The sequence below is a fragment of the Amycolatopsis sp. NBC_01307 genome (genome assembly GCF_035975215.1).
Taxonomy (GTDB): domain Bacteria; phylum Actinomycetota; class Actinomycetes; order Mycobacteriales; family Pseudonocardiaceae; genus Amycolatopsis.
In genome coordinates this window covers 1,881,678-1,939,348 of record NZ_CP108403.1, presented here as the reverse complement: position 1 = coordinate 1,939,348, position 57,671 = coordinate 1,881,678, and the positions used below count along the sequence as shown (strand labels likewise).

Below are 57,671 nucleotides of genomic sequence, written 5' to 3'. Positions count from 1 at the left end.
TGAGCAGCGCCCCGCGGTCGTTGTAGCCGAACGTCTCGCTGCTCGCCGCCTGGTGGTCCGAGTGCCCGGCGACGCCGGCTTCGGTCGTGGCCACCGAAGTCATCCGGCCGCCGGGGTCGTAGCCGAACGTCCGGGTGGCCGTCGCGGCTTCGGCGCCGCCGCCGCTCTGGCTGACCAGGTTCCCGTCGTCGTCGTAGCCCGCCGTGACGGTCACCCCGCCCGGCTGGGTCTGCGTGACCGGCCGGGCCGCCGCGTCGTAGACCGAGGTGAAGGTCCGGTCCGCGGCCGAGGTGTAGGCCGTGGTGGCCGGCTCGACGACCGCTTCGGGCTGGTTCCACGCGTTGTAGCGGGTGATCGTCGCGTTGCCCCGGCCGTCGGTGGACCGCGTCCGGTTGCCCGCCGCGTCGTAACCGAACGACGTCGTGACGGACGCCGTCGCCGACACCGGCTGGATCTCCCCGGTGAGGCGGTTCCCGCTGTCGTAGGTGAAGGTCCGCGCGGTTCCCCGGCCGTCCACAGCGGACGTGAGGCGGCCGCCCGCGTCGTAGGCCGCCGACGTCTGCCGCAGCACGGCTCCGGTCGCGTCCTTGCCGGTGACGCGCACCGGGCGGCTCGACTGGTCGTAGTCGGTCAGCGTCGCGGTGTTGTCGGCGGCGGTGACCGACGTCTTCTCCCCGAGGTAGCTGTACCCGTACCGGGTGGTGTTCCCGGCCGCGTCGGTGACCGCGGTGGTCTGCCCGAGACCGTCGTACCCGTAGGAGGTGACGGCGCCGGCGGGGGTCGTGGTCGAGGCCAGGCGCGCGCCGCCGGGGTTGCCGGCCGACGCGGTGTAGGAGTTCGTCGTGGTCGCGGTGAGCGTGCTCGGGTACCGCTCGAACACCGTCGAGGTCAGCGGCCGTGACAGGAAGTCGTAGGTCGCCTCGGTGCGGACGCCGTTCGCGTCGGTCACCGACAGCCGGTCGCCGTTGGTGTCGTAGGTCGACGTCGTCTTGGCGCCGGAGGGCCGGGTCACCTGGGCGACGTCACCGAGCTGGTCGTAGCTCATGGTGGTGACGTGGCTCAGCGGATCCTTCTCGGTGAGGACCTGCCCGATCTTGTCGTAGGTGCGCACGGTGGTCGCGGTGATCGGGGCGCCGCCGCCGGGCGGGGTGTACGCCGGGTTGGTGACCGAGACCGGCTGGCCGGCCGCGTCGTAGACGGTGGTCACCTGGTTGCCGTCGGGGTCGACGGCCTCGACCGGCTCGCCGAAGGTGTTGTACCCGGTCGTGGTGACCGGGTGCACGGCGGTGGCCGGACCGCCGTTGGTCTCCGTGGTGACGGTCGGCGCGGTGGTCACCGCCGGGTTCCCGGCCTCGTCGCCGGCGTAGGTCGTGACGTTGCCGTTCGCGTCGGTCATCGACGTCGGCAGGCCGCGCTGGTCGACGGTCCAGCTCGTCGTCTCGGCCGCCGAAGACGCCGTCGTGCCGCCGTTGCGGCCGCCGCCGAAGATCGTCGTGACCTCCGCCGCGGACAGCGCGCGGGTGTACGCCTGGACGCCGGCCACCTGGCCGGTGGCGTAGTTGCCGTTGGCGCCGAGGTACCAGCCGTGCCCGAGCACCAGCGGGCCGGTGCTCGCCATCGGCGTCGGGTCGGTGGTGGTGCCGGCCAGCGCGCCGTTGACGTACAGCGTCATCGCGCCGGTGCCCGGGTTGTACACACCCGCCAGGTGCGTCCACGTCCCGGCCTGCGCGTCGGCCGCGGACTCCGCGCGGTAGCCGGTGGCGTTGGTGGCGTCGGTGCCGAACCGGGAGAAGGACCACTTGTGGCTGCTGCCGTCGTACTCGAGGTAGAGACCGCTCATCACGGTCCCCTTCTGCACGACGAAGGTCTGGAACGCCGAGCCGAGCGTCGCCGGTTTGACCCAGGCCGACACCGTGTAGGCCGCCGTGGTGTCGAGCACCGGGCCGTTGGTGGCGATCTGCGAGCTGGTGCCGTCGAGGTTCGCGGCGCCGTCGGACCAGGTGACGGCCGAGGCCGCCGCGGTGTTCCCGGTGCCGGAGGAGTCGGTGACCGTGGTGCCCGACGGCTGGTTCAGCTTCCACCAGCCCACCGGGTGCCCGGCGCCGTCCGCGGCGACCGAGCGGGAGGTGAGCACGCCCATCGGGTCGTAGGTGGTGCTGACCGTGCGGCTGCGTCCCGACGGGTCGGCCTGCGTGGTGGTCGCGACCTGGTCGTCCGGGGTGTAGGACACCGACGTCGTGCGGGCCGCGCCCGCCGGGTCGTCGACGGTCCGCGAGACCCGCCCGGCGGCGTCCACTGTGGACGCCGAGGTGTTCGCGCCGTTGCCGGTGACCGTGCCGATCTGGTTGCCGGCCGCGTCGTAGGTGTTCGACTCGGTGACGAACGCCTGCTGCCCGGCAGGGTCCTTGCGCGTGACGGTCGCGGTCAGCCCGTTGTCGGTGTAGGTGTAGTACGTGGTGTCGCCCATCGAGTCCGTTTCGGACGCGAGGCGCCCGGCCGGGTCGTAGGCGTTCGACTTCTGGACGAGGAACGTCGCGGGCCGCGGGTCGGCGGGGTTGCCGGTGTACCAGACGCCCTGGGTGAGCAGCCGGCCTTCGCCGTCGTAGGTCCAGTCGGTCTCGGTGCCGTTGGCGTCGGTCTCGCTCTTCTTGTTGCCGTAGACGTCGTAGGTGTAGGTGGTGATGTTGCCGTTCGCGTCCGTACTGGAGGCGACCTGGTCCTTGTCGTTGTAGGTCGAGCCCGACGTCCGGGCGGCGTCGCCGCCGGTGCCGTCGGCGACGGTCTGCGAGGTGAGGCTGCCGTCGGCGTTGTAGACGCTGGAGGTGACGGCGTTGTGGACGGCGCCGGTCACCCGGTCGGTGACCGCCGGGTCGGTCTGCGAGACGACCTGGTCGCTGCCGTCGTAGGCGTAGGTGGTGACCAGGCCCGCCGGGTAGCTGTCGGACACGGCCGTCTTCGACAGGAGGCGGCCGAGCGGGTCGTAGGCGAAGCGGGTGACCAGGCCGTCGGCGTTGGTCGTGCTCGCGACGTCCCCGTTGTGCAGGTAGGCCACCTGGTTGACGGCGCCGCCCGGCGAGGTCGTCTTCACCGGCAGCCCGGCGGGCACGTTCCCGGAGTCCGTCGCGGGGAAGGCCGCCGTGCCGTCGCTGTAGGTGATCGCGGTGGTCCGCCCGCCCGCGAAGCCCGGCACCGGCGGGGTCGTCACGGAGGTGCGGTTGCCGGCGGTGTCGTAGCCGAACGACGTCAGGTACGCGGGGTCGGTCGCGCCCGAGGAGCGCGGGTCCCGCGAGGTGAGCATCAGGTCGTTGCGCGCGTCGGCCGTCGTCAGCTGCGCCGTGGTGTCGTCCGGGAAGTACGTCGAGTACGACGTCGAGCACTTCTCGGCGGCCTGGTCCTGGCAGGTGGTCTGGGAGACGGTGTTGCCGCGCACGTCGTGGCCGATGGTGACCACGTTGCCGTTGGGGTCGGTGCTGGTGTGCAGGAAGCCGGCCGTGTCGTAGCCGTAGGTGGTGCGGTGCCCGGCCGTGTCCGTCTCGGCGATCTTGTGGTTCCCGGCGGCCGGGTCGTACTGCTGCGTCGACGTCTTGCCCGCGGGGTCGGTGATCGTCGCGGTCGTCAGCGGGGCGAGACCCTGCGAGTTGCCCGCGGCGAGGAAGTGCTGGGCGACCTCCCCGGCGCCGAGCGACGAGCGGTAGAAGGCGACCTCGCCGATCGAGCCGGTGAAGTAGTTCCAGGTGTTCCCGGTCGGCGCGGCGGGCCAGCCCCGGGTGTTGTAGACGCCCGCGCCGACGAAGGCCAGCGGGTCGCCGTTGGAGATCTGCGCGGACAGCGTGCCGATCTGCTGGCCGTCGAGGTAGAGCACCTGGGCGGTGTTCGCGCCGGTGGGCACGACGTGGTGCCACTTGCCGTCGTTGACCTTGCCCGCCGAAGCCATGCCGGCGACCGAGTTGTCCCAGAAGTGCCCGTGCAGCTTGCCGTCGGTGCCGACGTAGAGCACCGGCATCGCCCCGGCGGACGGGTTCGCCGTGCCGAGGGCCGACGTCCCGGTCGAGAAGAGCGTGCCCGCGGCCGCCGACGTCGTCGAGAACCACAGCTCGACCGACGCGGTGTTCGACGCGCTGACGAGGTGGTCGGGCAGCGTCGTCCCGGCGACGGTGCCCGGGAACTTCGCCGCGGTCGAGTCGGTGAACGGGCCGGGCCCGCCGAGCGTCGCGTTCGTGTAGGCCGACGGCCGGTAGTTCACCTCGCCCGCCGGCACCGCCGTGCCCGGTGCGTCCGCGAATCGCTGATACAGCTCGGGGTGCGAGCCGAGGACGGCGCCGCGGTAGACCTGGCTGGAGCCGGCCGCGGTCAGCGGCGCGTACTTCCAGGTGCCGCCGTTCTCGTCACCGATCTGCGTGACGGCGTCGGAAACCGGGTCGTAGGACACCGTCGTGTGCACCGCGCCGGAGGGCCGGGTGATCGACGTGAGCAGGCTCGACTGCTGCTTGCCGCTCTCGTAGAGCGCCAGTTCGCGCTGGCCGGGCACGGGCTTGTCCCACACGGCGACGTCGGCGATCTGGCCGTTGAAGAAGGTCGCGGTGCCGGGCTTGCCGGCGTTGGCCTGATCGGGCCACTGGTTGCCGAGGAAACCCGCGCCGATGTAGCGGTTCTGCGGGCCCATCGGCACGATCGCGCCGATCGTGGACCCGACGAACTGGCCGTCGAGGTACATGCCCTGGCTGGTCGAGGAGTGCGTGAACACCACGTGGTGCCAGGCGTTGTCGTTGACCGGGGCCGGGGTCGTGACGGTCTTGTCCGTCGCGCCGGTCCAGTACTCGCCGATCAGCTTCCCGTCGTTGCCGACGTAGAGCGCGGGCGTGTACTGCGACGCCGGGCTCGTCGCCTCGGTCAGCGGCATGGTGCTGTAGGAGAACAGGACTCCGTTGGTGGCCGCGGTCTTGAACCACATCGACACCGACATCGTGTTCGGCGCCGCGGCGTCGGCCCGCGGGAGCTGCACGTACGACGAGGTGCCGTTGAACCCGGCCGACGTCGCCGCCGAGCCCGCCAGCGCGCCGGGCCGGCCGAGCGTGACGTCGTGGTAGGTCGCGCTGTCGGCGCCTTCGTTGGTCAGCACCGCGCTCGCAGCGGTCGTCCCGGACGCTTCGGCCAGCGGCCAGAGCGAGTGCGGGCCGAGGTCGAGCGCGCTGGTCCGGTAGGGCGACGCGGCCTGGTAGCCGTATCGCGTGCAGGCGGTTGTCGTGCCCGGCGGGCAGACGCTGGTGAGCTGGTCGCCGGTGTAGCCGTAGGTCCAGGTCAGCGGCGCGCCCGGGGTGAGGTCGTCGGTCGAGACCGTGGCGACGTGCGGGCTGGTGGCCCCGGCCGGGGTGGTCCAGGCCAGGTGCAGGGCGCGGCCGGAGACCGCCGACGTCAACGCGGTGGCGCGGCCGCCGGCGGTGGTCACGGCCGTCGCGCGGCCGTTGGCGTCCGTGATCGAGGAAAGCTGGTAGACGCCCGAACCGAGTGCCTGGGTGAAGGTGTAGACAGTGTCGTTCTTGTCGGTGAGGCTGTAGCCGCCGGTGATCGCCTTGAAGGTGGCGAACCGCCCCGACGGCGGGGAAAACGTGCCGTCGGCGTTCTTCCCGTAGCCCACTTCGGAGCCGTCCGGGTAGGTCACCAGCACGCTGACGACCGTGCCGGTGCCGTCGAAGTCGTACTGCTCGGCGGCGCGCGCGTCGACCACGCTCGACCAGCCGGCGCCGAAGGCCCCGGTCGTGCGGGGATCACGGGAGTTGTAGTCGCGCACCACGGACAGGGCGGGCCCGACGCTGCGCACCTCCGCGTCGGTGGCCGACGTCGTGTAGTTGCCGATGCTCGGCTCGACGCCGTGCACGCCGGTGTTCTGCGACAGCGACGACGTCACCAGCGGCTGGTCCACCCCGACGGTGAGCGGGTTCCACGGCGGGTCGGCCGAGTAGGACGAGCCGTCGTAGGCCTGCACGGCCCAGTAGTAGGTCTGGTTGTACTTCAGCTTCCCGGCCGGGACCCGCCAGGTCCCCTCGGCGACCAGGCCGGAATCGGCGATGGTCGTACCCGCCTGGTCGGCGACCTGGTAGCGGTACTTCAGCGCGCCTGGGCCGGCGTCGATGTCGTGGGCCGTGGCGAACAGGAACGGGACGAGGCTGGTCGTGACGCCGCCCGCGCCCGGGTACGCGGAGTCGACGACCGGCGGCACGTTCCCGCTCGTGGTCAGCGACAGCACCGGCTGGAAGCCGGCGTTCATCTGCCACGAGTCGAACTGCTTCCAGTGCAGCGTGTCGTTCGTGGCCGCGTAGACGGCGAGGCCGTTGTCCGCCACCGACCCGTTGGCCCAGCCGGTGAACGTCGCCGCCGACAACGGCACGCTCACCCAGTCGCCCACCGTCCGGTCGGCCGCGCGGTTGGCGCACGCGGTGGGCACCGACGGCGTGGCGTTGCCGATGCTCGCGCCGTAGGACGGCCCCGGGTAGGCGGTCACGCCGGACGGCGTCCACGTCTGCGTCACCGGGGCGACGTCGAAGCGTTCGGCGACGCACGTCGAGGCCCAGGTGTCGAACAGCTTCAGCGTCGCTGAGCTCACCGTGACCTGGGAGCCGTCGAGGTCGGCGGGGAACTTGAGGAACGTGTTCGCCGAGTCGGGGCCCGAGTTGAACGACCCGATCTTGACGACCTTCTCCATCGAGTGGTCGCCGGGCGCGCCGGCCTCGGCGTAGGTCGAGGACGGCGTGTCGGTGAAGGTCGGGTCGACGGTCACCGGGAACACCCGCGCCGGGTCGGCCAGCCACGCCGGGTCCAGGGTGACCTTCAGCGCCGGCGCCCCGGCGGACGTCGTCAGCGCGTAGCCGACCGCATACGTCGTGGCCGGGTCGCCGGAAACCGGGTCGACCCGGGAGTCGAAGGCGTAGCCGCGCGGGATCCGTTCGCGGACCGCCCCGGCGCCGTCGACCAGGCTCACCGAGCCGTCGGCTTCGGCGCGCGGCGTCAAACCGTTGAGGGACAACGGGAACACCCAGGTGCTCGGGGCCGCCGCCGAGCGCAGCACGACGGACTCCTTGACGCCGGTCGCCGTCGGTTCGAGGGCGAGATCGGTGTCGCGGAGCACGCCGGGGTAGGTCGCGGACCGGCCGTCGACGCGGGGTGCGACCGGGGCGGCGCCCTGCAGGCCGTACGTGAGCGAGTGCCCGCCGTCGACGGCGAGGGCGGCCAGCGCCGGGTCGGCCGCGTTGCCCGCGAAGTCGACGGCCCGGGAGTTGGCGGCCTCGTGCCAGCGACCGTCCTGTCCACTGTGGACCGAGGTGTCGATCGGCCGCCAGCCCCACGGGCCGTCGGCGAAGTTGACCGGCTCCCGGGTGTAGTCGCGGGTGACCGAGCCGTCGGCATTGGTGAAGAAGTTCATCGTCGCCGAGGACTTCGTCGCGTCGCGGTGGCTCGTCACGGCGTCGAAGCCACGCGTCGCCGGGCCGCTCGGCCCGGGCGTCACCTTACGGTCGTGCGCGGCTTCCGGGGCCAGCTCACCAGGCGCGCGGCCTGGCGCATTCCCGGCGCCGCCGTCCGCGCTGGTCTCCGCGGTGGTCGCGTCGTGGCGCGCGCCGTCGGCCGAGCCGGCGGCCTGCCGGGGTGTCGCGCCCCAGTGCGGCGAACCGGAGAACAGCGAACCGAGCCACGACGTGAACTCCGATACCGGCAGGTGACCCGGCGCGAGCTGAGCGGCGTCCGCCTGCCCGGAACCGAGCGAAAACGCCAGCGCCAGCAGTATCCAGGCAGCACAGAACCTGACAGCACGACGACCCACGAGTCTCCCCCTCGATGACCATCCCCGACGAACGGCGAGAAAGTTCACCACGGCGGAAGGTGGTCTCACCAGCCCGCAAAGCGACCAATCACGGAGATCAAGAGCACAGGACAAACCGGACTTGTGCTACGTAATTTGCCCTAACCGCGCCAAATCTCTCAGTGGCCGGCGGCGTGCGCGGCCTCGCGGACCGCCTCGGCGACGTCCGCGCGGAGGTGCTCGGTCACTCCCACGGGGGAGACGTTGGCCGCCGCACCGCCCGCCGCACCGACGGCCACGAAGCGGATGGCGGGGTGGGTACCCGCCTGGGCGAGCGCCACGGCGGTGCCCGGCTCGCCCACCGTCAGGACGACGTCGCACCGCCGCTGCGCCAGGGAGTTCAGGTACGGCAGGTAGTTCGCCTCGGTGGCCGGGCCCGCCGCGGCGAGGTAGGAGACCTTGGCGCCGGTGTCGCCCGACGCGTCCTGCAGGCCCGCCCACACCGGCGCGACCCCGGGCGCCGCGAGCCCGCCGGGGCCGGTCAGCAGGCACGCCGAGTAGTCGGCGTAGACGCGCGCCCGCGCCGGCGGCAGTCCCTGGTCGTCATCCCCGGGCCACCACAGCAAAACCGCCGCACCCGCGACGACGATGACGCCCGCCACCGCCACCCACCAGAACCGCCGCACGGCCTTCCCCTCACTCCCGCGTGCCCCCACGGTAGTGCACGGCCCGGGCCGTCCGGTGGCTCAGCCCGTCGTCCCCGCCGGGGCCGTCGTGACCGCCGAGTCGCCGAACTTGATGCCCTTGGCCTCCTTGCCGATCGCCGTCAGGATCGCGACCGCCACCAGGCCCGGGACCACCGTCCACAAGAGAGCCGACGAGTACCCGTGGGACTCCGCGATCGCCTGCTGGATCGGGAGGTTGAGCGCCGCCAGGAGGTTGCCCAGCTGGTACGTCACGCCCGGGTAGAAGCCGCGGATCGCGTCCGGGGACATCTCCGTCAGGTGCGCCGGGATCACGCCCCACGCGCCCTGGACCATCACCTGCATCAGGAACGATCCCAGCGCGAGCATCCCCGCGCCGTGGTCGAACGCGAAGATCGGGATCACCGGCAGGCCGAGCACCGCCGCGGTGACGATCGTGCGGCGGCGGCCCAGCTTCTCGGACAGCGTGCCGAACGTCAGGCCGCCGATGATCGCGCCCACGTTGTACAGCACGGCGATCCACGTGCTCGTCGTGGCGGTCAGGCCGGCGCCGCCGTTGTCGTGCGCCTTCAGGAAACTCGGGTAGACGTCCTGGGTGCCGTGGCTCATCCAGTTGAACGCCGTCATCAGCAGGATCAGGTACCCGAACCGGCGGATCACCTTCGGGTTGAGCAGCACGTCCTTGACCGACGTCCGCGTCACGCGCAGCTTCTCCCGCGTCGCCTCCCAGACCTCGGACTCCCGCACCCGGGCGCGGATCAGCAGGCTGATCAGCGCCGGGAAGATGCTCAGCACGAAGATCCAGCGCCACTCGAGGTTCAGTGCCGAGTGGAACAGCAGGTACGCGAGCGCGGCCATCAGGTACCCGATCGAATAGCCCACCTGCAACAGTCCCGAGAAGAACCCGCGGCGCGCCACCGGGATCTTCTCCATCGCCAGAGCCGCGCCCAGCCCCCATTCCCCGCCCATGCCGACGCCGTAGACGAACCGCAGGATCAGCAGCACCGTGAAGTTCGGGGCGAACGCGCACAGCAGCCCGGCCACCGAGTACACCAGCACGTCCACGATCAGCGGCACCCGGCGTCCGACGCGGTCGGCCCACAGGCCGAACAGGAGCGCGCCGACCGGCCGCATCACCAGCGTTGCCGTGGTGATGAACGCCAGCTGCGTCGCGGTCGCGCCGAACGACTTGTCCTTGGCGATGTCCGCCAGCACGAAGACCACGAGGAAGTAGTCGAACGAGTCCATGCTCCAGCCGAGCAGCGCCGCGAGGAACGAGTTGCGCTGGTCCGATGTAAGCGCTTTCTTGGCCTGGGCCGGTTCCGCCTGCCGATCCGTCACGTTTGCCCCGTCCCGTCGGTTCCCCACCGGAAGACTTCAGGGTTGGTCTAGCACCGACGACCCCGTGCGGGCAAGAGTGGACGCCGTGATCAGTGCGGGACGCCGATGCGCACCCGGCGGCCGACGTCCCGGGCCCAGGCCTTGATCCGGTCCCAGTCACGGAAGTCGCCGGCGCGCTGGCCCGACGCCATCAGCCGCGGGATCAGGCCGCGCACGGTCGACGGGTCGAGGCGGCCGCCGAAGGTGGCCGTGCGCTCGGCGTCGATGCGCGCCGCGAGCAGCGCCACGTTCGCCGGCAGGCCGACCTGGTGGGTGGCCGCACCCGGGCCGCACGGGCCGCTGTGGAACAGCCACACCGGACGCTCGGCCAGCGCCCGGGCGTGGTGCTCCAGCAGCCGGACGGCGTCCGGCCGCCAGCGGTGGTAGTACAGGGCGCTGCCGACGACCACCGCGGCGTACCCGTCGACGGTGGCGACGTCGGCCGCGTCGCGTACGTCCACGGACAGGCCGATTTCGCGGAGCTCCGCGGCGATGACCTCGGCGATCTGCCGGGTGCCGCCGTGTCGTCCGGAGTGGGCGACGAGGACTGCGGTCATGGGTCCATTGTCGGCCTTCGTCCTCGAATCGGCGCCGCGGGCCGGTCACGATCCGCCGAACGGGCGCTTCCCCTCAGCCGGGCGGCAGGAACGCCGGGCGCGTCGCGGGGTCGGGTTCGTCGTAGTAACGCCGGAACACGGCGGTCTGACCACCGGAAACGGGCGGCACGATCCAGCTCCAGTCGGCCGGGCACCGGCGTCCGGCGCGTTCCTCCTTCTCCAGGTGCGTCAGGAACCGCCGCGACTCGGTGTGGTGGTCGGCCATGGTCACGCCCGCCGCGTCGAACGAGTGCTGCACGGCCAGCGTCAGCTCGACGAGCGCCCGGTCGCGCCACAGCGTGCGCTCGGAGCCGGTGTCCAGGCCCATCAGCTCCGCGATGGCGGGCAGCAGGTCGTAGCGGTCCTCGTCGGCCAGGTTGCGGGCGCCGACCTCGGTGCCGAGGTACCAGCCGTTGAACGGCGCGGCCGGGTACGTGACGCCCCCGATCTCGAGCGGCATGTTGCTGATCGCCGGCACGGCGTGCCAGCGCAGCCCCAGCCCGGCGAACCAGCGGTGGTCGGGGTGACTCAGCGGCACCTCCAGCACGGCGTCCGCGGGCAGCGTGTACAGCCGCGGATCGCCGGGGTCCGACTCGACCAGCAGCGGCAGGACGTCGAAGGAGCCTCTCCGCTCCGGTGGCCGCCAGCCGAGCCGCCGCACCTGCTCGGTGAACCCGGCGTACCGCGGGTCACCGAGCATCGAGCCGTCCTCCAGCCGGTAGCCGGCGTAGCGGATGAGCTGCTCGTTGTGGATGCGCGGCCCCGGCCCCTCGGGCGTGTCCGGGGCGAAGACGGTGATGGTCGGGCGGATCCGGCCGGACCGGGTGGCCTGGCGCAGGTGGGCGACGCACTCGCCGGCGATGTCGGCGGGGTCGGTGACCCGGCGCCGGTCCCGGACGCGGAGGCTGTTCCAGTAGAGCCGGCCGATGCAGCGGGCCGAGTTGCGCCAGGCGACGCGGGCGCCGTACGCCAGCTCGGCGGGCGTGTGCCGGTAGGTGCCGGTTTCGGCGATTTCGGCGCGCACCTCGGCGAGCCGCGTCTCGAGCCACGTGCCTTGTTCGGCGGCCCCTTCTTCGAACATGAGGTTGAGGAATTCCTCGGCCTCCGCGGAATTGACGCTCTGTTCCCCCGACACCCGTTGGTGGTAAAGTACCGGCGCGGTCGTCACCCGCTCGGACGTAGCAGTCACCGCGCTACCCCACTCTCCGAAATCGTGATCTGCATCCCGACGGGAAGGTTCACCGTTCCTCCGATGGTCGCCGACAACACTGTCGGCCGGAAACGCCTGCAGCACGGGCGCTTCCGACCAGGCGGGGCAGGATACCCCACGTTTCGCGGGACACGGTCCCCGAATGACCAGTACGTTCCGCGTCTCCCGAAATATCGCCACGGCCTGGGAAAACGTCGGAAAATAGTCGTCACCACGTGTTATCCGGACATGTCGCAGCGCATTTCCCGTCAATCGATCACTTTTACCAGTGAAGGCCGCGTGATTCTTTCCCGTGCGCCGATCTTCGGCTATTAGTGGGTAATCGCCGAACGGCCTTTTCCGGCGCCGGTCCCCCGTGTACGCCCGCGTGCGGGCGCGTCGTTTAGAGTCGCCTGATCGGCAGAGGGAGGACGTTGCGTGAACCGGATCCCCGTGGTCCTCGTCGCCGGGTTCCTCGGCGCGGGCAAGACGACGCTGCTCAACCACCTGCTCGCCAACCGCGAGGGCGCCCGGGTCGGCGTCGTGGTCAACGACTTCGGCAGCGTGAACGTCGACGCGCTGGCCGTGGCCGGGCAGGTCGACACGATGGTCTCGCTGGGCAACGGCTGCCTGTGCTGCGCGGTCGACGCGAGCGGGCTGGACGCGATGCTGGGCCGGCTGTCGTCGGCCGAGGCGGGGATGGACGTCATCGTCGTCGAGGCCAGCGGCATCGCCGAGCCGCGCGACCTGATCCGGCTGATGATCGCCAGCGAGAACCCGGACATCCGCTACGGCGGGCTGGCCGAGGTGGTGGACGCCGCCGAGTTCGAGGCCGCCCGCGAACGCCACCCCGAACTGGCCGATCACCTGCGGCTGGCCGACCTGGTGGTGCTGAACAAGGCCGACCGCGTCGACGCCGACGCGCTGGCGAAGGTCACGGCGACGGTCGAGGAGCTGGCGCCGGGCCGCCCGGTGCTGGTCACCGCCCACGGCCGGGTCGACCCGAGGCTGTTCTTCGACCCGGAACCCCGCGGCGAGCGGGCCGGCCAGCTGTCCTTCGACGACCTGCGCGAGGACGACCACGACCATTCCCGGCACCTGCACGCCGAGTACGAGACGGTCACCTTCACCGCCGAGACGCCACTGGCGCCGCGAGCGTTCGTCGAGTTCCTCGAGCGGCGCCCGGCCGGCCTCTACCGCATGAAGGGCCAGGCCGACTTCGGCGCGGGGACGCGCTTCCGGCTGCACACGGTCGGCGGGTTCGTGCAGGTCGACCGCTCGGCCTGGCCACCCGGAGCCCCACATCGCACCGAGCTGGTGCTGATCGGCGCCGGCCTGGACACGGACTCCGTCCGCGCCGACCTGAGCGGCTGCCTCGCCGAAGACCCGGACGTCGTCGACGAGCGCGGCATGCTGCACATCCTCCGCTACCTGCCCGACGAAGCCTGAGCCCGCGCCACGCCGAAGATCGGCAAAACCGCGGGTTCCCGCCGGCCGCGACAGAGACTGTCGGCCATGACGACCACCGAGGTGAGCGCACCACGCTGGTACCTGGTCGGCGTGCTGCCCGAAGAAGTCCCGCAAGCGCACCTGATGACCCGCTCGGGCGACCTCCGCTACCGGCGGTCGGCCTGCGGTGAGCGCGAGTCGCGCAGCTGGAAGCCTGTCGACTTGACGACATCCGAGGTCGCACCGTGCCCGGAGTGCGTGGCGACGCTGCCCGCTCCCCCGGCGGGCCTGCGGCTCGCCCCGGGAACCGAGAACCGCGGCCAGCTCAGCCTCGACCTGGAGATGTAGCTGCACCGGTTGCTCGTGGGTTGTCTCCGCGCTCGAGGTCCGATGCCGTCCGCATCGCGGCGGCCCGGCGGTGACGCCGGTGACGTCTTTCGCACACTGAAGGTGGCCGGCACGGCCACCGGCGCGATGCGGTGATCGAGTCGCTGCGGCCCGCGCCCGTTCTCGCCGCCAACCCGCGATGACCAGGCACGCACCTCGGCGCCCGAGTCCCGCCACTCGCAGCCGCGGCACCCGATCCCGCCGAGCCACCGTCAGCCGCTAGACCAGCGGCTTCTCGTAACAGACCGACTCCGGGTCGGCCTCGTGCGGTGGGAAGTTCGGCACCCGGCGGAAGCCCGCGCGCTCGTACAGGCGCATCGCCGCGGGCTGGCGGACGCCTGTCTCCAGGCGGATGCGGGCCCCACCCGCCTTCCGGGCCAGGCGTTCGGACGAGGTCACCAACGCGTTCGACACCCCCGAACCCCGTGCGTCCGGGGCCACGAACATCCGCTTCAGCTCGTACACGTCCGGCTCCACCGGCTCGATCGCGCAGCAGCCGATCGCCCGCTCGCCGTCCCATGCCAACAGGTAGCGGGTTCCCGGCCGCAGGGGTGACGGCTGGGCGTCGACCGGCAGGTTGTAGACCACCACCAGCTCCGCCGTCATGGCCGTGACCAGCGCGCTCAGCAGTCCGTCGTCGGCCGCGCACTCCGCGACGGTCGTCAATGTCAGGCCTTCTTCGCCCGGCTCGGCGCGACGCGCGGTGGCTCGTTCGGCATCTTCGGGTAGACCGGCGGCCACGGCGCGTCCATCAGCCCACCGGCCATGTCGGCCTCCGACAGCGCCAGCAGCGGCTCGATCGACTGCGGCCGCTCCCCCGCGCCCGCCCACGGGTCACCCAGCTCGGCCAGCCGGGCCGGCACCGTGCTCAGCGTGAACGTGTCGGGCTCGACGCCGGCCAGCTCCTCCCACGCGATCGGCGTGGACACCTGGCCGCCGACGCGCGGGCGCACGCACCACGTGCCGAACACGGTCTTGTGCGGCGCGTTCTGGTTGAAGTCGACGAACACGCGCGAGCCGCGTTCCTCCTTCCACCACTGCGCCGTGATCTTCTCCGGGTGACGCCGTTCGAGCGCCCGCGCCAGCGCGACCGCCGCGGCCCGCACCTGGAAGCTGTCCCAGCGCGGCTCCAGGAGCACGTACAGGTGCAGGCCCCGCGAGCCTGACGTCTTGAGGTGGCCTTCGATGCCGTGCTCGCCCAGGAACTCCCTGGTCAGCAGCGCGGCCTCGCACAGGTCGCCGAACCCGATGCCCGGTGACGGGTCGAGGTCGACGCGCAGCTCGTCGGCGACCTCGGGCGTGTCCGCGCGGTACGGCCATACGTGGAAGCCGAGGCAGCCGAGGTTCACCGCCCAGAGGATGTGCGCCAGGTCCTTCGCGACCAGCGCGTCACTCGTGGTGCCGTTCGGCGTCGACACCACCGTGGTCGACAACCACGGCGGCGCGCCCTGGGGCACGCGTTTCTGGAACCAGTTCTTGCCGCCCGCGCCGTCCGGGTAGCGCTCCAGCAGCAGCGGGCGCCCGCCGAGCCGGGCCAGCAGCGGCCCGGCGACCGCGCGGTAGTACTCGACGAGGTCGAGCTTCGTCTCGCCGCGCTCGGGGAAGTAGACCTTGTCCGGGCTGCTGATCCTGACCTCGACGCCGTCGACGTCCAGCAGCACCGCGCCGCTCATCGCGCCTCCCCGAACAGTTTGGCCAGCTCCGCGGGCGGTGCCTCGTCGAGCTGGGCGTACGTGCAGGACTCCGGGGTGCGGTCGGGCCGGAACCGGACCAGCCGCCCGCCGTGGCGGAAGCGGCCGCCCTGCAGGTGCTCGTAGCGGACCTCGGCCACCCACTCGGTGCGCAGCGGCTCCCAAGCGAGATCCTTGCCGGGCGCCCAGCGGCTGTTCGCGCCCGGTTGCCGGCCCGGCTGGGGCTCGTACTCGGCCCAGGAACGCCAAGGATGGCCCTCCAGCGCGTTTTCCCGCAGCGGCGCCAGCTCCTCGACCAGCTCGGCCCGCCGCGCCTTCGTGAAGCTGCTCGCCACCCCGACGTGGTGCAGCACGCCTTCGTCGTCGAACAGCCCGAGCAGCAGCGAGCCGACGCCGGCGCCGTCCTTGTGCCAGCGGAAGCCGGTCACGACGCAGTCCGCCGTGCGCTCGTGCTTGACCTTCCACATGACGCGCTTGTCCTGCTCGTACGGCTCGTCGGCGGGCTTGGCCATCACGCCGTCGAAGCCCGCGCCCTCGAACCGGGTGAACCAGTCCTCGGCCTGGTCCGGGTCCTCGCTCAGCGGGGTCAGGTGGACGCGCTGCAGCCCTTCGGCGTCGGTCCGCAGGACGCTTTCGAGCTGCCGGCGCCGCTCCCGGAACGGCTCGCCGGTGAGGTCCGTGTCCCCGAGCGCGAGCAGGTCGAAGGCGACGAAGCTGGCCGGCGTCTCCTCCGCGAGCTTCCGCACGCGCGAGGCCGCCGGGTGCAGCCGCAGCTGCAGCACCTCGAAGTCCAGGCCGGCCGGGGTGACGAGGACGATCTCGCCGTCGACCACGCACCTCGGCGGCAGCGCGGCGGCCAGCAGCTCCACCAGCTCCGGGAAGTACCGGGTGAGCGGGCGGTCGTTGCGGGAGCCTAGCTCGATCTCGTCGCCGTCGCGGAACACGATGCACCGGAAACCGTCCCACTTGGGCTCGTAGAGCAGGCCCGGCGTGCGCGGCACGTCGTGCACGGCTTTCGCGAGCATCGGCCGCACGGGCGGCATCACGGGCAAGTCCACCGCGCGAGCTTAAATCACGGGTACGACACTTCTTTTGAAAAACGACACAGCCGGGCGTGATACACACGTCCTCGTGACCACCGAACGCCCCGAACCGCCCTCGATCGGGGGCGAGCGCGAAATGCTGCGCACGTTCCTCGACTTCCACCGCGCCACCCTCGCCATGAAGTGCGACGGACTGTCCGACGAGGACCTTCGCCGCGCCTCGAGCCCACCCTCGACGCTTTCCCTGCTCGGTCTCGTCCAGCACATGGCCGAGGTCGAGCGCACCTGGTTCCGGCGGGTGATCAACGCCGAGGACGTCCCGCTGCGGTACTCGGCCGACGGCGACTTCCAGGCCGCCTACGACGCGAGCTCCTCGACGCGCGCGGAGGCGTTCGAAGCCTGGCAGGCCGAGGTCGAGCAGTCGCGCAAGATCGAAGAGGCCGCCGAGTCCCTCGACGTCACCGGATACCAGGTGCGCTGGGGCGAGGACGTCTCGCTGCGCCTGGTGATGCTCCACATGATGCACGAGTACGCCCGGCACAACGGCCACGCGGACTTCCTCCGGGAGGCCATCGACGGCGTCACGGGCGTCTGATGGACGTGCTCGCCTGGCTGTGCGACGCCGATCCGGCCCTGCGCTGGCAGGTCGAGCGCGACCTGCTGGGCGAGCCGCCGACGGTCTGGGAGGCCACCCGCGCCCGCGTGACGACCGAGGGTTTCGGCGCACGGCTGCTGGCGAAACAGGACCCGGACGGCCAGTGGGCCGGCGGCGCGTTCTTCCCGGCGGACTTCGATTTCGCGAGCATGAAGACGGACGGCCAGCCCTGGACGGCGACGACGTGGGTCCTCAACGACCTGCGGGAGTGGGGCGTGGACGCCGCGGCCCTGAGCGGGACGGCCGAGCTGCTCGCGGAGAACTCCCGGTGGGAGTACGAAAACCTGCCGTACTGGGGCGGCGAGGTCGACTGCTGCATCAACGCGTGGACGCTCATGAACGGCCTCTGGCTCGGCGCCGACGTCGCCGGGATCGCCGGCTGGTTCGTCGAGCACCGGCTACCGGACGGCGGCTGGAACTGCGAGTGGGTCGAAGGGTCGACGCGCTCGTCCGTCCACTCGACACTCAACTCGCTCAAAGGCCTGCTGGCGTGGGACACCGCGACGGGCGGCTCACCGACGACCCACGCCGCCCGCCGCGGCGGCGAGGAATACCTCCTGGAGCGCGGCCTCTTCCGCCGCCTGTCGACCGGCGAACCGGTGCTGCCGGACGTGAGCGGCTTTTCGCACCCGTTCCGCTGGCACTACGACGTGCTCAACGCGGCCGAGTACTTCCGCCTCGCGTCCCGGCTGGACGGCACGCGCCCGGACCCGCGCATGGCGGAGGCGATCGAGCTGATCCGCACGGCCCGGCAGCCGGACGGCAGGTGGCTCCAGGGCCGCAGCCTCCCGGGCCGGGTGTGGTTCGAAACCGACGTCCCGGAGGGCGAGCCGTCGAAGTGGCTGACCCTGTCGGCGACCCGCGTCCTGAACTGGTGGGACGGGTCGTGAGTGGTTAGGGCGGTTCTAACCGCCCTAACCACTCACGACCCCCAGCGTCAGAGCGCCGCCAGGACCAGGCCGCTGCGGGGCTTCGGTGTGAAGTACGTGGCCTTGCGGGGCATCCTGCGGCCCGCCGCGTGCACCGCCAGGACGTCAGCGTAGGCCACCGGGGCGAGCAGGACCACGGCGTCCGCGTCGTGCGGTGCCGGGCGGCCGGCCGGGAGCGGGTGGACGTGCGGGCCGTCCGGGTCGACGCCGAGCGCGTCGGCGAACAGGACGCGCTCGACGATCTCGTGGTCGATCACCGGGTCCGGCCAGGCCTGTTTCGGCAGCGGGACCCGCAGCACCGCCGACCCCGCGTGGACCACGACCTCGCCCGGCACCGGGACGGCGTGGTCGTCGAAGCGGACGTCGAGGCCGGCCGCGCACCAGCGCGACACCAGCTCCTCCGGGCCGAAACCGGTGCCCGTCAGCACCCGGTTGATCGCGCCGATCCGCAGCTGCGGACCCGCCGTGACCAGGGCGAGGAGTGCGCCGTGGCCGGCCGCCGCGGCCGCGGCCACGCGGTGGTTGCCGTCCGCGACCAGCAGGTCGGCGCCCGCGACCGCGGCCAGCAGCCGGTCCTGCAGCGGCCCGGCGGGCACCGCCCACAGCTCGTGCCGGCGGCCCGCGGCGTCCGAAGTGGACAGATCGGGCAGGCCGAGGCCGGCGCAGGCGCGTTCGACCTGCTCGGTCAGCAGGTCGCCGCCGGTGGCCGGGACGAGCAGCGCGGCGCTGGTCGCGCAGCCCAGCCCGGCCAGCACGGCGGCCCGCTCGGCGACGACGTCCGGGTAGACGTCCTCGGTGTGGCGCACCCGCGCGGTGCCGTCGTCGGTCACCGCGGCCGGGTCGACCAGGCAGAGCAGGCCGGACGCGACGCCGTCCGGGCCCTCGATCCGGTACGGCGCGACGAACCGCCGCATCGGCCGGTAGTAGCGCTTGCGGAGCCGTTCGAGCATGGCCCGGGCGATCGGGACGGCCGCGGTCTGGTCGAGCCCGTGGGCCAGCGCCGCGGGCGTGCGGGCCGGGTGCTGCACGGCCAGCAAGGTGTCCGCGGCGCCGGGAGCGGCCAGCGCGGCGATCACTTGGTCGGGCTCGGCGAACTCGTCGACGTCGGGGCCGGGGACCGCGTCGCGGACCACCCATCCCTGCTCGATCGGCCGGATCCAGTCGCTCATCCTCCCATCTTCCGCGCCGGACACTGTGACGGAAATTCGCTGGGGTGCGGACCACCGCGATGGAATGCTTAGGACTGCAAAGCAGTTGACTCCGGTCATGGCCACCCCGAGGAGCACGCCACCGATGACGACCCCGGCCCCCACCAGCGTGAAAGGGGTCGGCTTCCGGTCCGAACGCGGCCCGGTGCTGATCGCCGTCATGCTCAGCACGGCGCTGGTCGCGCTGGACAGCACGATCATCGCGACCGCGGTGCCCTCGGTGGTGCGCGACCTGGGCGGGTTCTCGCAGTTCCCGTGGCTGTTCTCGGTCTACCTGCTGACCCAGGCGGTCACCGTCCCGCTCTACGGCAAGTTCGCCGACGTGCTCGGCCGCCGTCCGGTGATGTTCTTCGGGATTGCGGCGTTCCTCGTCGGCTCGGTGCTGTGCGGGGCCGCGTGGAGCATGCCGGTGCTGATCGCCGCCCGCGCGGTGCAGGGCATCGGCGCCGGCGCGATCCAGCCGATGTCGATGACGGTCATCGGCGACCTCTACACGGTCGAGGAGCGAGCGCGCGTGCAGGGCTACGTCGCCAGCGTGTGGGGCGTCGCCTCGGTCGTCGGGCCGACGCTCGGCGGCGTCTTCGCGGAGTACCTGGACTGGCGCTGGATCTTCTTCATCAACCTGCCGCTCGGCGCGATCGCCGCGCTGATGCTGCACCGGAACTTCGCCGAGCGGGTCGAGCGCAAGGCGCACAAGGTTGACTACACGGGCGCGGCGCTGCTCACGGTCGGCTGTTCGCTGGTGATCCTCGGCCTGCTGGAAGGCGGCGTCGCCTGGGGCTGGGGCTCGCTGCCGAGCGTGGCGATCTTCGTGGTCGGCGCACTGCTGCTGGTGGCGTTCGTGCTGGTGGAGAAGCGCGTCGCCGAGCCGGTGCTGCCGCTGTGGGTGTTCACCCGGCGGGTGCTGGTGGGCGGCAACCTGGTCGCGGTGGTCGTCGGCGCGGTCCTGATGGGCCTGACGTCGTACCTGCCGACCTACGCCCAGGGCGTCCTGGGCGCGGGCGCGCTGGTGGCGGGCTTCGCGGTGGCGGCGCTGACGGTCGGCTGGCCCCTGTCGGCGTCCCTGGCGGGCAAGATCTACCTGAAGATCGGCTTCCGGGACACGGCGTTGATCGGCAGCGTGTTCGTCATCGCGGGCGGCGTCCTGGTGGCGATGCTGAACGCGTCGTCGTCGATCTGGGCGGCGGCGTTCGCGGCGTTCGTCCTGGGCATCGGCCTGGGGTTGTCGTCGAGCCCCACGCTGGTGGCGGTCCAGTCGGTGGTCGGCTGGGACCGGCGCGGGGTGGTGACGGGCACGAACCTGTTCAGCCGCTCGCTGGGCAGCGCGGTGGGCGCGGCGGTGTTCGGCGCGATCGCGAACGCGACGCTGGCTTCACGGTTCGCGAACCCGCCGGCGGACGTGGCGGGCAAGCTGCCGCCGTCGGTGGACGCGACAAGCCTGGTCCTGAGCGGCCACCCGGACGACCCGGTGACGAGGTTCGTCCGCGGCGCCCTGGCGGACGCGACGCACCACGTGTTCATCGGCCTGCTGGTGGTGGCGGCGTTCTCCGTGGTGGCGCTGCTGCTCATGCCGCGGAAGACGGAGCAGCTGGAGTTCTAGTTCTGCAGCGGCACCAGTTCGGACTGGAACTTCTCCAGGAAACCGTCGAAATCCCCGTGCCCCGGCCGGATCACGAACTTGCTCAGGCCCGATTCGATGTGCTGCTCCACCAGCCGTCGTGCCTCGGGCCAGCTGGTCGCGATCAGGTCCGTCACCCGTACTCCCGGACGACGGCGCGCCGCCACCGCGGTCAGCTCCGGCGAGAGCCCGCGGTCCGCCACCGCCAGGCTCAACCCGAAGTGGTCCTCTTCGATCTCCCGCCCGGCTTCGGATGCCGCCCGCTGGATGGCCAGCCGGGCCGCGAGGGACTCCGCCGGCGTGTGGAAGCTGCCCAGCCAGCCGTCGGCCAGACGGCCCGCCCGGGCCAGGGCCGCCGGGGCCGTCCCGCCCAGCCAGACGTCCAGGGGCTTCGCCGGACGCGGGCCGAGGGTGACGCCCGAGACCTGGAAGAACTCGCCCTCGAACGTCACGTCGTCTTCGTCGAGCAGCCGTCGCAACAGCGTCAGGGACTCGTCGAACACCGCCGCGCGGCGGCCGTCCGGGACCGGGAACAGGTCGTGCTCGGCCTTGCGCGCCGGGCGCAGGCCGAACACCGGGAGCACGCGCTTCGGCGCCAGGCCGGCCAGCGTGAGCAGCTGCTTGGCGACCAGGACCGGGTGGCGACCGGGCAGGATCGCGACGCCCGTGCCGACCTTCAGCTTCGACGTCCGCGCCAGCGCGTGCGCCATGCCGATCATCGGGTCGACTTCCGGTGAGTAGACCAGCTCCGACAGCCACAGCGAGTCGACGCCCGCCGCCTCCAGCCGCTCCGCCAGCCCGGCGAACTCTGCGGGCCCGGACCCCTGCGCCGGTGCGACGCCCAGCCTGATCTTCAGCACGACTGCCCCTTAGCTCGACTGAAGAGGACAACGCTCCGGGACGCCGGGGGCATTCCGCCGGAACTCAGGCCGTGGCGGCGATGACCCGGCCCAGCGCGGCGTGCAGCGCCTCCAGTTCTCCGAGGTCCATGCCCAGCTTTTCGACGACGCGGTACGGGATCTTCTCGGCCTCTGCCCGCAGCGCGCGCCCCTGGTCCGTCAGCTCGACCGTCAGCCGGCGCTCGTCGGACCGGCTGCGGGCGCGCGTGACGTACCCGAGCGCCTCCAGGCGCTTGAGCAGCGGCGACAGCGTCGCCGGCTCGTGGCGGAGCGACGCGCCGAGGTCCTTCACCGACCGCGGCGACCGCTCCCACAGCGCGAGCAGCACCAGGTACTGCGGGTGGGTCAGGCCGTGCGGCTCCAGCAGCGGGCGGTAGATCGCGATCACGCTGCGCGACGCCACCGACAGCGCGAAACACACCTGCCGGTCGAGCTTCAGCGGGTCCTCGCCCAGGTCGATCATGCCCCGATCCTACCGTGTCGCTGGTCGCACTAATGATTAGTGCACTAACGATTAGTGTACTATGAGTCTCATGGAACGACCTGGTGTGCTCCGCTGGTTCGGTTACGCGGTCGGCGTCCGGTTACCGGACCGCTACGGCGAATGGGTCCTGCACGACGCGACGTCGAAGCACTGGCGGGCCCGGTTCGTGCTCCAGCGGTCGATCGGCATCGTGCCGCTGTGCCTCGTCTGGCTGCTGCTGCCCGGCCCGCTCGGGCTCCGGCTCTCGCTGGTCCTGATGGCCGCGCTGGTCGCGTACTTCTACTCCTGCGCGTACATGGAGGAGAGCATCGAGCACCGGCTCGGCCGGCACGGCTTCCCGCACGACACCGGCCGCCGCACCCGCGCCGAGGCGGCCGCGGCCGCCAACGCCGAGGCCACCGCCCGCTACATCGCGCGCTACCGGAGCCCGACGGACGGTTAGCTACAGTCGGGGCACGATGAGACGCAAGCTCCGGCCGCCGATCCCGCCCCGCCACGGGCTCGACCCCGCCCGCCTGAAACTGCCCGCCGAGGGCGACTGGCCGACGCTGCTGGCCCACCTCGTCGACCGGCTGCCGCGGGAGACGCCGGACCGCATCGAGCAGATGCTGCGCGAAGAACGCATCCACGGCCTCGACGGCCCGCTGGGCGTCGACACGCCGTTCGAGCCCGGTTCGTTCATCTGGTTCCACCGCGACCTGCCGGACGAGGTGCCGGTGCCGTTCACCATCGACGTCGTGCACCGCGACGAGCACCTGCTGGTCGTCGACAAGCCGCACTTCCTGGCCACCATCCCGCGCGGCAAGCACGTCCTCGAGACGACGCTCGTGCGCCTGCGCCGCGACCTCGACCTGCCGCAGCTGTCCCCCGCGCACCGGCTGGACCGCGTCACCGCCGGGCTCGTGATGTTCGTGATCACCCCGGAAATGCGCGGCAAGTACCAGACGCTCTTCCGGGATCGCAAGGTGCACAAGGAGTACGAGGCGATCGCGCCGTACGACCCCGCGCTGGAGCTGCCGCGGACCGTGCGGAGCCGGATCCTCAAGGAACGCGGGGTGCTCGCCGCGCGGGAGGTGCCGGGCGAGCCGAACGCCGAGACGTACGTCGAGCTGCTCGAGCACCGCGACGGCCTGGGCCGCTACCGGCTCGCGCCGTCGACCGGCCGGACGCACCAGCTGCGGGTGCACCTGAGCGGCCTGGGCATCCCGATCCTCGGCGACGACTTCTACCCCGACCTGGTCGAAACCCCGCTCGACGACTTCACCAAGCCGTTGCAGCTGCTGGCGAAGGTGCTCGACTTCGACGACCCGCTGACGGGCGCGCACCGCCGCTTCACCAGCGGACGCCGGCTGACCGCCTGGGACGACCTCGACGCGTGGGCGGCGCCGCCGGCGGGCACCGGGGGCGCTATTTGTGCCAGAACCGGTTGCCGGTGACCTGCATCGCAGTAGTCACCATCGCCGGTACACCGATCTGATTGTCGGTCGCCGACGTCGTTACCCGTCGCCGGAGTTCAGACCTACACCGGGAGCCGCTCCGCCGCGCGGCCGGATATTCACAGATCCTACTCCGGGACGTTCCCCGCCAAAAGCTTCGTGAGATCGTCCATGAACTGGTCCATCTCGATCCAGAAGGCGTCGTCGGCGGCTCGTTTGCCCAGAAGATCCTCGGGGTCGTCGTCCACGAGCGTCAGGGCGATCCGTTCGAGCAATCCCGTCACCAGTCGCTTGTCCTGCTGCAGCGCGATCTCCCACTGCGCCATGGCTTCGGTGACATCCGCGCAGAAGACCCGCAGTCCGTCGACCGCCAGCGTGGCTTTACCGCCGTGCACGGTCAGCAGGGAACCACGCGCTTCGACATCGGATCGGTCGTTCGTCGAGGACTTCCTGGCTTCGGCGAGCGCGCGAGCGCACCTCGCCATCCGCTTGGCCAGCACCTTCAGGTATTCGGTGAAGTAGCGCGTCACAGAGGTCACGGCCTGTCCGGCCAGCCACTGCTGATGCCGGGCGATCTCCTGGGCGGCGAGGTTGAGTACCCGGTCGAGCTCTTCATCCGTCGAGAACGTCACCGGACTCGCGTCGGTCACCAGCTTCGTGAACGTCTTCACGCTCGTCGCCACCGAGGAGGCAAGCTGCGACAGCGTCTCGGCGATCGAGGCCTGCGAACTCAGCGACTCTTCGAGCTCGAACAAGTGCTCGAGGGCGTACGAGGCGCTCCTCTCGAGAAGGTGAACGCGCTCGCGGTACTCCTGCTCCACCGGTTGGATCAGCTCGATGACCTTGAGGCGGAGCTCGCTTTCGCTGGTCACATCGGGCAGCAGTTCGTCGGTTCTCGTCCGCAACATGGCCGGTCCCTGGAAGAACTCGAGCCCGGCCTCGTTGCCCGCGGCGATCTGATCGGCGAGACCGTCCCGGATCGAGTGGGCCCCGTCGCGCAACCACTGGTCGTCGACTTCGCCGACCGGCGCCGGATCGCTGAACTCCTCGAGTGCCAGCTCGATGTAACGCATGCTCGGCCCACTTTCCCGTCGGCACCCCTGTCCTTGCCAGGAAACCGCGTCGGGCGACCGGGTCCGGGCCGATCGAGCGCAACCCTGCAGGCATGCCCGCTGCCCTGACGGGCACCGGCTACGTACCGCGCTTCCGGCACTGTGCCTCACCACCTGGTCACAACCGGCGCGCCGGTTCGGAAAAGCCGGCTCCGATGACGTCTTGCATCTCCCAGTCGCGGAACGGCCACCGCACCCAGCCGAGCGGCTCGCTCTCGATGCCCTCCAGGGCATCCTTCGTGTCGCGCAGGATCGGGCGGAAATCGGCGATGCAGGCGGCGATCACGTTCTGCTGAAGGGAAAACAGCTTCCCGCTCACGTCGACGACCGAGCCGTGGACGTCGCGCAGGTTCTCCAACGCGGCCCGGCGCCCGGACTCGGTCGACGCAGGGGATCCGAGCTGATCGCAGAGCTCGTCGAACGCGTGCAGACTGCCCACCGCCTGCTCGTCGTGCAGGCTTTCCACCGGCCGCGGCGGTCCCGTTCGGGCAGTCCCGGGGGCACAGGAGCCGCCTCCGCACCAGGGTCGTCAACCGGAGCAGCCAACGTGCCGGCAGGCGGTTCACCGCCGGGAGCCGCTACGGGCGCAGGCGGAAGGCTCGCGCGTCGTAGTGCGCCCACGGCCGGGCGTCGCCGGCCGGCGGCCCGTCGAACGCCACCGTGCGGTGGGCCTGCGGCCAGCGGACGGCCCAGGTGCCGTCGGCCACCGGTACCAGCGGGGCCTCGTCGATCGCCGCGGGCGACCACCCGGCCAGTGCGGGGCCGTAACCCAGCGAAACCACCGGCTGCCCGGCCCGGCGCCCGAAGGTGAGGACCGTGTCCCCGTGGGCGTACACCGCCCGCGCGGGCGGGGCCTCGTGCTCGTCCGCGGGCACCTCGGGCGGCAGGGGCGGGACGCGGATCCCGAAACGGCGGGCGAAGACGTGCTCGAACACCGCGCGGGCCACGCCGTCCCCGCCGAGGCCGTTGGTGGCCACGACCACGGCGAAGTCGTGGCCCGGCGCCACCCGGACCTGGGTGACCTGGCAGCGGATCTGGCCGTTGTAGCCCAGCACGCGCAGGCCGTCGAAGTCCCACTCGGCCCAGCCCGGGGTCCAGCGGACGCCGCCCGGCACGGAATGCCCGGCCGGGGTGGCGATGCCCGCGCCGGCCATCGCCGAAGCCGCCTTCGCGAACCGCCCGGTGGTGCCCGCGGTGACCTCCCGCAGGATGGCGAGCAGGTCGCCGGCGGTGGCCACGACCAGGCCGGCGGGTGCGAGGTAGGGCTGCTCCCAGCCCGGGTCCTCGACCAGGCGACCGGTCGCGGGGTCGTGGATGTGGCCGCGCACGAGGTCGCCGGGCCCCCGGTGCTCGGCGACCCGGGTGCCGCGCAGGCCGAGCGGGCCGACGAAGAACCGGGTGAACAGCGTGCGCCACGCGGCCCCGGTCAGCCGTTCGGCGATGGCGCCGAGCAGGACGAATCCCGCGTTGCAGTAGGAGAACCGCGTGCCGGCGGGGAACGCCGAGGTGATGTCGCGGCAGGCGTGCGCGTACCGCTCCAGCACGTCCGGGCCGTCGGCGAGGACGGGCAGGTGGTCTCCGTCGAGACCGCTGGTGTGGGTCAGCAGGTGCCACACGGTGACCTGGCCCAGCGGCTCGCCGGCGGCGGCGCGGAGGGCGGGCAGCAGCACGCCGATCGGGGTGTCCAGCGGCAGACCGGCCTGCTCCAGCAGGGAGACGGTGATCGCGGCGGCCGGGATCTTCGTCACCGACCCGGCGGGGAATGGCGTGGCGGTGGTGACCGGCACGGCGGAAGCGGCGCTCACGTGGCCGGTGACGGCGCGGCGCACCCGGCCGCGGTCGGCGATCGCGACCGACACCCCCGGCACCCGGTACCGCGGGGCGACTTCGCGGAGCAGCTCCTCGAGCCCGGGGTCGGTGTCCTCGTGGCCGGTGGCGGCCCGGCTGGTCGTGGTCACGCCGGCCCCGTCCGGACGCGGACGGCCGCGACCAGCTCCGCGGTGATCGCCGCGGCGGGCCGCCGCAGGACGTCGGCCGCCGGCCCGGTTTCCGCCACCGCGCCCTCGTGCAGGACGACGATGTGGTCCGCGACGTGGGCGACCAGTGCGAGGTCGTGGCTGACGAACACCAGCGCCAGGCCGAGCCGTTCGCGCAGCTCGGCGAGGAGGTTGACGATCTGCGCGCAGGTGGACGCGTCGAGCGCGGTCACCGCCTCGTCCGCGATCAGGACGTCGGGGCGCAGGCCGATCGCGCGGGCGATCACCACGCGCTGGGCCTGCCCGCCGGACAGCTCGTGCGGCAGACGGGTGCGGTAGGCTTCCGGCAGCCCGACCAGGTCGAGCAAGCGGGTGACGAACCCCGCGCGGCCGCCCCGGGTGGTCGTGCCGTGCAGCAGGGCGGGCTCGGTGATCGCGTCGGCGACGGAGTACCGGCTGTCCAGGGCACTGCCCCAGTTCTGCGGCACCAGCTGGACCCGGCGGTGGAAGTCCCGGGCCGCCGCGCCGGTGAGCCCGGCGACGTCCTGCCCGGCCAGCCGCACCACTCCCGAGTCCGGCCGGGTCAGCCGGACCAGGCAGCGGGCGAGGGTGGTCTTGCCGCTGCCGGACGTCCCGACCACCCCCAGGGTCCCGCCGGCGGCGACGGACACCGACACGGCGTCCAGCGCGAGCACGGACCGCCGGGGCCGCCACGGCAACCCGCGCCCGGACTGTCCGAACCGGACGGTGAGGTCCGCCGCCGCCAGCAGTGGTGCGGTCACCCGGCCACCTCCTCGACGAGGTGGCACGCGCTCACGTGCCCCGGCCCGGCCCGGCGGGCCGGGGGTTCGGTGCCGCAGCGGGGCACCGCCACCGGGCAGCGATCCCGGAAGACGCAGCCGGCGGGCCGGTTCCCCGGTGCCGGCGCGGCGCCGGGGATCGCGGCGAGCCGGCCCCGCCGCCCGGGAGCCGGCCGCGGCAGGGCCGCGAGCAGGCCGCGGGTGTACGGGTGGGCGGGCTCGTCCAGGACGGCCGTCGCCGGACCGGCCTCCACCACACGGCCGGCGTAGAGCACGACGACCCGGTGGCACAGGTGCCGGATCACGCCGATGTCGTGGGACACGAGCACCATCGCCGTGCCCCGCTCCCGGGACACGGCCGCGAGCAGGTCGAGGATCCGCCGCTGGGCCACGACGTCCAGCGCCGACGTCGGCTCGTCGGCGAGCAGGACGGCCGGCCGCGGCGCGAGCGCCAGCGCGATCAGGACGCGCTGGCGCATCCCGCCGGACAGCTCGTGCGGGTACGCGGCTCCGACGGCCGGGACCAGACCGACGGTTTCGAGCAACGCGCCGGCCTCGCCGGCCACCGCCCGCCGGGAGCGCGTTCCGTGCGCCCGCAGGGTTTCGACCAGGTGCGCCCGGACCGACCGCACCGGGTTCAAGGCCGCGGCGGAGTTCTGCGGCACGTACCCGATCCCGCTCCCCCGCGCCGCGGACAGCGCCCCGGGATCCTCGAGCAGCGACCGGCCGCGGAACCGGACATCCCCGCGCACGACCCGGCCCGGGACGGGCAGCAGGCCGAGCACCGTCCGGCACAGCACCGTCTTGCCCGACCCGGATTCGCCGACCACGCCGAGGATCCCGCCCGGACACACGCTCAGCGACACGTCCGTGGTCACGGTGTGCGCAGGCGCGCCGAACGCGACCGTCAGGTCCCGCACCTCCAGGAGGACGTCGTCGCTCATCCCCGGTCTCCCGCGGCCGGGGTCGCCAGGCGGTGCGCCAGCCCGTCGCCGAGCAGGCTGGCGCCCAGCCCGGCCACCACCACCGCGGCGGTCGCGGCCACCAGGGGCAGCCAGCCGCGGTCGAGGTAGTGCTGGCCCTCCGCGATCATCGCGCCCCACTCCGGCGCGGGCGGCTGGACACCGGCACCGAAGTAGGACACGGCGGCGATCAGCACCAGGTTGCCGGTGAAGTCCGTGGTCGAGTACACGAGACACGGACCGAGCGCGTGCGGCAGCACGTGCCGCAGCAGGATCCGGCCGCCGCCGAGGCCGAGGACGCGGTGGGCGTCGACGAAACCCTGCTCGCGCAGCACGAGGACTTCCGTGCGGCACAACCGCGTGTAGCTGACCCACCCGGTCGCCGGGATGGCGATGAGGACACCGCCCAGGCCCGGGCCGGTGACCGCCAGGACGGCCAGGACCAGCACGAGGAACGGGAACGCGGCCACGACGTCCACCAGCCGCAGCACCACGGCCGGGAGCGGGCCGCGCAGCCACCCGCACAGCGCCCCCAGGCCGGCGCCCAGCACCGCCGAAGCGACCGTGACGCCGAGGGCGACCACGAGGTCGGTGCGGCCGGCGTAGAGCACGCGGGCCAGGACGTCGCGGCCGAGGTGGTCGGTGCCGAGCAGGTGCGCCGCGGACCCGGATTCGTGCTGGTGCGGCAGGTCGACCGCCGTGGGGTCCCAGTGGGTCAGCAGGGGCGCCAGCACCGCCGCGGCGACCAGGGCCAGCAGGACGGCCGAGCCGGCCAGCACCTCGGCGCCGCGCCGGCCGGCGCGGCGCGCCGCGAGCCCCGGTGCGGCGGTCACAGGCGGAACCTCGGGTCGAGGGCCGCGCACACCAGGTCGGCCAGGATGTTCCCGCCGATGACGAGCACCGCGAGCACGAGCGCGATCCCCTGGACGACCGGCAGGTCCCGCTCCAGCACGGACCGCACCAGCAGCTGCCCGAGCCCGGGCACCGCGCACACGTTTTCGATCACCACCACCACGCCGATCAGGCTGCCGAGGTTCGTGCCGAGGTAGGTGACGACCGGGAGGACGGCGTTGCGCTGCACGTACCCGGTGCGGACGCGGCGTGCGGGGATGCCCCGGGCCACCGCCGCGCCGACGTACTCGCGCGGCAGCTCCGCGAGCACCCCCGCGCGCACGAGCCGGGTCAGCACCGAACCGGCCATGACGGCGAAGGTGAGCACGGGCAGCACGAGGTAGGGCAGCCCGGCGAGCCCCGCCCGGTACCCGGAGACCGGCAGCAGCCGCAGGTTCAGCGCCAGCAGCTGGATGAGCACGATCGCCAGGCAGAACGACGGCACGGCCCCACCCGTGACGCTGGCGGCGCGGACGAGGTGGTCCAGCGCCCGCCCGCGGTGGTACGCGGCGAGCGTCCCGGCCGCCAGCGCGGCGAGCGCGCTCACGGCCGTGCCGAGCACCAGCAGGAGCAGGGTGGGCGCGGCGGCGGCGCCGATCACCTGGCTCACCGGCTGCTCGCGGGTCAGCGACGTGCCGAGGTCGCCGCGGGAGAGCCCGGCCAGGAACGTGCCCAGCTGGCTCGGCACGGGCCGGTCGAGGCCGAGTTCGGCGCGGCGGCGGGCCACGTCCGCGGCCGACGCCTTGCCGCCGAGCAGCTGCGCGGTGGCGTCCCCCGGGATCAGGTGGAGCAGGACGAACACGAGGGCGACGGCCAGCAGCAGGGTCGGCACGGCGGCCAGCAGGCGCCGGGCGGCGTACCCCGTCATCGGGCGAGCCAGACGTCTTCCAGGCGCCACCACGCCGTGCCGACCGCCCGGAAGCCCCGCACTTCCGCCTGGTGCCCGGTGACGGTGGGCGGAAAGCTGATCGGGAGCAGGGGAGCCTCGTCCAGGCCGAGTTGCTGCACCTCCCGCAGCGCGCGGTCCTGGTCGGCGGGGGCGATCCGCAGCGGACCGGCCGCGACGGCGTCGGAGAGCACACTGCTGCGCACGGAGGTGAACATGCCCTTCGTCGGGCTGTCCGGGGAGAACGTCAGCTGCGGCATTTCCCACGGTGACGGCACGTCGGCGGTTTCGTAGGCCAGCAGCGCGACGAAGTCCCGCGCCTGCAGCCGCTGGGCCAGGGTGGCGAAGTCGACCTGCTGGATCGCCGGCGCCAGCCCGGCCGCGCGCCAGCCCTGCTCGATCACCTGCGCGGCGGCCACCGCGGTGGCGTCGCCCGAGTTGACGAGCAGCGGCAGCTCGGTGCCGGCGGGGATCCCGGCGCCGGCCAGCAGCTGCCGCGCCGCGGCCGGGTCGTGCCGGTAGGGCCGGACGTCCGTGCTCCAGCCGCGCATCTTCGGTGTCACGCCGTTGGCGACGCTGCCGAGTCCGTAGTAGACGGACCGGTTGATGCCGTCGACGTCGACGGCGTGGCACAGGGCCTGGCGCACTTCCCGCTTCGCGAGGATCGGCGACGCGCAGTTGAAGAACACCGCGTCGAGCTGGAACGCCGGGTCGACCGACACGGCCAGGTCGGGGTTCTCGCGCAGGTCGTCGACCTCCGCGCGGGGCACGTTCTCCGCGAGCTGCGCCTCCCCGGCCCGGAGCTTGAGGATCCGCGCGGTGTCGTCCGGCACGAAGAGCACGGTGATCCGGTCGAGGTAGGGACGGCCGGGCTTCCAGTAGTGCTCGTTGCGGGCCAGCACCACCTCCTGCCCCTTGGTGCGGGACGCCACCCGGAACGGGCCGGTGCCGACCGGCGCCGCCGCGAACGCGGCCGGGTCGCGCTGCACCGCGGCCCGGGGCACGATCCCGGCGGCGAACAGCGAGAGGTTGTCGATCAGCGGCGGGTAGGGCTGGTCGAGCACGACCTCGACGGTGCCCGCCGCGGTCGCCGTGACGCGGGTGACGTGGGAGAACAGGAAAGCGTAGGCGCCGTCCGGTCCCCGGGCGCGGTCGAGCGAGAACGCCACGTCCTGCGCGGTCACCGGGGTGCCGTCGGAGAACCGGACGCCGGGGCGGAGCGTGAAGACGTAACGAGTGCCGTCGGTGGAGGTCGTCCACGACGTCGCGAGCGCGGGAACGACACCCGTCGAGTCCGCGTTGATCGTCACCAGGGTGTCGAAGACGTTGTACAGCAGGAAGATCGAGCCGTTGTCGGTGACGGCCATCGGGTCGAGGCCCAGCGGGTCCTGGCTGCGGGCGAAGGTGAGCTCACCGCCGCGCACCGGCGTGGCGTCCACGGGCGCGGGCCCGCCGGCCGGGCCGCACCCGGCCTGGGTGCCCACCGCGAGGCCGGCGACCGAACCCGCGGCGAGCCGCAGGAACCGCGCCCGGGTGAGCGGTCGGCCCCAGGAACCGGTGCCGGGAAAGTCCACATCAGCCTCGCAAGTGCTTCCATCGACGCCGCCTCGCCAATCTTGATCATCTCCCGGGCCGCGGGGGCTGCCCGAAAGGGCGGTCACGGGGGCAGCAGCGGATCGAGGTCGAGGCCGAACGCCTCGGGGCCGGCGAGGTGCGCCAGCCGCGCGTCCTCCCACTTGGGATCCGAACGCAGGCGCACCACCGACACCGGCAGGCCCAGCCGGAGCTTTTCGATGTCGATGAGCTCCCCCGCGTCGGTCAGCAGGCAGATGATGTCGGGCACGGTCGCGACGACCTCGCCGTCGATCGCGCAGACCAGGTACTCCTGTTCCGCGTCGATCCGGGCGATCCGGCTGTCGTCCTCGACGACGACGGCCCAGGGCTCGCTGGCGCGCACCGAACTGCTCAGTTCGGTGATGGTCCCGTGGAACAGCCGTCGGCCGCCGATCCGCGCGATGAGGTCGCCGACCGTGCCGGTCAGCGGCGGGGTCAGCGCCGCCCCGATCATCCGGGCGCGGCTGAGCGAGCCGCTGATCCCGCGCTCGCTCAGCTGCCGGGCGGGCAGCAGGTAGAGGCTCACCGCGGCCCAGCCGCCGAAGGCGACGGCCACCGCGTCGCCCAGCCGGTCGACGACGGCGATGTCGTCGGTCCGGAGCACGATGTGGTTGTCCTGGTTGTCCACGAAGCTCACCGTGCCGGGCGGCAACCCGGTGGCGGACAGGATGATCTGGTTGAAGTGCTGCGAGGCCCGGCCCATCAGGTCCCCGTCGACGACCGGCAGGCCCAGCTCCAGCGCGGCCAGCGGGGCGGCGAAGGCGTTGAGGCCGCCGATCTCCACGTTGGCCACGCCGGCCAGGCGCACCCCGTGCCGGTCCGCGACCAGCTGCGCCGCCCGCGCGAGTTCGGTGCCGTCGGGGAGCTTCTCGCCGAGGATGGCGGGCGAGCCCAGCATCGCGACGTGCACCACCCACGCGTCCGGAGGCAGGTCCGCGGCCCGGACGACCGGCAGCGTCTCCCCCGACCGCATGGCGTAGGCGAGGACGTCGTAGAGCACCGATCGGTGCCAGCCGCCGCCCCGGCCGCAAGCCAGCACCAGCGCGCCCCGGTTGACGACGTCGAGGTCGGCGAGGCCGAGCGAGGTGATCGGCTCGGGTTCGGGCGTCAGCGGCCCGCCGGCGCCGCTCACACCGGCTCCGGCTGCGGCCGGGCGCGCTGGATGTCTCCCACGGCGCGGATCCGGACGCGGGTCACCTCGTTGTCGAAGTAGCCGAGTTCCTGCAGGTTCACCGAGATGATCCGGACCGAGTCCGGGTCGGCGCCCGCCGCGACCGCCCGGGCCGCCGCTTCCTCTTCGGCGTTGCTCAGGCGCGTCCCCAGGTCGTCGGCCGAGGCCTGGAACACCCGGTCGATCTCCGCGCCGGCCTGCGCCATCGCGGCCCCGACGGCGTTGGCCATGGCGTGGTGCTCCGGGCGTTCGACGTGCGAGATCCCCGGCAGCCGCGACGGGACCAGGAAGCCGGCGCCGCCGACGGCCACCAGCGGCGGCCGCCGGATCGTCGTCCGGACGCCGTTCACCGCCTCGGCGAGCCGGACGTGGATGTCGGCGAGGATGTCCTCGCAGCGCCCGCGGTCCCAGTCCGCCACCAGGCCGGCGTCGCCGACGTGCGGGGCCAGCCCGGCGGCCACCGCGACGTCGGTCAGCGTCGGCCGGGTGCCGCCGAACACGACCGCGGCGCGGTGCAGGTCGCGCCCGACGCTGTCGGCCAGCACCACCTCGCCGTCCGCCCGCAGGTCCAGCAGGGAACCACCGCCCACGGCCAGGGACCGCAGCTCCGGCATCCGGAAGTTCGTGTACACCCCGTTGACCCCGACGTTGTCGACGGAGGTGCGGGGGAAGCCGTGCCGGAGCACGCCGACGTCACTGGTCGTCCCGCCGATGTCGGCCACCACACACTCGTCGCGGCCGCTCAGCAGACCGGCGCCGCGAATCGAGTTGCTCGGCCCGGAGGCGAACGTCGCGATCGGGAACCGGCGCGCGTAGTCTACGTCCATCACGGTGCCGTCGTTCTGGCTGACGTAGACCGGGCTGGTGAAGCCGAGGCGCGCGATCATCGCGGACACGCCGTCGAACACCCAGTTGGCCATGCCGATGAGGCAGGCGTTGAGGATCGTGGCGTTCTCCCGGCGCAGCAGTCCGATGTGGCCGATCTCGTGGGACCGGCAGACCGTCACGCCGGGGACGCGCTCCTCCAGCAGCCCGGCGGCCTGCTCCTCCAGGGCCGCGTTCATCGGCGAGAACACCGAAGTCAGAGCCACGGACCGGACACCGCCGGCGGCGATGCGATCCACGATCGACAGGAACATCCGCTCGTCGAACGGCAGTGCGGCCCGGCCGTCGTACTCGTGCCCGCCGGCGCAGATGTAGCGGTGCGGGCCGAGCGCCCGGGACAGCGCTTCGGGCCAGGTCCCCATCGGCGGGATCGCGCGCGGGGACGGGACGGCGAAGCGGATCGCGGCGGTGGGGGTCAGCCCCTGCACGGCCACCACCGCGTTGAGGAAGTGCGTCGTGCCGATCATGACCGCGTCGACCTCGCCCATGGTCACGCCCGCGGACGCCACCAGCGCGGTGAGGGCCTGCTCGATCCCCAGCGTCACGTCGGCGGAGGTGGGCCGCTTGGCGTGCGCGACCAGCCGATCGCCCGCCATGAGCACGGCATCGGTGTTGGTCCCCCCGACGTCGACACCGATCCGCACGCACACCCCCGCTCGTCGAGCACTCGGCGGACGGCCACGGCGACCACCGCACCGGACCGGACAGGCTTTCGAAACTACCCCCGTTGCGCGCCCGGCACCGGACGCGAACCCCCCACCCGGGTGAGCCGTCCCAGGTGGACGGTGCGATTGCCCGAAAGGTTTCACCTTCGCTTGCCGTGGTCATCCCGCGAGGTTCGACCATGGCGTGCATGGACGTGAACATGGCGAGCATCCCCGACTACGACGTCATCAAGATCCCGCTCTACGCGTGGGCCGAGCAGGAGTTCCGCTCCGTCGCCGCGATCATGAACCTGCTGGAACTGGCCGCACTGCCGGAATTCGACGAGCCCGAGCCGACCAGCGCCGAAGCGGCGGAGCAGTACCTGCGCGAGGCTTGGCGCTTGGACCAGGAAACGGCCGTGATGCTCCTGATCCCCTTGGCGCAGCAGGACCAGTGCACCGAGCTTCGGAACGCGCTCGAGCTGGGCGCCGACGCGGCCACGACCGCGGAAGCCATCCTCGGGCTGCCCTACGAGGCTCGGCTGACGTTTCAGAACGAGCTGATCTCGCAGTGTGAAGACCGGCTGGCGGAGATCGCCAACGATCCGGGCGTGCGGGCGACGATCGCGGCCTACGCGGCCGGCCTCGAGGAAGCCGAGGTGGCCGCGGAACCGACCGCCCGCGACTACTACGACCACTACGCCGGCAACCAGCCGCAGTACGACGCGCTCAACCGCGCCTACCTGAACGACCTGGCGCAGGGCAGCAGGACGAGCTACTGGCAGTGGGGCACGATCGTCCTCGTCGGACACGACAACGGGACCAAGTGGCTGCGCAAACACATCGGCGAAATCGCCCAGCGAACCGTCCGGGGCGAGCTCACCCGGGAGGAGAAGCAGCTCGGCCTGACCGCCCACGCGGGGTACCTGCGGATGGTGGCCCGGGGCCGGGGCCTGGATCCGGGCCGCATCACCGTGCAGGACAGCGTCCCCCCGCTCAGCGTCTTCGACCGGGAACTGACGAACGCGCTCAAGCGGATCACGAAGAAGAAGATCCAGACCGAAGGTCTGAAGGAAATGAACGACTGACCCCGGCTCAGCCGGGCAGCCACACCTCCACCTCGGTTCCGCCGCCTTCGCTCGTCCGCAGGGTGAAACTGCCCCCCGCGCCCTCCACCCGGACGCGGTGGCTCGCCAGGCCCACGTGGCCGCCGGTCAGTCGCTCGGCGAGGATCGACGGCGGGAAACCCACGCCGTCGTCGGTGACGGTCAGGCCCAGGCGGCCCCGCTCCTCGCGCAGCTCCACGCGCACGTTCCGGGCCCGGGAGTGGCGCACCACGTTGGCGAGCAGCTCCCGGGCGACCGAGTAGAGCATCGCCTCGGCCGGGTGCTCGGCGGTCACCGCCGCGTGGAAGCCGACCGCGAACCCGCCCCGCTCCGCGCTGCGCTCGCTCAGCGTCTCGACGGCGGCGGCGATGCCGAGCTCCAGCAGCACCCGCGGGTGCAGGTCGAACACGGCCTGGCGGAGTTCGGCGACCGTCGTGTCCAGCAGGTCCAGCACCCGGGTGCGCTCCTCGAGCGGCACCGGTGCGTCGGACAGCTCCAGCCGGGCGGCCATCAGGCTCTGGACGGCGCTGTCGTGCAGGGCGTCGGCGAGCGCGGCCCGCTCCCGCTCCTCGGCGCCGATCAGGTCGGCGACGAGCCGTTCCTGCACGCCGACCAGGTCGGCGATCCGGCGTTCGCGCCGCACGAGCAGGGCCGCGACCACCGTGCAGACGACGCCGAACCAGACCAGGTAGCCGGCGAAGCCGAACGCGCGCAGCAGGTCGTAGGGCGCGCCGCGGTCCGGGTCCAGGCGCTCGATGTCGGCCGGGTCCAGCGCCAGCGGGACGAGTGCGAGGTAGGCCAGCGCCGACGCCGTCCCGGCGAGCGCCGTCAGCCACGGCCGGTAGCTCGCGACCGCGGTGAAGGGCACCAGGATGTAGGCGTACCCGATCTCCGAAGCGGGACCGCCGGCGAACAGCGAGAGCACCGTGATCGCGCCGATGTCGATCGCGGCGGGCAGCAGGAACGACCACGTCGCCGTCCCGAGCCGCCAGGCGAGGAAGGCGAGGGTCCACGCGCCGTAGAGCCCGAGGGTGACCAGGAACGCCGTCCAGTGCGCGGTCTGCGCGACCAGCGTGCTGACCAGCATCGGCAGCACGACCACGACCCGGCTCCAGGCGGCTCCCCCGGTGATCGGCCGGGTCGCGGCCGCCGGCGGCCGGCCGCTATTCGACGAGGCCACGGCGCATGGCCTCGGCGACGGCCGCGGCCCGGTCGGAGACGCCCAGCTTGTCGTAGAGCTTCTGCGCGTGGGCCTTGATGGTGCTGGGGCTGAGGAACAGGTTGCGCGCGACCTGGGGAATGCTCAGCCCGGCCGCGAACGACCGGAGGATCTCCCGCTCGCGGTCGTTCAGCGCGGGCCCCCGGGAGGTGGCCCGCAGCCGGATCTGGCCGGCCACCCCGCCCGCGACGGCCGGCGGCAGCACAGTCTGACCCGAGCTCACACGCAGCACCGCGTCGAGGATCTCGTCGCTGTCGGCGTCCTTGCCGATGAACCCGGCCGCGCCGGCCTCCAGCGCCCGGTAGGCCACCACGCCGTCCAGCAGCGCGGAGATGATCAGCACGCGGCAGTCCAGCCCCTCCCGGGCGATGGTCGCGGCCACCTGGATCCCGGTCAGGTCCGGGAGGTTGTAGTCGACGACCATGGTGCACGGCGCGTGCTCATGGGCCGCGGCGAGCGCCTCCCGGCCGGTCCCCAGCTCGGCCACCACCCGGATGTCGGCCGACCGCTTCAGCACGCGGACCAGCCCGTCCCGGTAGATCGGATGATCTTCGACGACGACCAGCTTCCCGGACCGGCCCGTCCCCACGTCAGTCAATGCGCTTCTCGTTTCGGTGATCATTCGGCCCTCCGCATCGAGCACACACCCGGTACGCGCGGCGGGCGAAGTCCGGCCGCGAGGCCGATCAGGCAGTTCCCCTCATCGTCGTTGTCCGATCGGACAGGCCGATCGGACTGGCCGACCGGGTGCGGCACGAACGTGCTACCCGCCGACGTCCTGGCCGTGTTCCCGGAACTCTCGCCGGCCGGCGCCTTCCCGAGAAACGAACCAGGGTGTACCGCGCGACCCGCCGGGACGGCTCGGGGAAGCCGCCGGCCGGCGCATCCCGGCGATCGCGGCGCGGCCGGCCGCGGTGACCGTGACGCCGGAAGCGGACCGGCTGACTCGGCTGCCGACCGGCCGGGTGCTCCTGTGCCGGCGTGGCCTCGGCTGCCACATCCGGCGGCTCCGGCAGCGGCCGCGGGCGAACAGCCGGCCCGACCGCCCCCGGTGATCCGCGCCGCCGCTCCCGGCACAGCGGACTCCCGGAGCAATTCGCCCGGCAGTTCACCGGGATCACGGTCCAAGCGGATCGTCATGCATCACCCCTTCGCAATTTCCGCGTCGCGAAGCGTAGCCGGCACGGGCAGCGGTGACCGCACGATTCCGGTGAGCTTCCGGCATACACCCACCCGCACGCGCCGAAATGGGAAATATTCTCGATCATGTCCCGGTAAGCACGACATCCTGCTCGGCAAAACGACAGGATGATCAAGCTCAGCGTGCTCTTTCAGGCAGACACCCTCACCCGGCACAGCGCAGTCATTGACTCGGATAATCGCGTCCAACAAAATTCGAATGTCTCCCCACCCACGTTGTACTGACAATTTTCCGGACCCGGAAGAGTCGGCCAACACCACACCGAAAAGGAACACGGAAAATGATCACGAACAAGAATTCACGGCACCGTTCCCGGCCCGCGGAGCCCGGGAGGTCGTCCGGATGTCCGGCGGGCTGCTAGCGAGACCCCGGCGGGGGCCCGTCGACCTGCGGGCCGTCGCGCTCGTCGCGGTCGCGGCCGACGGACTGCTCACGGTCGCCTACTTCTCCTTGCTGCTGGCCGTTTCCCTCGCCCAGGTGCTGACCGTCGCCGCCGGGGTCATCGTGCGGCTCCGGCGCGCCGAGACCACCCTGGAGGGCATCCTGCGCGACGAACTGGGCCCGCGGCGGCTGAGGACCGGCACCCGGGTGGTGGTCGCGGCCGGGCGGCACGCGGGAAAACGAGGCGAAGTCGTCGACGACAAGCCGGTACCGACCCCGGATCACGTCCGGGTCCGGCTCTCCGAAGCGGACGTGGAAACCCTGGCCCGGGACTCACTCACGGTGCGCGACTGAATTCCCGGTCCGCTTTCCGCACGACGAAGCGCTGGGTGTCACCGTTCTTCACGGTGACACCCAGCTTCGTTCGGTGGCCCGCTCGCGCGGCCACCGGGTGGGCGCGTCCCCCCGGCCGTGGCCCGCCGAGCACGACCGGGGGAACGCGTGTTCTCGGGGTCAGCCCCGCCGGCGGCGCCGCGCCGGCCGGACCAGCAGCAGCAACCCGCCGCCGACCAGCACGAGCATCGCGCAGATGGCCAGCAGCCCGCCGACGTCGGAACCGGTGGTGGGCAAGGAACCTCCGGACGACTTCGTGGCGGCGGCGCCGGCCGCCGCGGGCGGCCCGGTCGTGGTCACCACGGCCGCGGCCGACGACGAAGCCGAGCTCGCCGGATCACTGGTGGCGCTCGTGGGCGGCGAGGTCGTGACGCTGGTGTCGTCGACCGGCGGCGTCGTGGTCGTGGACGTCACCGGATCGGCGCCCGTGGTCCGCGAGACCGAGCTGGTCGTGTCGACCGTGTTGCCGCCCGGATCCGTCCCGCTCGCGGTCACCGCGAACCTGATCGATCCCGCGGCGACGTCGGCCTTCGTCACGGTGTAGGTCGGCGTGCAGGTGAAGGTCCCCACCGGCTCGATCGCGTCCGTCGGCCCGCTGCAGTCCAGCGTCGCGTCGTTCGCCTCGACGACCGGCACCACCCCCGAAACCGGCACGTTGCCGCTGTTGGTGACCGCGACCTCCAGGATGGGCTTGTCGCCGGTGTTCACCACGCCGTCGAAGTTGGTGTCCCCGGCGTCGGTGACCTTGATCGTGCTCGACAGCTTGGCCAGCTGCGCCAGCGCGACGGTCGTCGTACCGGTGCCGCTGACCGCGTTGCCGTTGGGCGGCTTCCCGGACACGAGGAGCGTGTTCGCGAGCTGTCCGCCGCTGATGTCGTCGGTGGTGATCGCGTAGTCGGCCGAGCAGGTCGCGGTCGCGTCCGGGTCGAGCTTCGCCTGGTCGCAGGTGAACGCGATCTCGGTGGCCGGCGCCGGTGTCTGGGTGTCCTTCGTGGTCAGTGTCGAAAGGGTCACCGTGCCGGTGTTCTTGACCGTCGCCGCGTAGTGGACGACGTCGTCCTTGGCGGGTTTGCGAGTGCTGGGCGTGGAAGTCGTGTAGACCAGATCGGCCGTCAGACCGGGATCGGCCGCGAGCGTCACGGTGTCGGGCGTGTTCTGCTGCGGCAGTTGCGTGCCGTTCGTGTCCCCGGCCGACCCGGTCGCCGTCAACGACACCCCGCCGGCGTTCATGTCGTTCAGCGTGATCGTGTAGGTGACGTCGCACTTCACGGACGCCCCGGGTTCCAGGACGGCCGCGGACTGGTTGCAGGCCAGCAGCGAAACCGCCGCGTTCTTCAGCGTCGCCGTACCCCGGTTGGTCAGCGTGGCGGTGAAGGCGACCGTGTCGTCTTTGCGCGGCTTCGCAGCGGCGGGCCCGACGTGCGTCAGGGTCGTCTCGAACTTCGTCACCTGGGTCAGGGCGATCGGCACGTCGACGACGTCGGACGTCTTCTGCGCGGAAGCAGCCGAGGCCTTCGCGGCGATCGATCCCTTCTTGACGTCTTCCGGGGTGACGGTGTACGCGGCCGTGGTGCACGTCGCGCTCTTGGCCGGCAGGATGTTCGCGGTCGAGCAGTTGAGCGTGACTTCGGCCGGCCCCCCGGCGGGCGGGTTGGCGACGGGCAGCTTCACGGAGCCGGTGATCCCGGTCAGGGTCGTGTTCCCGGTGTTGTTCGTGGTCAAGGTGAAGGTCATCGTGCTCCCGGCGACGAATCCCCCGGCCGGCGGGTTCGAGACGACCACGGGGGCCGCCAGGGTGATGCCCGGGGCCGGGGTGATCTCCGTGGTCGTCGGGTTGCTGACGAGCGAAACGGTGATCGGGTCGTCCGCCGGCGTCGTGAACTTCGCGGTGATCTGCCCGCTGTAGGACGAGTGGCCGTCGATGTCGGCCTGGGTGACCGTTCTCGTGTAGGTGCACTCGACCCGCTCGCCGTCCGGCGCGCCGTAACTGGACGGTGGCGCCAGCTGGGTGTTCAGGCCGCTGCCGTCGCTGACCGTTCCGGTGAACTTCTCGCACACCGAGATCTGCGAGTTCGCGGGCGGGTCGACCAGGACCCCGCTGACGGTGGTGTCACCGACGTTGCGCACGACGGCCGTGTAGGTGACCTTGTCCCCGCTCTGGATCGGGCTGGTCGCCGGCAGCGCGGCGGTCAAGGTGACGCTCACCCCGCTCCGGTGGTAAGCGACGCTGCTGGTCGCCGGCGAATTCGAGAGGAACGACGGGTTCAGCGAGCCGAATTCGGGCGCCACGTAGGAGCTGGCACCGCCACCACCGTTGCCACCGGCGACAAGACCACCGCTCCGGCCGGCTCCGCCACCACCGCCGCCCGAACACCCGCCGCCGCCACCGCCACCGGCGGCTCGGGCGCTCGCCTGCTCGCCGTTGCCGCCTTGACCGTTCGAACCCGCCGTGCACTGGCCGCCGCCGGCGCCGCCGAGAGCGTCCGAGTTGAAGCCGGTTCCGCCCATGGAGCCACCACCCGGGCCGCCGGCGTTGCCCCCGCGACCGCCGGTGCTGCCCTGGTTCTGGTTTCCGCCGCCCCCGCCACCGCCCGCTTCGACGAGGATTTCCTTCGTGGCGTCGTCGATCACGGCGCTGCTGCCGCCGCCGTACCCCGAGCCGTCGCCGGAACTGCCTCCTCGATGACACCCGGACTGCGCGCTCGCCTTGATGAATCTGAGCAGGGTTCCGGCCGGGATGACCAGCGTCGCCGTCACCGTGGCGCCGTTCCCACCGCCGTTCTGCCCGTCCGACCCCACATCCCCGCTCCCTCCGCCGTTGGCGCCGCTGACCACCAGCTGGATCGCTTTGTCGGAGGACCCCACCTGGTAGGTGTCCCCCGTGCTGCCCACGCCGGCGTCGCACGTACGGGGGGTGTGGCTGGCCAAGGCGATGTACCCCGGCGACGCCGGAGTACCGACCGCGCACACGGCGTACACCGCCACCGCCAAGGTGCCGAGCAGCGCGGCGGGTTTGGCCCACCCCACGCGGAACCGGGCTTTCGGGGTGACTGACACGCTCTTGCGCTCGGCCAATACGACCTCCTCGGGGAACCTGCACCGAAAATCCGCGTGAGTCCTCGCGGATCGTCCACAACGTACGTTCGTGGTCCCGCCGCGGCGGTCCTCGGCGAGGCACCCCGCCGGGCAGCGGGCGGTGCGCGATGAGGCAGTCAGGCCAGCCGGACGGTCGTGTTGCGGGTGATGAACACACCGGTGCCCGCCTTGGTCGGGACGGGGTCCGTCTTCGGGGCGCCCGGGACCGGGACCGGGTTGGTGGCCGGGGTCTGCACGGTGAACGTCACCGGGAACATCGCGCCCTTGAGCAGGAACGAAAGCCCGTTGCGGCTCGACGACGTGAAGTGTGCCGGGGGCAGCGCGATCACGAAGGTCCCGGTGCCGCCGACGGTGAACGGCGGCGACACGTACGGCACCGGCACCCGGAGCGCCGGCGGGAGTTCGTCGCCCTTCAGGCAGGCGGCGACGCGGATCGCGGTGACCGACCGGCTCGACCCGAGCAGGGGGACCGCTTTCTGGACGATCGGCACGATCACCGGTGCCGCCATCGCGATCTGCAGCTCGTCGCCCGTGCGCAGCAGGAAATCTCCCACGGCTGACTCACCTCCGAACCGTCGGTCCTTCACGCTACGCCGCGGGATTCACGTACCGCTTGCCCGAACGGGTAGCCCGTCACCCGGCCGGGTGGTCAATGCGTAACCTCGCGCGGCTGGGGGAATCCGCTGTCCGTCGACGCGGTGCACCGCGCGCTTCGGTGCCAGGAGCCTGGGACAACGGGATTTTCGCAGACGAGGAGGTCCGACGTGGAGGGTCGAAACACCATCCCGCCGAACACCGGAAGCCCGGGATCTCGCGCAGCCGCGAGCGGGGGCCGTTGATGCGGATCGGGATCGACGTCGGCCGGTCCACCACCGACGGTGTGCTGGTGGACCGCGAGCGCGTCCTCGGCGCCGTCAAGCTGCCGACCTCCGGCGACCACCTTTCGGTGCTGCCGGCGGTGATCCGCGCCCTGCGGGCGGCGACCGGCTTCGCCCCGGACGCGATCTCGGCGGTGATGCTCGGGACCCGGCAGTTCCTCGACGCCGTCACGCAGGCCCGCGGGCTGGTCCCGACCGCCGTGATCCGGTTCGCCGTGCCGTCACCCCGCGGGCTGCTGCCGCTGGCGGGCTGGCCGCCGGAACTCGCGCAGGCACTGGGCGGCAAGCACTTCGTCCTGCTCGGCGGCTGCACGGCCACCGGAGGAGCCCTCGGCCCGTTCCCCACCGCGGAGTTCCTGCGGGCGCTGGAAGAGATCGACGCGGCGGGCATCGGCGACGTGGCGCTCTCGTCGGCGGGCGCAACCGTCGACGCCGGCTTCGAGCGGCGCGCGAAGCAGCTGATCGAACACCACCTGCCGCGGCTGCGGGTCACCCAGTCGCACGAAGTCGGGCACGTCGGCCTGATCGGCCGGGAGAACGCGACCGTGCTGAACGCGTCCCTGCGCGCACTCGCCGACCGGACGCTGACCCGGGTGTCGGCCGACCTCGCCGCGGCGGGGATCACCGCGCCGCTGTACGTCAGCCAGAACGACGGCACCGTCATGGACGGCGAGCACGCCCGCCGGTTCCCGGTCGCCACGTTCGCCGCCGGGAGCGCGAACGCGATCCGGGGCGCGGGTTTCCTTTCCGGGTACCAGGACGGTGTCGTCGTCGACATCGGCAATTCCCGGACGCGGATCGGGCTCCTGCGCCACGGCTACCCCCGGACCACTGTGGACACCGTGCGCACAGCGGGCGTGCACACGAATTCGCGCACCCCCGACGTGCGCATCCTCGGTGTGGGCGGCGGTTCCTCGGTGCGCGGAACGGGTACCGGCCTGCGGCTGACTCCCGGGGTGCACCCGCTGCCGCGGGTCCTCGGCGGATCGCACCTGACCCTCACCGACATCGCCGTGCTGGCCGGGGCCACGCAGCTCGGGGATGCGGGACGGTTGCCGGGGTTCCCCGGGCACGTCGCCGCACGGATGCTGGCCGTGGCCCGCCGGCGCATCGAGGACACGGTCGCCGCCGAGCACACCGGACCGTTGATCGCCGTCGGCGGCGCGGGCTTCCTGGTACCCGACCGGGTCGACGGCGTCGCCGAGGCCGTGCTCCGGCCGGAAGGGTTCGCCGTGGCCGGTGCGGTGGGCGCGGCGGTCGCGGACGTCGGCGGGCACGTCGACCGGATCGTCGGCAGCCGCGGGCAGGACGTCGAAGCACTGACCGAAGCGGCTTGCCGGGAGGCGGCGGAACGCGCCATCGCGGCCGGTGCGGCGATCGGGTCGATCACCCTGACCGACGTCGACGTGGTGCCGCTGCACCACCTGCCGCAGGAGATGACCCGGATCCGGGTGCACGCGGTCGGCACCCCCGGGCCGGGCCGATGAGCGCCGCGGCCGCGGACTCCGCCCGCCCCGGGCTGACGCTGCTCGACCGTGCGGCGCTGGCCGACGTCACCCGTGGTGGCCTGGTGCTGGCCGGCGGCGCGGGACAGGGGCCGCACACGGCGCTGCTGACCGAGCTGATGTGCCACGTGCTCGGGCCGGCCGGCGCCGTTCCCGTGGTTCCCGCCCGTGACCTGCCGGGTGACGCCTGGGTGGCACACGTCGCGCTACGCGGCTCACCACTGGCGCTCAGCGAGCTCCCGCCGAGCGGGCTGGAACTGTCCGAGGCGGCCCGGGCCCTGGCCGCCCACCGCGGGGTCGAGCTCACCGCGGTCGCCGGCGCGCAGGTGGGCGGGATGAACGTCGTCGCGGGGGCGCTCGCCGCCCACGACCTGGGGCTGCCGGTGGTGGACGGTGATCTGGCGGGCCGGTCGTTCCCGGGGCTGGCCCAGCTGCTGCTCGGCGGGACCCGCCCCGTGAGCGGGCCGGTCGCGCTGCAGGACCCCCGTGGCAACGCCGCGCTCGTCGAATGCGGCTCGATCACCACGTGCGAGCGCCTGGTCGAAGCCGGGTGCGCGGGCCTCGGCGGCTGGGTGGCGATGGCCCTGTGCCTGGTCCGGGCCGGCGACCTGGCCCGGGACGGCGTCGGCGGCTCGCTGACGCGGGCCTGGCGGATCGGCCGGGCGCTGGCGCCGCCGGTGGTGCTCGACCCGGCCCGGCTGGTGGCCGCGACCGGTGGCGAGGTCGTCTTCCGCGGCACGATCACCGAGGCGCGGCGGTCCGCGGCACCCGCACGGCCGTGGGCGATCGCGCTGGAGGCCGGGACGGGCGAGGTGGCCAGGGTCGACGCGCGGGAGCAGTTCCTGGCGGCGGCGGTGAACGGGCGGCCGGTGGCGACCACCCCGGACGTGATCTGCCTGCTCACCGACGCCGGGACCGTGGTGGACGTGGATACGCTGCGCCCCGGCCTGACGGTCTCGATCGCCCGGTTCACCCTCGACCCGCGGTGGTACTCACCCGCGGCGCTCACCCACATCGGACCGGCCGCGCTCGGCATCGGCCCCGCGGCGGCCTTCACCTGACCCCGGCGTGTGGATGAGCCACTGGGCGACGCCGTAGGTGAGCATCACCATCAGGTCCGCCGGGCGCGACCAGGTGGGCGGCAGGACGAACCGGCGCAGCCCGATCAGCGCGTCCGACAGCATGAACACGCCGGCTCCGGTGACCACCCGCCGCGAGCCGGGGCCGCGCAGGCCGGCCGCGGTGATCGCCATGGCCGCGATGGCCAGCGCGTAGGCCCGGACCGGGCCGGCCAGGTCGCCCGCCGCCCGGCCGAAGAACCACGCTCCCCCCACCCCGGCGGCGGCGATCGGCGCGGCGCGGCGCAGCGGCGGCCGGCCGCCACGGGCGGCGAACGACGCGGCGTAGCCGGCGTGGGCCGCGGCGAACGCCGCGATTCCGGCCCGGAAGTGCCGGTCGGTGGTCCCGAGCAGGGCGAGGTCCCCGATCCAGGAACCGGCCAGGCCGACGGCGAGCCCGGGGTCGGGTGGCGGCGCGGCCGCGGCCAGGACCGGCACGAGCACGGGCTTGGTCCACCACCGCGGTGCGGCCGAACCGGTGAGCGCGGCCACCGCGTCGGCCGACAGGCACCAGGGGAAGGCCCGCCGCGCGACCCCACGCAGCCGCCGCGCGGCCGGACCACGCACGCCAGGAGCACTCATCGCCCGAACGTACGCGATCACCGAGTCGCCGGCCCCGCGAGCCGGGAACGGCCGCCGCGTCACGATCGGTCCCGGCCGCCGGGACGGCTCGTCGCGGGGCCGCCTCACGACCAGGCTCCGACCGAGTCCAGCTGCTGCCGCGCCACCCGCGCGATGTAGAGCAGCCAGGTGCCGATCACCGCGGTGCCCGCGCCGGCCAGTACCAGCAGGTGCGCGGCCCGGCACAGCGCCCGCGGGCCGACCTCGGCCGCGCACAGGTGGGTGAACAGCGCCCGTGCGGTCAGCGCCAGCGGTGTTTCCGGGATGGCCGCGGGCAGCGCGTTCGCGACCGAGACGGCGTCGCGCGCCCCGCAGGACCAGTGCGTGGCACCCGCCGCGGCACTGGCCGCCAGCAGGGGCTCGCGCCAGTCCCCGACGTCGACCGTCGACACCACGAACCGGGTCGCCTCGGCGAGCACGGCCCGGCGGGCCGCGGGTGCGCGATCGAGCTCGGTCAGACCCTGCGCCTCGTAGCCGAACAGGGCCACCAGGTAGAGATCGCCCCGCCACTGGTCGAGGAACTGCACCACACCGCTCAAGAACTCCGAAGTCGGCTGGTCGCCGTGTGGCGGGTCGTACCAGAGGCCGAGCTCGAAGGCCTGGCTGGGCAGCAGCTGGCTCGGCTGGGCCTCGACCGAGCCGGTGGCCACCACCGCGAGCGGCCGCCCGGCCTCCCCGAACAGGTGGAAGCCCACTTCGGGTGACCAGCACCAGGCGACCCAGCCGAGCGGTGCCGGGCCCGCGGCTTCGGGCAGGCTTCCGCAGACGGTGCAGCTGCGATCGGGCGGTGGCGCGTCGAGCGGTACCAAGGGATCAAGCCTTCCCGTGCGTCGAGGCGAATGGAACCGGTACTGGACTGATGCGCGCCCCGGCCGGAAAGTTGGGGACGGTGACCGCGCACACACTCCCGGTCACGCCGCGGCGTGTGTGCGGCCGAGAGACAGAAGTTGGTGCCGCGTGGGAACTTTCACAGCGGCCGCGCGGGAGGCGTGGGCTCCACGAGACGTCCGGGCGAGCCGTTAACATCCGCCGGGATCTGCCGACCGGGCGAGGAGTGGAACCGATGACTGCACCCGCCGACACCTTGACGCTGCTGGCCGAGCGGGCCCGCGACGGTGATCGGGGAGCGCTGGACCGGCTGCTGCGCGAGGTGTGGCCGGACGTGCTGCGCGGCTGCGGCCGGTTCCTCTCCCACGTCGAAGACGCCGAAGAAGCGGCCCAGGACGTCCTGCTGATCATCGCCGAGCGCATCGGCGGCTTCGAAGGGCGCAGCTCCTTCCGCACCTGGTTGTACGCGGTGATGGCCAACAGCTGCCGCCAGAAGTACCGGGCCCTCCAGCGCCACGCGGCCGAGCGGATCCCGCTCGAGCGCCACGACCAGGTCCCGGACCCGCGCCGGACGAGCCTGACCGCCGGGTCCCGGGTCGACCTGCTCGACGCGCTGGACCAGCTCGAGCGACGGACGCGCAACCTCGCCCAGGCGTTGGTACTGCGGGACTTCTGCGGGCTGGGCTACCGCGAGATCGCCGAGCACCTGAACGTCCCGGTGAGCACCGTGCGTTCCCGCATCCACGACGCCCGGGTCATCATGCGGACTCTGCTGCGGGAAGAGCGCGCGGCCGCGCCACTCACCCGGTGACCGGTCCGGCCACGACCTCACCGGGCTGTCCGCGGGTGTAGGCGCGGACAGCCACGTGACAGGCGTTGATCTCGTCGATGATCGTCGCGTACCGCTCGGCCCAGCCGGTGCTCGTCGCGAGGAACGTCGTCAGCCCGGCACCGAGCGTCGCGTCGAGGGCCAGTTCGAGCCCGTCGAGCCGGCGGCGCAGGTTCCGGGCGCGAGAGCTCGGCCGGCGACGCTCGGCCGGGCCGGTGGCGGTCGCGGTGGGCCCGCAATATGAGTCCGGTCGCGGTGCCCGCGCCCCGCCGCCGGCGCGCACGAGGAACCCGGTGGCGTGCTCCGCGATCTTCAGCCGCGACCGGCGTTCACCGAGTGCGACGAGGTCACGATGGGCGGTGACCGGCGGTTCGGCGACACGCTCGCGCTCCCCGCCGGGTGTGCCCGATCGGCCCCTGAACTCGTGCAGCGCCGGCCCGAGCAGCAGAGTGACCCGGCACAGCCGCTCGAACGTCGAGGAGGCCAGCACGTGCAGGACGGCGAGGGTGCCGAGCATCGACTCGGCCGTCGGGTCCCGGCCGGCGAACGGCCCGGCGGTGCCCGGCGCGAGACCCGGGGGACGCGCCGCCAGCCGGGCACGGTCCCGTTCGTAGGTACCGACCAGCGCGGCGATGTCCTCGTCGTGCAGGGACGGCACCCACCGACCGGCGAGCAGCGGCGGGAACGGTGGTCTCTCCTCGGCCATGGTGCCGATCGTCCGCGCTCCGGGCGGCCCGGCCTCACCCGAAGAGGAATCCGCCGGGGCAGCGGCCCGGTTCGCGTGGCCGGTGCCCGATCACGCAGTACGCGGGGGCGGCACCGGCGCGAAGATGCGGGATGAAGCGACCGCTACCGGATGGGGAACCACCATGGCACTCGACGTCCACTACGAATGGCGCAAGACCACCGAGTACGACGTGGGATTCACCGTCGTCGCCCCCGAGATCCACCTCGGCGAGGTGCCGTTCGACGAGGACTGCGTGGTGTTCTGCTTCACCCCCAGGTTGTTCACCGCACGCCTGCGGTGCTGGGCGAAAGTCGTCTACACCGACGACAAGGAACCGTTCAACAACACCGCGTCCGTCGTGCTGGAGGAGGACGGCGATGAGCGCAAGTACATCGCCTTTTCGTCCTTCGGCTGGGCGGACGAGCAGTGCCGGGTCCCGATCGGACGGTGCAAGTACGAGGTCTGGCTGGAGGGTTCGGGCAGCGTGACCGTGCAGCTCTTCGTCTGACCGCACGGGCAGCCGGGGTGCTGACTCTGCACACGACGATCCTCGGCGATGGCGGGTTTGCACAGTGCCACCGGGAGGAACCGGAATTAGCATTCGCCGCGAGGCCGGGTCACGGTCCACCACCTGCCGCAACCGCCGCACGGTCGGGCACTGGAGTTCTGGAGTCAGCATGAACCGCATCCCCGTTGTCGTCCGCGGCACCGACTCGATGTCCACGATTGGCGTCTCGGCCACCTTGCGCTACGAGGTGGAGATCCAGCTCCTCACCGATTTCACCGAGCCCGAAGAGGGGGTCGCGGTCGTGATCGGCGACACCCTCGACGAAGAACTGCTGCACGTGCTGAGAAGCCTCCGAGCCGAAGGGTGCCGAAGAGTGGTCCTGGTCATCCGCGCTCTCGCGGACGAGGAGATGCTGGAGGCGATCGAGCTCGGGGTCACGGTGCTCGTCTGGCGCTCCGAAGTGTCCGCGCCGAAGATGGTCCACGCCATCCAGCGGGCCTCGATCGGCGAGCCGGACCTGCCGCCCGACCTGCTCAACCGGTTCCTCTCCCACGTCGCGCGCGCTCAGCGGGAAGGGACGGCGAACACCGCGTTCCCCGCCGGGCTGGGCGACCGCGAGGTCGCCGTGCTCCGGCTGGTCGCCGACGGCCTCGACACCAAGGAGATCGCCGACCTGCTCAGCTACTCGGAGCGCACGATCAAGAACATCCTGCACGACATCACGAACCGCTTCCACCTGCGCAACCGCTCGCACGCGGTCGCCTACGCGATGCGGGAAGGCTGGATGTAACCCGGGATCGCGGGCACGGCGACCAGCCCCGTCACCGCGTCCAGCACCCGGCGCGAGCCCAGCAGGCCGCCGAGGATCTCCGCGGCGGCTTCGACCGCGGCGAGCAGCGCGGTGTAATCGGCCAGCCACGTCCCCAGCTGCTCTTCGAAGAGGTCCAGTTCCCGGCCGGTGCTGGTGAGCAGGGCCACGACGACCTCGGACAGCCGCGCCAGCACGTCGAGGACGGTGGTTTCCGCGGTGGCCGGGCGAGCCGGGGTCGCGCAGGTGAGGGCGTTCCACTCCCCGGCGACCAGGATGTACTGGCTGACGGCGAGTTCGGCGGTCACCGCGAACTGGGTGTAGCCCCCGGCCCGCCGCAGCAACCGGCACGTGTGGCCGAGCGCGGCGAACGCGGCCTGGTCCACCGGGACGGTGGGCAGCGCCCGTCCGCCGGGCACCCCGACCAGCGCCGCCAGCGCGGCACGCCCTTCGTCGAGCCACAGCGCGCCCAGGTGCCGCAGTGCCGGGACCACCGGGTTCCGCAGTCGCTCGAGCAGGCCGGCCCCCTCCAGGACGGCGAGGCGGAGCTCCATCAACGTCCCGCTCATCCGGTTCAGCGCACCCCGCTCGTCCCCGCCGGACGCCGCGACGCGCAGCCAGGCCTCGCTCCCCCGTCCGTAGTCCGCCAGCAGGCGCCGCGGATCCCCCGTGTCGTGGGCCCACTCCGCCCACCGCGTGAACTCCAGCGGCGCGAGCAAGCTTTCGCGCAGGGAGCAGCCGGGTTCCGCCGGGGGTGGGGTGGCAGCACTACGTTCCTGCGCGCGTTCTGCGGTCGCCGTGGCCTCCATCGCCCCAGCATGCTCCGGTGCCGCGGCGGGGTTACGCCCGTTCGGGCACTCGTTCGGGCAGGCGCGCCGGCCGAGCGGGCCGGAGCGGGCGCACCCCGGGCCGGCGGCAGCACTCCGGACGACGACCATGAGCGTGCTCCTCCTCCGGGACGGCCCGCGGCGATCGTCGGTGAGCCGGTCGACGCGCTCGCGGGCGCCGGTTTCGCGCAGCGACGCGGTCCACTGTGGTGAAAGCGTGTCCAGCGTAACGCGGCGAACGCCCGGTGGACCGGCCCGAACAGGCACCACGGGACGCAGCCTCACCGGGAACCCTTCCGCTTCCGCGGTCGAGCCCGGTGAGGGGGTCATCCGGTGAAGTCCGGGGGCTCGGACGACCGCTGCTGGATCAGCACGCCGGCCCGCGCGGACACGGTGCCGCCGGCGTCCTGCGCGGTCAGTTCCAGCGGACCGGTCGCGCTGTGCGGCAGCAGCAGGTACGCGACGGCGAACCCGCCCTGCGCGTCGGTCGTGACCGGCTGGGCCGGCCCCAGCCCGGTGATGCTCATCGCGGTCGACACCGGCAGGCCGGTCGCGGTCACCGTGACGACCCGGCCGGGTTTGCTGACGGCCGGCGTGATCGTGAGCGTGGGCGTCACACCGGACCCGGTGAGCAGGACCTCCGTGGTGGCTCCGGTGCTGTCGGTGATCTCGGCCGTGGCCGGGCGCACGCCCCCGGCCCGGGGGGTGTGCGTGAACTCCACGGTGCACGTCGCGAAGGTGACGAGGGTCCGGCCGGTGCACCCGTCGGAGCTGATCGCGTAATCCTCCGGGAAGCTGTCGGTCCCCAGGGCCGCGGGCGGCAGGGCGACGCCGGTCACCACCAGCGGGGCACCCCCGCGGTTGATCAGCACCACCGGTTTCGGAGCACTCGTGCCGAGCAACCGGCCGGGCCCGAAATCGGTCGTCCCGGAGGTCACCTCGATCCGCCCCGGCCCGGGCGGCGGTGCCGCACCGCCCAGCCCGACCAGGGGAATCGTCGTGCTCGTTCCGCCGTCCGCGGACGACAGGGCCAGCGACGCGGTCCGGGCCCCGGTCGCCGACGGCGTGAACGTCACCGTGAGCGCGCACCGGTCACCCTCGTACAGGGTGCTCCCGGTGCACGTCTGCCCCGCGCCGACGGCGAAGTCGGCCGCGGCCGGTCCGGTGACGGTGACCGGGCCCACCGGGAGCGGACCGAAGCCGGACTGGCCGACGTCGAGGGTCGCGCTGGAGCTCTGCCCGGCCGGAGTGGTCGGGAAGGAGGCTCCCGCCGAGGCGAACTGCGGGGTGAACCGGTGCTGGAAGACGTCGGTGCTGTTGTTCGTGTCGGCGGCGACGAGATCGGTCGCCGCCGACGCGAACGAGACCACGGACCCGTCCGCCGAAACGGCGGGCGTGGCGCTGGACCGGTTGCCACCGCAACCCTCGGCGCCGGTGCACGCCGTCGTCGTGGCCGAGACCAGCCCGGCGGCCAGGCGCGGGGTCGCCGCGGCTTCACGCGCCAGATCGACCGTCACGTCCCGCGCGACGACCTGGCACACCACGAAGGCCTGCGGCCCGGTGAGACAGGTCGTCCCCGCGGTGTCGGCGCCGTCGTGCATCCCGGTGGCCGCCGTGACGAACGCGACGTAGCGGCCATCGGCGCTCAGGACGGGGTTCGCGCCGTCACCGTCCGTGCCATCGGTGCGCCGGGAGACCACCGTGGAGGTGACCGGTTCGCCCGGTGCCCCGGGCGCCCGCGCGCCGTCGCCGTCGGGATCGCGGTCCAGCACGATCACCTGCGGATCCGCGTCGGGAGCCGGCTGGTACTGGAACGCGACCCGGGCACCGTCCCCCGAGACCGCCGCCGCGGTCAGGGTGACGCCGGGTCCGGTCGCCGGGCTGCCGTAGGTCGAGCCGGACGCGGTCAGGTCCAGCCGGTCCGAACGGCCCGCGGCGAAGTCGTAGCCGACGACTTCCGGGACGGTGGTGACGAAGGGCAGGGTCACGGTCACGACCGTCGTGTAGACGAGGTAGTCGGCGTGCCGGTCGAGGACGGGGTGCGTCGTGTTCTCGTGCTGCGCGGCGGCCGGCGGGACGGCGACCACCGCGGCGGCGGACGGCGGCTGGAGCCGGCCCTGGGCGTCCTTGGTCAGGCGGGTGACCGACACCGTGTCGGTGGTGGTGTCGACCCAGGCCACCGAGCTGCCGTCGGCGGAGAGGTACGGGTGCGCCGACGGGTGGGTTCCGTCGCCGACATAGGTGCAGTAGGTCTCGCGCACCGGGTTCTGCGTGGCCGGCGCGGGAGGCGGGATCAGCTCGTCGAAGACGCCGTCGGCGTTGGTGTCGCGGTCGCAGACGTAGGCGTTCGTGACACCCTGCGGGATCGCCTGGTCGACGTTGCCCGCCGCGTCGGCGGTGGCCAGCGCGACGTACCTCCCGTCGGCGCTGACCGACGGTTCGGCGCTGCTCGCGAGGAAAGCCGACTGTCCACTTTGCCCGGACGGCGGAAAGGTGCCCAGCGGTGTGGAGTGGGCCACGCCGACCAGCGTCGCCGATCCGGTGACCCGATCGGTGGCGTAGACGTCCGCTTGGTTCGGCGAAGAGGTGTCCACCGGGTCCACGTCGGCCGTCGTCAGCTGGACCGTGTACCGGCCGTCCGCGCTGATCGCCGGCGCCGAGCTCGTCCCGTTCCACTGCAGGGGCTGGCTGCCGCCGGTCGAACTCCGCGCGGTGACGCCGTTCGCCGCGGCGTCGGCGGGGGCGGCGAGCACGACCACCGTCAGGAGCACGGCGGCCAGCCCGGCGGCGACCGCTCCGCGGCCGGGCACGCGTGGATGTCGGAGCACGTCCCCAGCCTCCCGCGGTCGCCGGGCGCGTCCGGGCCGAACCGGGGCAGCCGTCGACGCAGGTCTCCTGCCCGATCGGGCAGGAGCCGGCACCGGAGACCGCGCGGCGGTCGCGCGCCGAGGGGGTCCACGCTGCCCTCCACACGGTCTCCGGCTCCCGAGCGGCACGAACCGAGGGGGTGTCGTGCCACCCGGTGAGATCCCGTCGCGACGGGATCCGTTGGGGCGCAAGCGTCATGGGTGTCCGGTGTCACATCCCGCCCGGCCGGGCGGCCCCGGCCCGACCGGACTGGCCGATCGGCCTGGTTAGGGTGACGCGGACGAGGAGGTACCGATGTTTCCCGGAAGTTCGGGATTTCCCCAGGGTTTTCCCCGGTTCCGGGCGCCGCGGCTGATCGGTACCGGCGCGTTCGCGTCCGTGTGGCGGGTCCGTGACGACGAGCTCGACCGCGACGTCGCGGTCAAGGTGCTGGCGGACGACTGGGCCTGGCGGTCGGACGTGCGGGAACGGTTCGTCGACGAAGCGGCGATCCTCGGGCGGATCGACTCCCGGCACGTCGTGCGCGTGCTGGGCTCGGGCGAGTTCGGCGACGGCCGGCCGTTCCTCGTGATGGAACTGGCCGCGGGCACCCTGGAGGACCGGATCGGCCGGGAACCGCAGCCCCCGGCGACGACCGCGGACATCATGACCCAGATCTGCGCCGGCGTGACGGCACTGCACGAGGCCGGGGTGCTGCACCGCGACCTCAAGCCGGGCAACATCCTCTTCCGCCCGGGCGAGCCGGCCGAGGCGGTGGTCGCGGATCTGGGCCTGGCCAAGACGTTGAGCCGGGCGTCCGGCCTGACGATCGTGGCCGGGTCGCCGGGCTACATGTCCCCGGAACAGAGCGAACCCGGCGCGCGCCTGGACGTCCGGTCCGATGTGTACAGCCTGGGCGCCCTGGCCTACCGGCTGTTCACCGGTACCGATCCGGCCCGGCCCGGGCGGGTGGTGCCGGTGGCCGCGCTGCGGCCGGGGATCGGCCGGCCGATCACGGACGCGGTGGCCCTGGCGATGCGCACCGATCCCCGGCGCCGGTTCGCCGGTCCCGCCGAGTTCGCGTCCGCCTTGCGCACCGCGCTCTCGGCACCGGCGGCGGCCACTTGGACGGCGCGCCGGATCACCGCGGCCGCGGTGCTGGCGGCCGTCACCGTGCTCCTGCTGCGCGCCGACGCGCCATCGCGGCCCGGGTACCCGCGGGTGCCGGACCCGGCCGGGCAGGCAGCGCCCAGCCCGATCGGCTGGAGCGCCCGGGGGACGTCGGGCCGGGCCGGGCTGCCGGACGGCCGGGCACCGGTGGTGGCACCGGGCCCGGCCGGAAGCCAGGACCCGGATCCGGCCGCGCTGCGGCTGTTCCCCGGCCCGGTGCCCGGCGATGGCACCGCCCGCCGGCTGCCGGCCCGCAGCCAGAAGCACTGCGCCCAGCGGGAAACGGCGCCGGTGGACCACCCGGTGCGGCGGGGCACGATCGTCCCCTGGTCCGGCGGTGGCCCCGCGTAGGCCCGGATCGACGAGGCCGTCGTGACGCGGGACGACCGGAGCGGCCGGTTCTTTCCTCCGGGCCGAAGGGCTCCGCACGGAGCCGGCGTCAGCGGCCGGCGCCGACGTCCGCCGCGAAGCCGTCGTACCGCCGGTCGATGTCGCGGAAGATCTCGACGTAGACGGGGTCGAAGAGATCGGCGTTGAAGGACCGCTTCTTCGCCTCGGCGTCGTACCTCCGGCGCAAAGTCACCTTCGTCGCCTCCCGGACCGGCTTCGCCGTGCTGTCGGACGCGAACACGATCCCCTTGACCAGATCGGCGGCCTGGTCCGGATCCGGTGCGGCGCGGTAGTAGTCGATGCGCCGCAGCACGCCGAGGGCCCACTCGGCCCGCTTCGCGTTCCCCATGGCCCGCCCGAGGTACTCCTGGAACCGCCGGACGTCGTCTTCCGCGGCGATGTCCCAGAACCCTTCGAACGTGTCCGGATAGCTGCGCCGGGCGGTGTCGAGCTCGTAGACGACCTCCTTCGCCGTCGAGCGGCCGAGGTAGCCGGTGACCACACCCCGCCAGTCTTCCGGAACGCCGCTGACGAAGATCTTCCCTTCGCTGGTCACCTTGCCCCTCGACAGCCGGGACCAGGCGTCGCCCTTGGCCAGCACCTGGACCATGCCGTAGAACACGTAGCTGTCGTCGAGCAGGAACCCGTCGGGGTTGTCCAGCTCGACGTGGCCCTGCTCGGTGGCCAGGTAGGCGACGCTGTCGTTCGCGGCCAGGGACTTCAGCGCTGTGCGGTTCGCTTCGCCGATCTCCGTGGCCAGCTCCTCGGCGCACTGGTATTCGACGTAGTCCCGGACCTGCTTCCGCCAGGAGTACCAGCATTCTTCGACCGACTTGCCGTTTCCGTGCCCGGTACCGGTGAAGTGCGCCAGGATCCCGTCGGCGACCCGCCCGCCGCCTTGGAAGATGTCGGCCAGCTCCTCGCACCCGTCGGTCCCGTCCAGGGAAAGGATCCAGAACTGGCCGTCCCGGGCGTGGTAGTCCGCGATCTCGTCGGCGAAGCCCGCGTAGTCGGATCCGTTCTCCAGTTCCTTGAAGGACCGGAGAACGCTTCTGAAGAACCCTTCCGGTGCCATGTGTGCCCCTTTCCCTTGCGGCTCAGACGAATTCGATCGTGTCGTACTGGCCGACGGCGCGGAATGCCGTCGCCAGCAGCTTTTCGTAACTGTCGATCATCCGGGTGACTTCCCAGTAGTCACCGCGGTCCAGCCAGCGGCCGCGTCTGGCCGGGCGCCGGGTGATGCGTCCCCGGGACAGTCCGGCCGGAACCGCGTCGGCCACGACCGAAGCCGACTGCACCAGGCACCAGATCGGCATGAGGTCGCGCGGATCCCCCGACATCAGCACGACCTTCCCGAACTGGACGTAGTGGCATTCCCCGCCGGGTACCGCGATCGACCGCAGCACCGGCCGGTTGATCAGCATGGCGTCCTGCGCGCCGACCGCCGCGCCGAGCACGAACTTCACCTCGTCGGCCGACACCGGGCTCGCCGCGAGTTCGACGTGGGGCCGGGCCATGAGCGTGCGGTTCGACTTGCCCCGGGACAGTGCCCGGCGGACCTGCAGTTCGCGCTCTTCCGGGGTGGGCTCCGGAAAACCCGCGGCGGCGATCGACCGGATGGTCTCGGCCCAGCTGCCGCCGAACGACCAGCTGCGGCCTTCGGCCATCAACCGGATCTCGACCTTCTGCCGGACCAGGCCCCCCTCCGGCCGCGACGAGTCCGTGGCGAACTTCGCCAGCTCCGCGCACTCCCCGATGAACGCGATCTTGATCTGCCGCAGGTAGTCGTCCGCCGCCCGGTGGAGCGCCACCACCCAGTCGCCGAGCAGGTCCTGTTCGACGAGCAGCAGCCAGGCCAGTGCGCCGAAGCCGCCGTACTCCTCCAGCTCGGCTTCGAGTTCCTGCTTGGCTTCCTCGAGTTCGTCGTCGCCACGGGTGCGCAGTTCCTCCCAGAGGGCGGCCAGCACGCCGGAGTCGAGAGCGCGCACCTGGTCGACACCGACCAGCGCGTCACCCAGCCGGTCCTTCAGCGGGTGGCCCAGCTCCCGGGCCGTCACCACCGGGAACATCGTCGGTTCCCACGGCGGCGGGACGACCTCGTACACCCTGATCAGCAGGTCGGCCACGTCCGCGAAATCGCTCACCGCGTAGAGCAGGCGGCCCGCGTCGTCGACGCTGTTCGTGACGCGGTGGTACTCGCACCAGTTGACGAAGATCCGCTCCCACTGGGAACCCGCCGCGAACACGAGTTCGTCGAACGTCTCCAGCGACAGCGGCGCCGACCGGATCAGCCGCAGGTCCCCGTCTTCGTACCAGCTGACCATTCCCGCCTACCTTCCGCCGCGCGCGCTCATCCGGCGGTGCCGGAGAAGTAGACCGCCGGGGTGCAGAGCTTCCCGGTGTTCTGACAGCTGACCGCGACCACCACCGGCGTGCCCGAGGGAAACACGATCGGCTGCACGAAGTGGTAGTCCATGTCCCGGAAGTTCTGCAGTCCGAAGCTCAGCAGCACCGCGTTCCCACGCCGGATCTGGAGCAGGCCGACGTCTCCCGACGGGTTCTCGAGGACGAGGTCCCGCACGTTCACCGTGCGCCGCGCCGGGTCGAAGTAGGTCGCGATCGTGTACGCGCCGACCGCGGCCGGCGGCGCGGACGCCTGGATGCGGAAGTCGGTGGAGGCCTGCGCGGGCGCGGCGGCCGCGGAGACCGCGACCGGGGCGGGCGCGGTGTTCGCGGCCACGCTCGGCGCGCTGTTCACCTGGGACGGATTCGCCTGCTGCTGTTGTTGCTGGGCCGGGGCCGGGCTCGTCGTGGGCGG

Annotated in this window: 48 protein-coding genes (2 of these 48 cut by a window edge); 15 read left to right on the top strand and 33 right to left on the bottom strand. The window is 72.6% G+C overall.

Going from position 1 to position 57,671, the window contains the following annotated elements:
* The 5 genes from OG439_RS08310 to OG439_RS08290 all read right to left on the bottom strand — a co-directional run.
* Nucleotides 1–7,813 carry the 5' portion of a LamG-like jellyroll fold domain-containing protein gene (locus OG439_RS08310; RefSeq protein WP_326948783.1) on the bottom strand. 3,065 nt of this gene lie to the left of the window's left edge, so 7,813 of the gene's 10,878 nt are visible here — the first part of the coding sequence; the start codon lies at nucleotides 7,811–7,813; its stop codon lies beyond the left edge, outside the window.
* 158 nt (nucleotides 7,814–7,971) lie between these two features.
* A complete protein-coding gene (locus OG439_RS08305) occupies nucleotides 7,972–8,478 on the bottom strand; it encodes a hypothetical protein (RefSeq protein WP_326948782.1) in 507 nt (168 codons plus the stop codon).
* A 60-nt stretch (nucleotides 8,479–8,538) separates the two neighbouring features.
* Nucleotides 8,539–9,744 (bottom strand): MFS transporter, encoded by a 1,206-nt coding sequence (locus tag OG439_RS08300; protein WP_326948781.1) that lies wholly within the window; start codon nucleotides 9,742–9,744, stop codon nucleotides 8,539–8,541.
* Between the two features lie 182 nt (nucleotides 9,745–9,926).
* Complete coding sequence (locus OG439_RS08295; RefSeq protein WP_326948780.1) at nucleotides 9,927–10,433, bottom strand: flavodoxin domain-containing protein; 507 nt, start codon at nucleotides 10,431–10,433, stop codon at nucleotides 9,927–9,929.
* Nucleotides 10,434–10,506: 73 nt separating this feature from the next.
* Nucleotides 10,507–11,607, bottom strand: a complete 1,101-nt coding sequence (locus OG439_RS08290) for a nitric oxide synthase oxygenase (protein ID WP_326948779.1) — start codon at nucleotides 11,605–11,607, stop codon at nucleotides 10,507–10,509.
* 492 nt (nucleotides 11,608–12,099) lie between these two features.
* Here OG439_RS08290 and OG439_RS08285 point away from each other — a divergent pair, with 492 nt between their 5' ends.
* A complete protein-coding gene (locus tag OG439_RS08285) occupies nucleotides 12,100–13,110 on the top strand; it encodes a CobW family GTP-binding protein (RefSeq protein ID WP_326948778.1) in 1,011 nt (336 codons plus the stop codon).
* Nucleotides 13,111–13,176: 66 nt separating this feature from the next.
* A complete protein-coding gene (locus tag OG439_RS08280) occupies nucleotides 13,177–13,458 on the top strand; it encodes a hypothetical protein (RefSeq protein WP_326948777.1) in 282 nt (93 codons plus the stop codon).
* A gap of 258 nt (nucleotides 13,459–13,716) precedes the next feature.
* Here OG439_RS08280 and OG439_RS08275 read toward each other — a convergent pair whose 3' ends face one another.
* From OG439_RS08275 to OG439_RS08265, 3 genes are read right to left on the bottom strand one after another with little or no spacing between them, the layout of a single operon-like run.
* Nucleotides 13,717–14,163: a GNAT family N-acetyltransferase gene (locus tag OG439_RS08275; RefSeq protein ID WP_326948776.1), complete on the bottom strand. Its 447-nt coding sequence runs from the start codon at nucleotides 14,161–14,163 to the stop codon at nucleotides 13,717–13,719.
* Nucleotides 14,164–14,165: 2 nt separating this feature from the next.
* Nucleotides 14,166–15,170, bottom strand: coding sequence for a non-homologous end-joining DNA ligase (gene ligD, locus OG439_RS08270; RefSeq protein WP_326948775.1), 1,005 nt, complete (start codon nucleotides 15,168–15,170; stop codon nucleotides 14,166–14,168).
* The gene (locus OG439_RS08265; RefSeq protein ID WP_326948774.1) at nucleotides 15,167–16,246 is read right to left on the bottom strand and encodes an ATP-dependent DNA ligase; all 1,080 of its coding nucleotides are present in this window, start codon (nucleotides 16,244–16,246) and stop codon (nucleotides 15,167–15,169) included. Before OG439_RS08265 ends, ligD begins: the two co-directional genes overlap by 4 nt.
* A 73-nt stretch (nucleotides 16,247–16,319) precedes the next feature.
* Between OG439_RS08265 and OG439_RS08260 the strand changes: the two genes are divergently transcribed.
* Both OG439_RS08260 and OG439_RS08255 read left to right on the top strand, forming a co-directional pair.
* Nucleotides 16,320–16,826 carry a DinB family protein gene (locus OG439_RS08260; RefSeq protein ID WP_326948773.1) on the top strand — a complete coding sequence of 169 codons (507 nt, stop codon included), beginning with the start codon at nucleotides 16,320–16,322 and terminating at the stop codon, nucleotides 16,824–16,826.
* Nucleotides 16,826–17,776, top strand: coding sequence for a squalene cyclase (locus OG439_RS08255; RefSeq protein ID WP_326948772.1), 951 nt, complete (start codon nucleotides 16,826–16,828; stop codon nucleotides 17,774–17,776). Before OG439_RS08260 ends, OG439_RS08255 begins: the two co-directional genes overlap by 1 nt.
* Before the next feature lie 47 nt (nucleotides 17,777–17,823).
* On the opposite strand, the gene OG439_RS08250 is transcribed toward OG439_RS08255, so the two are convergent.
* The gene (locus OG439_RS08250; RefSeq protein ID WP_326948771.1) at nucleotides 17,824–18,984 is read right to left on the bottom strand and encodes a DUF1015 family protein; all 1,161 of its coding nucleotides are present in this window, start codon (nucleotides 18,982–18,984) and stop codon (nucleotides 17,824–17,826) included.
* A 124-nt stretch (nucleotides 18,985–19,108) separates the two neighbouring features.
* Here OG439_RS08250 and OG439_RS08245 point away from each other — a divergent pair, with 124 nt between their 5' ends.
* Nucleotides 19,109–20,623: an MDR family MFS transporter gene (locus OG439_RS08245; protein WP_326948770.1), complete on the top strand. Its 1,515-nt coding sequence runs from the start codon at nucleotides 19,109–19,111 to the stop codon at nucleotides 20,621–20,623.
* Here the strand turns inward: OG439_RS08245 and OG439_RS08240 are convergent.
* On the bottom strand, nucleotides 20,620–21,501 hold the full coding sequence (locus tag OG439_RS08240) for a TIGR03854 family LLM class F420-dependent oxidoreductase (protein WP_326948769.1): 882 nt from the start codon (nucleotides 21,499–21,501) through the stop codon (nucleotides 20,620–20,622). The genes OG439_RS08245 and OG439_RS08240 overlap by 4 nt on opposite strands.
* Nucleotides 21,502–21,565: 64 nt before the next feature.
* The gene (locus tag OG439_RS08235) at nucleotides 21,566–22,003 is read right to left on the bottom strand and encodes a MarR family winged helix-turn-helix transcriptional regulator (RefSeq protein ID WP_326948768.1); all 438 of its coding nucleotides are present in this window, start codon (nucleotides 22,001–22,003) and stop codon (nucleotides 21,566–21,568) included.
* Nucleotides 22,004–22,073: 70 nt separating this feature from the next.
* On the opposite strand from OG439_RS08235, the gene OG439_RS08230 reads away from it, so the two are divergent.
* Both OG439_RS08230 and OG439_RS08225 read left to right on the top strand, forming a co-directional pair.
* On the top strand, nucleotides 22,074–22,466 hold the full coding sequence (locus tag OG439_RS08230; RefSeq protein WP_326948767.1) for a DUF5313 family protein: 393 nt from the start codon (nucleotides 22,074–22,076) through the stop codon (nucleotides 22,464–22,466).
* A 16-nt stretch (nucleotides 22,467–22,482) separates the two neighbouring features.
* The gene (locus OG439_RS08225; protein ID WP_326948766.1) at nucleotides 22,483–23,460 is read left to right on the top strand and encodes an RluA family pseudouridine synthase; all 978 of its coding nucleotides are present in this window, start codon (nucleotides 22,483–22,485) and stop codon (nucleotides 23,458–23,460) included.
* Between the two features lie 128 nt (nucleotides 23,461–23,588).
* Here the strand turns inward: OG439_RS08225 and OG439_RS08220 are convergent, their stop codons facing one another.
* From OG439_RS08220 to OG439_RS08175, 10 genes are all read right to left on the bottom strand, one after another.
* The gene (locus tag OG439_RS08220; RefSeq protein WP_326948765.1) at nucleotides 23,589–24,533 is read right to left on the bottom strand and encodes a hypothetical protein; all 945 of its coding nucleotides are present in this window, start codon (nucleotides 24,531–24,533) and stop codon (nucleotides 23,589–23,591) included.
* A 157-nt stretch (nucleotides 24,534–24,690) separates the two neighbouring features.
* A complete protein-coding gene (locus OG439_RS08215; protein WP_326948764.1) occupies nucleotides 24,691–25,038 on the bottom strand; it encodes a hypothetical protein in 348 nt (115 codons plus the stop codon).
* A gap of 112 nt (nucleotides 25,039–25,150) precedes the next feature.
* Nucleotides 25,151–26,530, bottom strand: coding sequence for a serine hydrolase domain-containing protein (locus OG439_RS08210; protein ID WP_326948763.1), 1,380 nt, complete (start codon nucleotides 26,528–26,530; stop codon nucleotides 25,151–25,153).
* Nucleotides 26,527–27,330 (bottom strand): ABC transporter ATP-binding protein, encoded by an 804-nt coding sequence (locus OG439_RS08205; protein WP_326948762.1) that lies wholly within the window; start codon nucleotides 27,328–27,330, stop codon nucleotides 26,527–26,529. The genes OG439_RS08210 and OG439_RS08205 overlap by 4 nt, the downstream gene beginning before the upstream one ends.
* Nucleotides 27,327–28,292, bottom strand: a complete 966-nt coding sequence (locus tag OG439_RS08200) for an ABC transporter ATP-binding protein (RefSeq protein WP_326948761.1) — start codon at nucleotides 28,290–28,292, stop codon at nucleotides 27,327–27,329. The genes OG439_RS08205 and OG439_RS08200 overlap by 4 nt, the downstream gene beginning before the upstream one ends.
* Nucleotides 28,289–29,143, bottom strand: coding sequence for an ABC transporter permease (locus tag OG439_RS08195; RefSeq protein ID WP_326948760.1), 855 nt, complete (start codon nucleotides 29,141–29,143; stop codon nucleotides 28,289–28,291). Before OG439_RS08195 ends, OG439_RS08200 begins: the two co-directional genes overlap by 4 nt.
* Entirely contained in the window at nucleotides 29,140–30,069 is a 930-nt protein-coding gene (locus tag OG439_RS08190) for an ABC transporter permease (protein WP_326948759.1), read from the bottom strand. The genes OG439_RS08195 and OG439_RS08190 overlap by 4 nt, the downstream gene beginning before the upstream one ends.
* Nucleotides 30,066–31,661: an ABC transporter substrate-binding protein gene (locus tag OG439_RS08185; protein WP_326948758.1), complete on the bottom strand. Its 1,596-nt coding sequence runs from the start codon at nucleotides 31,659–31,661 to the stop codon at nucleotides 30,066–30,068. Before OG439_RS08185 ends, OG439_RS08190 begins: the two co-directional genes overlap by 4 nt.
* Nucleotides 31,662–31,744: 83 nt before the next feature.
* A complete protein-coding gene (locus tag OG439_RS08180; RefSeq protein ID WP_326948757.1) occupies nucleotides 31,745–32,833 on the bottom strand; it encodes a DUF917 domain-containing protein in 1,089 nt (362 codons plus the stop codon).
* Complete coding sequence (locus OG439_RS08175; RefSeq protein ID WP_326948756.1) at nucleotides 32,830–34,401, bottom strand: hydantoinase/oxoprolinase family protein; 1,572 nt, start codon at nucleotides 34,399–34,401, stop codon at nucleotides 32,830–32,832. Before OG439_RS08175 ends, OG439_RS08180 begins: the two co-directional genes overlap by 4 nt.
* A gap of 209 nt (nucleotides 34,402–34,610) precedes the next feature.
* Here OG439_RS08175 and OG439_RS08170 point away from each other — a divergent pair, with 209 nt between their 5' ends.
* Complete coding sequence (locus OG439_RS08170; RefSeq protein WP_326948755.1) at nucleotides 34,611–35,489, top strand: hypothetical protein; 879 nt, start codon at nucleotides 34,611–34,613, stop codon at nucleotides 35,487–35,489.
* 7 nt (nucleotides 35,490–35,496) lie between these two features.
* On the opposite strand, the gene OG439_RS08165 is transcribed toward OG439_RS08170, so the two are convergent.
* Together OG439_RS08165 and OG439_RS08160 are read right to left on the bottom strand one after the other, a co-directional pair.
* Nucleotides 35,497–36,687, bottom strand: coding sequence for a sensor histidine kinase (locus tag OG439_RS08165; protein ID WP_326948754.1), 1,191 nt, complete (start codon nucleotides 36,685–36,687; stop codon nucleotides 35,497–35,499).
* Nucleotides 36,671–37,315: a response regulator transcription factor gene (locus tag OG439_RS08160; protein WP_326951508.1), complete on the bottom strand. Its 645-nt coding sequence runs from the start codon at nucleotides 37,313–37,315 to the stop codon at nucleotides 36,671–36,673. The genes OG439_RS08165 and OG439_RS08160 overlap by 17 nt, the downstream gene beginning before the upstream one ends.
* A 954-nt stretch (nucleotides 37,316–38,269) precedes the next feature.
* On the opposite strand from OG439_RS08160, the gene OG439_RS08155 reads away from it, so the two are divergent.
* Complete coding sequence (locus OG439_RS08155) at nucleotides 38,270–38,662, top strand: hypothetical protein (protein ID WP_326948753.1); 393 nt, start codon at nucleotides 38,270–38,272, stop codon at nucleotides 38,660–38,662.
* 159 nt (nucleotides 38,663–38,821) lie between these two features.
* On the opposite strand, the gene OG439_RS08150 is transcribed toward OG439_RS08155, so the two are convergent.
* Both OG439_RS08150 and OG439_RS08145 read right to left on the bottom strand, forming a co-directional pair.
* Nucleotides 38,822–41,776 carry a DUF7507 domain-containing protein gene (locus OG439_RS08150; protein ID WP_326948752.1) on the bottom strand — a complete coding sequence of 985 codons (2,955 nt, stop codon included), beginning with the start codon at nucleotides 41,774–41,776 and terminating at the stop codon, nucleotides 38,822–38,824.
* 137 nt (nucleotides 41,777–41,913) lie between these two features.
* Entirely contained in the window at nucleotides 41,914–42,351 is a 438-nt protein-coding gene (locus tag OG439_RS08145) for a hypothetical protein (RefSeq protein WP_326948751.1), read from the bottom strand.
* Nucleotides 42,352–42,635: 284 nt separating this feature from the next.
* Here OG439_RS08145 and OG439_RS08140 point away from each other — a divergent pair, with 284 nt between their 5' ends.
* Both OG439_RS08140 and OG439_RS08135 read left to right on the top strand, forming a co-directional pair.
* Nucleotides 42,636–44,162, top strand: coding sequence for a hydantoinase/oxoprolinase family protein (locus OG439_RS08140; RefSeq protein ID WP_326948750.1), 1,527 nt, complete (start codon nucleotides 42,636–42,638; stop codon nucleotides 44,160–44,162).
* Nucleotides 44,159–45,241 (top strand): DUF917 domain-containing protein, encoded by a 1,083-nt coding sequence (locus tag OG439_RS08135; RefSeq protein WP_326948749.1) that lies wholly within the window; start codon nucleotides 44,159–44,161, stop codon nucleotides 45,239–45,241. The genes OG439_RS08140 and OG439_RS08135 overlap by 4 nt, the downstream gene beginning before the upstream one ends.
* Here OG439_RS08135 and OG439_RS08130 read toward each other — a convergent pair.
* Together OG439_RS08130 and OG439_RS08125 are read right to left on the bottom strand one after the other, a co-directional pair.
* Nucleotides 45,173–45,880 (bottom strand): lysoplasmalogenase family protein, encoded by a 708-nt coding sequence (locus tag OG439_RS08130; protein WP_326948748.1) that lies wholly within the window; start codon nucleotides 45,878–45,880, stop codon nucleotides 45,173–45,175. The two genes, OG439_RS08135 and OG439_RS08130, sit on opposite strands and share 69 nt — an antisense overlap.
* A gap of 104 nt (nucleotides 45,881–45,984) precedes the next feature.
* Nucleotides 45,985–46,728: a hypothetical protein gene (locus OG439_RS08125; RefSeq protein ID WP_326948747.1), complete on the bottom strand. Its 744-nt coding sequence runs from the start codon at nucleotides 46,726–46,728 to the stop codon at nucleotides 45,985–45,987.
* A 254-nt stretch (nucleotides 46,729–46,982) separates the two neighbouring features.
* Between OG439_RS08125 and OG439_RS08120 the strand changes: the two genes are divergently transcribed.
* The gene (locus OG439_RS08120; protein ID WP_326948746.1) at nucleotides 46,983–47,558 is read left to right on the top strand and encodes an RNA polymerase sigma factor; all 576 of its coding nucleotides are present in this window, start codon (nucleotides 46,983–46,985) and stop codon (nucleotides 47,556–47,558) included.
* On the opposite strand, the gene OG439_RS08115 is transcribed toward OG439_RS08120, so the two are convergent.
* Nucleotides 47,548–48,282, bottom strand: a complete 735-nt coding sequence (locus OG439_RS08115; RefSeq protein WP_326948745.1) for a hypothetical protein — start codon at nucleotides 48,280–48,282, stop codon at nucleotides 47,548–47,550. The genes OG439_RS08120 and OG439_RS08115 overlap by 11 nt on opposite strands.
* A 163-nt stretch (nucleotides 48,283–48,445) precedes the next feature.
* Here OG439_RS08115 and OG439_RS08110 point away from each other — a divergent pair, with 163 nt between their 5' ends.
* Both OG439_RS08110 and OG439_RS08105 read left to right on the top strand, forming a co-directional pair.
* Entirely contained in the window at nucleotides 48,446–48,811 is a 366-nt protein-coding gene (locus OG439_RS08110) for a hypothetical protein (protein ID WP_326948744.1), read from the top strand.
* A 169-nt stretch (nucleotides 48,812–48,980) separates the two neighbouring features.
* Nucleotides 48,981–49,601 (top strand): helix-turn-helix transcriptional regulator, encoded by a 621-nt coding sequence (locus OG439_RS08105; RefSeq protein WP_326948743.1) that lies wholly within the window; start codon nucleotides 48,981–48,983, stop codon nucleotides 49,599–49,601.
* Here OG439_RS08105 and OG439_RS08100 read toward each other — a convergent pair.
* Together OG439_RS08100 and OG439_RS08095 are read right to left on the bottom strand one after the other, a co-directional pair.
* Complete coding sequence (locus OG439_RS08100; RefSeq protein ID WP_326948742.1) at nucleotides 49,574–50,428, bottom strand: hypothetical protein; 855 nt, start codon at nucleotides 50,426–50,428, stop codon at nucleotides 49,574–49,576. The genes OG439_RS08105 and OG439_RS08100 overlap by 28 nt on opposite strands.
* Before the next feature lie 344 nt (nucleotides 50,429–50,772).
* Nucleotides 50,773–53,274, bottom strand: coding sequence for a choice-of-anchor D domain-containing protein (locus OG439_RS08095; RefSeq protein WP_326948741.1), 2,502 nt, complete (start codon nucleotides 53,272–53,274; stop codon nucleotides 50,773–50,775).
* 334 nt (nucleotides 53,275–53,608) lie between these two features.
* Between OG439_RS08095 and OG439_RS08090 the strand changes: the two genes are divergently transcribed.
* Complete coding sequence (locus tag OG439_RS08090; RefSeq protein ID WP_326948740.1) at nucleotides 53,609–54,814, top strand: serine/threonine-protein kinase; 1,206 nt, start codon at nucleotides 53,609–53,611, stop codon at nucleotides 54,812–54,814.
* Between the two features lie 88 nt (nucleotides 54,815–54,902).
* On the opposite strand, the gene OG439_RS08085 is transcribed toward OG439_RS08090, so the two are convergent.
* The 3 genes in view from OG439_RS08085 to OG439_RS08075 are tightly spaced (at most 26 nt apart) and all read right to left on the bottom strand, a layout consistent with a single transcriptional unit that may run on beyond the window.
* A complete protein-coding gene (locus tag OG439_RS08085; RefSeq protein WP_326948739.1) occupies nucleotides 54,903–55,928 on the bottom strand; it encodes a hypothetical protein in 1,026 nt (341 codons plus the stop codon).
* Between the two features lie 22 nt (nucleotides 55,929–55,950).
* Complete coding sequence (locus tag OG439_RS08080) at nucleotides 55,951–57,177, bottom strand: hypothetical protein (RefSeq protein ID WP_326948738.1); 1,227 nt, start codon at nucleotides 57,175–57,177, stop codon at nucleotides 55,951–55,953.
* A gap of 26 nt (nucleotides 57,178–57,203) precedes the next feature.
* A protein-coding gene (locus OG439_RS08075) for a COG1470 family protein (RefSeq protein WP_326948737.1) crosses the window boundary here: on the bottom strand, nucleotides 57,204–57,671 show its 3' end. The gene runs 894 nt beyond the window's last position; only the last 468 of its 1,362 coding nucleotides appear in the window; the start codon falls outside the window, past its right edge; the stop codon is at nucleotides 57,204–57,206.

Coding starts and splice junctions, on each gene's coding strand:
- OG439_RS08120 (WP_326948746.1), top strand. CDS start 46,983: ATGACTGCACCCGCCGACACCTTGACGCTGCTGGCCGAGCGGGCCCGC.
- OG439_RS08080 (WP_326948738.1), bottom strand. CDS start 57,177: ATGGTCAGCTGGTACGAAGACGGGGACCTGCGGCTGATCCGGTCGGCG.
- OG439_RS08255 (WP_326948772.1), top strand. CDS start 16,826: ATGGACGTGCTCGCCTGGCTGTGCGACGCCGATCCGGCCCTGCGCTGG.
- OG439_RS08100 (WP_326948742.1), bottom strand. CDS start 50,428: ATGGAGGCCACGGCGACCGCAGAACGCGCGCAGGAACGTAGTGCTGCC.
- OG439_RS08130 (WP_326948748.1), bottom strand. CDS start 45,880: ATGAGTGCTCCTGGCGTGCGTGGTCCGGCCGCGCGGCGGCTGCGTGGG.
- OG439_RS08280 (WP_326948777.1), top strand. CDS start 13,177: ATGACGACCACCGAGGTGAGCGCACCACGCTGGTACCTGGTCGGCGTG.
- OG439_RS08140 (WP_326948750.1), top strand. CDS start 42,636: ATGCGGATCGGGATCGACGTCGGCCGGTCCACCACCGACGGTGTGCTG.
- OG439_RS08300 (WP_326948781.1), bottom strand. CDS start 9,744: ATGGACTCGTTCGACTACTTCCTCGTGGTCTTCGTGCTGGCGGACATC.
- OG439_RS08135 (WP_326948749.1), top strand. CDS start 44,159: ATGAGCGCCGCGGCCGCGGACTCCGCCCGCCCCGGGCTGACGCTGCTC.
- OG439_RS08090 (WP_326948740.1), top strand. CDS start 53,609: ATGTTTCCCGGAAGTTCGGGATTTCCCCAGGGTTTTCCCCGGTTCCGG.
- ligD (WP_326948775.1), bottom strand. CDS start 15,170: ATGAGCGGCGCGGTGCTGCTGGACGTCGACGGCGTCGAGGTCAGGATC.
- OG439_RS08235 (WP_326948768.1), bottom strand. CDS start 22,003: ATGATCGACCTGGGCGAGGACCCGCTGAAGCTCGACCGGCAGGTGTGT.
- OG439_RS08225 (WP_326948766.1), top strand. CDS start 22,483: ATGAGACGCAAGCTCCGGCCGCCGATCCCGCCCCGCCACGGGCTCGAC.
- OG439_RS08105 (WP_326948743.1), top strand. CDS start 48,981: ATGAACCGCATCCCCGTTGTCGTCCGCGGCACCGACTCGATGTCCACG.
- OG439_RS08245 (WP_326948770.1), top strand. CDS start 19,109: ATGACGACCCCGGCCCCCACCAGCGTGAAAGGGGTCGGCTTCCGGTCC.
- OG439_RS08295 (WP_326948780.1), bottom strand. CDS start 10,433: ATGACCGCAGTCCTCGTCGCCCACTCCGGACGACACGGCGGCACCCGG.
- OG439_RS08085 (WP_326948739.1), bottom strand. CDS start 55,928: ATGGCACCGGAAGGGTTCTTCAGAAGCGTTCTCCGGTCCTTCAAGGAA.
- OG439_RS08170 (WP_326948755.1), top strand. CDS start 34,611: ATGGACGTGAACATGGCGAGCATCCCCGACTACGACGTCATCAAGATC.
- OG439_RS08155 (WP_326948753.1), top strand. CDS start 38,270: ATGTCCGGCGGGCTGCTAGCGAGACCCCGGCGGGGGCCCGTCGACCTG.
- OG439_RS08190 (WP_326948759.1), bottom strand. CDS start 30,069: ATGACGGGGTACGCCGCCCGGCGCCTGCTGGCCGCCGTGCCGACCCTG.
- OG439_RS08250 (WP_326948771.1), bottom strand. CDS start 18,984: ATGAGCGACTGGATCCGGCCGATCGAGCAGGGATGGGTGGTCCGCGAC.
- OG439_RS08230 (WP_326948767.1), top strand. CDS start 22,074: ATGGAACGACCTGGTGTGCTCCGCTGGTTCGGTTACGCGGTCGGCGTC.
- OG439_RS08115 (WP_326948745.1), bottom strand. CDS start 48,282: ATGGCCGAGGAGAGACCACCGTTCCCGCCGCTGCTCGCCGGTCGGTGG.
- OG439_RS08110 (WP_326948744.1), top strand. CDS start 48,446: ATGGCACTCGACGTCCACTACGAATGGCGCAAGACCACCGAGTACGAC.
- OG439_RS08220 (WP_326948765.1), bottom strand. CDS start 24,533: ATGCGTTACATCGAGCTGGCACTCGAGGAGTTCAGCGATCCGGCGCCG.
- OG439_RS08200 (WP_326948761.1), bottom strand. CDS start 28,292: ATGAGCGACGACGTCCTCCTGGAGGTGCGGGACCTGACGGTCGCGTTC.